Source organism: Flavobacterium sp. P21, from assembly GCF_050632225.1.
GTDB lineage: Bacteria > Bacteroidota > Bacteroidia > Flavobacteriales > Flavobacteriaceae > Flavobacterium.
This window is the reverse complement of sequence record NZ_CP192585.1, coordinates 3689148-3746818: the sequence shown is the minus strand read 5'-3', so window position 1 is coordinate 3746818 and position 57671 is coordinate 3689148. Positions and strand designations below refer to the sequence as shown.

54 protein-coding genes and 2 pseudogenes (2 of these 56 cut by a window edge) are annotated in these 57671 nt (G+C 34.9%); 36 read left to right on the top strand and 20 right to left on the bottom strand.

All coding sequences use genetic code 11. The features are described 5' to 3' along the window. The 8 genes from ACQ9BO_RS18790 to ACQ9BO_RS18755 all read left to right on the top strand — a co-directional run. A protein-coding gene (locus ACQ9BO_RS18790) for a family 43 glycosylhydrolase (RefSeq protein ID WP_431241980.1) crosses the window boundary here: on the top strand, positions 1-669 show its 3' end. It extends 1263 nt beyond the left edge of the window; the window shows 669 of its 1932 coding nt (coding positions 1264-1932); its start codon lies off the left edge, out of view; the stop codon is at positions 667-669. A 194-nt stretch (positions 670-863) separates the two neighbouring features. After that, entirely contained in the window at positions 864-2672 is a 1809-nt protein-coding gene (locus ACQ9BO_RS18785) for a type VI secretion system Vgr family protein (RefSeq protein ID WP_431241979.1), read from the top strand. 9 nt (positions 2673-2681) lie between these two features. Next, on the top strand, positions 2682-2855 hold the full coding sequence (locus ACQ9BO_RS18780) for a hypothetical protein (RefSeq protein ID WP_431241978.1): 174 nt from the start codon (positions 2682-2684) through the stop codon (positions 2853-2855). Positions 2856-2921: 66 nt separating this feature from the next. Further along, entirely contained in the window at positions 2922-3893 is a 972-nt protein-coding gene (locus tag ACQ9BO_RS18775) for a DUF2931 family protein (RefSeq protein WP_431241977.1), read from the top strand. Between the two features lie 76 nt (positions 3894-3969). Beyond that, positions 3970-4464, top strand: coding sequence for a hypothetical protein (locus tag ACQ9BO_RS18770; protein WP_431241976.1), 495 nt, complete (start codon positions 3970-3972; stop codon positions 4462-4464). An 11-nt stretch (positions 4465-4475) separates the two neighbouring features. After that, the gene (locus tag ACQ9BO_RS18765) at positions 4476-4961 is read left to right on the top strand and encodes a phospholipase effector Tle1 domain-containing protein (protein WP_431241975.1); all 486 of its coding nucleotides are present in this window, start codon (positions 4476-4478) and stop codon (positions 4959-4961) included. 5 nt (positions 4962-4966) lie between these two features. Further along, positions 4967-5353 carry a hypothetical protein gene (locus ACQ9BO_RS18760; protein WP_431241974.1) on the top strand — a complete coding sequence of 129 codons (387 nt, stop codon included), beginning with the start codon at positions 4967-4969 and terminating at the stop codon, positions 5351-5353. 24 nt (positions 5354-5377) lie between these two features. After that, positions 5378-5731, top strand: a complete 354-nt coding sequence (locus ACQ9BO_RS18755; RefSeq protein ID WP_431241973.1) for a hypothetical protein — start codon at positions 5378-5380, stop codon at positions 5729-5731. A 54-nt stretch (positions 5732-5785) separates the two neighbouring features. On the opposite strand, the gene ACQ9BO_RS18750 is transcribed toward ACQ9BO_RS18755, so the two are convergent. Beyond that, the gene (locus ACQ9BO_RS18750; protein WP_132987645.1) at positions 5786-6118 is read right to left on the bottom strand and encodes a YegP family protein; all 333 of its coding nucleotides are present in this window, start codon (positions 6116-6118) and stop codon (positions 5786-5788) included. Between the two features lie 169 nt (positions 6119-6287). Here ACQ9BO_RS18750 and ACQ9BO_RS18745 point away from each other — a divergent pair, with 169 nt between their 5' ends. The 4 genes from ACQ9BO_RS18745 to ACQ9BO_RS18730 all read left to right on the top strand — a co-directional run bounded on the left by ACQ9BO_RS18745 (position 6288) and on the right by ACQ9BO_RS18730 (position 8529). Then, positions 6288-6773: a copper resistance protein NlpE N-terminal domain-containing protein gene (locus ACQ9BO_RS18745; RefSeq protein WP_431241972.1), complete on the top strand. Its 486-nt coding sequence runs from the start codon at positions 6288-6290 to the stop codon at positions 6771-6773. Positions 6774-6975: 202 nt separating this feature from the next. Beyond that, the gene (locus ACQ9BO_RS18740) at positions 6976-7488 is read left to right on the top strand and encodes an XdhC family protein (protein WP_431241971.1); all 513 of its coding nucleotides are present in this window, start codon (positions 6976-6978) and stop codon (positions 7486-7488) included. Then, entirely contained in the window at positions 7485-8045 is a 561-nt protein-coding gene (locus tag ACQ9BO_RS18735) for an XdhC family protein (protein ID WP_431241970.1), read from the top strand. The genes ACQ9BO_RS18740 and ACQ9BO_RS18735 overlap by 4 nt, the downstream gene beginning before the upstream one ends. Further along, positions 8008-8529 (top strand): nucleotidyltransferase family protein, encoded by a 522-nt coding sequence (locus tag ACQ9BO_RS18730; RefSeq protein WP_431241969.1) that lies wholly within the window; start codon positions 8008-8010, stop codon positions 8527-8529. Before ACQ9BO_RS18735 ends, ACQ9BO_RS18730 begins: the two co-directional genes overlap by 38 nt. 298 nt (positions 8530-8827) lie before the next feature. Here ACQ9BO_RS18730 and ACQ9BO_RS18725 read toward each other — a convergent pair whose 3' ends face one another. Beyond that, positions 8828-9817: a cysteine desulfurase family protein gene (locus tag ACQ9BO_RS18725; RefSeq protein WP_431241968.1), complete on the bottom strand. Its 990-nt coding sequence runs from the start codon at positions 9815-9817 to the stop codon at positions 8828-8830. Beyond that, positions 9729-9965, bottom strand: coding sequence for an aminotransferase class V-fold PLP-dependent enzyme (locus ACQ9BO_RS18720; protein WP_431241967.1), 237 nt, complete (start codon positions 9963-9965; stop codon positions 9729-9731). The genes ACQ9BO_RS18725 and ACQ9BO_RS18720 overlap by 89 nt, the downstream gene beginning before the upstream one ends. Before the next feature lie 371 nt (positions 9966-10336). On the opposite strand from ACQ9BO_RS18720, the gene ACQ9BO_RS18715 reads away from it, so the two are divergent. From ACQ9BO_RS18715 to ACQ9BO_RS18700, 4 genes are read left to right on the top strand one after another with little or no spacing between them, the layout of a single operon-like run. Beyond that, complete coding sequence (locus ACQ9BO_RS18715; protein ID WP_431241966.1) at positions 10337-10846, top strand: (2Fe-2S)-binding protein; 510 nt, start codon at positions 10337-10339, stop codon at positions 10844-10846. Next, on the top strand, positions 10762-10974 hold the full coding sequence (locus ACQ9BO_RS18710; RefSeq protein WP_431241965.1) for a (2Fe-2S)-binding protein: 213 nt from the start codon (positions 10762-10764) through the stop codon (positions 10972-10974). Before ACQ9BO_RS18715 ends, ACQ9BO_RS18710 begins: the two co-directional genes overlap by 85 nt. Further along, the gene (locus tag ACQ9BO_RS18705) at positions 10971-11951 is read left to right on the top strand and encodes an FAD binding domain-containing protein (RefSeq protein WP_431241964.1); all 981 of its coding nucleotides are present in this window, start codon (positions 10971-10973) and stop codon (positions 11949-11951) included. Before ACQ9BO_RS18710 ends, ACQ9BO_RS18705 begins: the two co-directional genes overlap by 4 nt. 8 nt (positions 11952-11959) lie before the next feature. Next, entirely contained in the window at positions 11960-14161 is a 2202-nt protein-coding gene (locus ACQ9BO_RS18700) for a xanthine dehydrogenase family protein molybdopterin-binding subunit (protein ID WP_431241963.1), read from the top strand. A 359-nt stretch (positions 14162-14520) separates the two neighbouring features. Here ACQ9BO_RS18700 and ACQ9BO_RS18695 read toward each other — a convergent pair whose 3' ends face one another. The 14 genes from ACQ9BO_RS18695 to ACQ9BO_RS18630 form a co-directional block, all read right to left on the bottom strand. Further along, positions 14521-15084 carry a DUF2911 domain-containing protein gene (locus tag ACQ9BO_RS18695; RefSeq protein WP_431241962.1) on the bottom strand — a complete coding sequence of 188 codons (564 nt, stop codon included), beginning with the start codon at positions 15082-15084 and terminating at the stop codon, positions 14521-14523. A gap of 196 nt (positions 15085-15280) precedes the next feature. Further along, complete coding sequence (locus tag ACQ9BO_RS18690) at positions 15281-16708, bottom strand: glycoside hydrolase family 2 TIM barrel-domain containing protein (RefSeq protein WP_431241961.1); 1428 nt, start codon at positions 16706-16708, stop codon at positions 15281-15283. Then, positions 16644-16994, bottom strand: coding sequence for a hypothetical protein (locus tag ACQ9BO_RS18685; RefSeq protein ID WP_431245158.1), 351 nt, complete (start codon positions 16992-16994; stop codon positions 16644-16646). The genes ACQ9BO_RS18690 and ACQ9BO_RS18685 overlap by 65 nt, the downstream gene beginning before the upstream one ends. Then, positions 16964-17701, bottom strand: a complete 738-nt coding sequence (locus ACQ9BO_RS18680; RefSeq protein WP_431241960.1) for a sugar-binding domain-containing protein — start codon at positions 17699-17701, stop codon at positions 16964-16966. Before ACQ9BO_RS18680 ends, ACQ9BO_RS18685 begins: the two co-directional genes overlap by 31 nt. 90 nt (positions 17702-17791) lie before the next feature. Next, a complete protein-coding gene (locus ACQ9BO_RS18675) occupies positions 17792-18190 on the bottom strand; it encodes a hypothetical protein (protein ID WP_431241959.1) in 399 nt (132 codons plus the stop codon). After that, complete coding sequence (locus tag ACQ9BO_RS18670; RefSeq protein ID WP_431241958.1) at positions 18154-18969, bottom strand: glycoside hydrolase family 88 protein; 816 nt, start codon at positions 18967-18969, stop codon at positions 18154-18156. Before ACQ9BO_RS18670 ends, ACQ9BO_RS18675 begins: the two co-directional genes overlap by 37 nt. Before the next feature lie 397 nt (positions 18970-19366). Further along, on the bottom strand, positions 19367-19540 hold the full coding sequence (locus tag ACQ9BO_RS18665) for a helix-turn-helix domain-containing protein (protein ID WP_431245157.1): 174 nt from the start codon (positions 19538-19540) through the stop codon (positions 19367-19369). Further along, positions 19525-21036, bottom strand: coding sequence for an ATP-binding response regulator (locus ACQ9BO_RS18660; RefSeq protein WP_431241957.1), 1512 nt, complete (start codon positions 21034-21036; stop codon positions 19525-19527). The genes ACQ9BO_RS18665 and ACQ9BO_RS18660 overlap by 16 nt, the downstream gene beginning before the upstream one ends. Then, positions 20972-23479, bottom strand: a complete 2508-nt coding sequence (locus ACQ9BO_RS18655) for a ligand-binding sensor domain-containing protein (RefSeq protein ID WP_431241956.1) — start codon at positions 23477-23479, stop codon at positions 20972-20974. Before ACQ9BO_RS18655 ends, ACQ9BO_RS18660 begins: the two co-directional genes overlap by 65 nt. A 113-nt stretch (positions 23480-23592) precedes the next feature. Beyond that, complete coding sequence (locus ACQ9BO_RS18650; protein WP_431241955.1) at positions 23593-25185, bottom strand: hypothetical protein; 1593 nt, start codon at positions 25183-25185, stop codon at positions 23593-23595. A gap of 261 nt (positions 25186-25446) precedes the next feature. Then, positions 25447-26631: a mannonate dehydratase gene (gene uxuA / locus ACQ9BO_RS18645; RefSeq protein WP_431241954.1), complete on the bottom strand. Its 1185-nt coding sequence runs from the start codon at positions 26629-26631 to the stop codon at positions 25447-25449. Positions 26632-26647: 16 nt separating this feature from the next. Continuing rightward, complete coding sequence (locus ACQ9BO_RS18640) at positions 26648-27460, bottom strand: SDR family oxidoreductase (protein WP_431241953.1); 813 nt, start codon at positions 27458-27460, stop codon at positions 26648-26650. 8 nt (positions 27461-27468) lie between these two features. Then, positions 27469-28134, bottom strand: a complete 666-nt coding sequence (locus ACQ9BO_RS18635) for a bifunctional 4-hydroxy-2-oxoglutarate aldolase/2-dehydro-3-deoxy-phosphogluconate aldolase (RefSeq protein ID WP_431241952.1) — start codon at positions 28132-28134, stop codon at positions 27469-27471. 2 nt (positions 28135-28136) lie between these two features. Next, the gene (locus tag ACQ9BO_RS18630; protein WP_431241951.1) at positions 28137-28586 is read right to left on the bottom strand and encodes a YhcH/YjgK/YiaL family protein; all 450 of its coding nucleotides are present in this window, start codon (positions 28584-28586) and stop codon (positions 28137-28139) included. 478 nt (positions 28587-29064) lie between these two features. Here ACQ9BO_RS18630 and ACQ9BO_RS18625 point away from each other — a divergent pair, with 478 nt between their 5' ends. Together ACQ9BO_RS18625 and ACQ9BO_RS18620 are read left to right on the top strand one after the other, a co-directional pair. Further along, a complete protein-coding gene (locus tag ACQ9BO_RS18625; protein ID WP_431241950.1) occupies positions 29065-29343 on the top strand; it encodes a LacI family DNA-binding transcriptional regulator in 279 nt (92 codons plus the stop codon). After that, positions 29297-30055: a substrate-binding domain-containing protein gene (locus ACQ9BO_RS18620; RefSeq protein WP_431241949.1), complete on the top strand. Its 759-nt coding sequence runs from the start codon at positions 29297-29299 to the stop codon at positions 30053-30055. Before ACQ9BO_RS18625 ends, ACQ9BO_RS18620 begins: the two co-directional genes overlap by 47 nt. A gap of 143 nt (positions 30056-30198) precedes the next feature. On the opposite strand, the gene ACQ9BO_RS18615 is transcribed toward ACQ9BO_RS18620, so the two are convergent. Continuing rightward, positions 30199-31368: a DUF4861 family protein gene (locus tag ACQ9BO_RS18615; protein WP_431241948.1), complete on the bottom strand. Its 1170-nt coding sequence runs from the start codon at positions 31366-31368 to the stop codon at positions 30199-30201. A 194-nt stretch (positions 31369-31562) separates the two neighbouring features. On the opposite strand from ACQ9BO_RS18615, the gene ACQ9BO_RS18610 reads away from it, so the two are divergent. The 13 genes and pseudogenes from ACQ9BO_RS18610 to ACQ9BO_RS18550 all read left to right on the top strand — a co-directional run bounded on the left by ACQ9BO_RS18610 (position 31563) and on the right by ACQ9BO_RS18550 (position 46980). After that, positions 31563-32222, top strand: a complete 660-nt coding sequence (locus ACQ9BO_RS18610; protein WP_431241947.1) for an HAD family hydrolase — start codon at positions 31563-31565, stop codon at positions 32220-32222. A 485-nt stretch (positions 32223-32707) separates the two neighbouring features. After that, the gene (locus tag ACQ9BO_RS18605; RefSeq protein WP_431241946.1) at positions 32708-35635 is read left to right on the top strand and encodes a triple tyrosine motif-containing protein; all 2928 of its coding nucleotides are present in this window, start codon (positions 32708-32710) and stop codon (positions 35633-35635) included. 420 nt (positions 35636-36055) lie between these two features. Continuing rightward, positions 36056-39049, top strand: coding sequence for a family 16 glycosylhydrolase (locus ACQ9BO_RS18600; protein ID WP_431241945.1), 2994 nt, complete (start codon positions 36056-36058; stop codon positions 39047-39049). A 76-nt stretch (positions 39050-39125) separates the two neighbouring features. Continuing rightward, positions 39126-39536 carry a discoidin domain-containing protein gene (locus tag ACQ9BO_RS18595; protein ID WP_431241944.1) on the top strand — a complete coding sequence of 137 codons (411 nt, stop codon included), beginning with the start codon at positions 39126-39128 and terminating at the stop codon, positions 39534-39536. A 214-nt stretch (positions 39537-39750) separates the two neighbouring features. After that, positions 39751-40014: a T9SS type A sorting domain-containing protein gene (locus ACQ9BO_RS18590; protein ID WP_431241943.1), complete on the top strand. Its 264-nt coding sequence runs from the start codon at positions 39751-39753 to the stop codon at positions 40012-40014. A gap of 156 nt (positions 40015-40170) precedes the next feature. Next, a pseudogene (locus tag ACQ9BO_RS18585) lies at positions 40171-41300 on the top strand (glycoside hydrolase family 64 protein); the annotation flags it as partial. A 429-nt stretch (positions 41301-41729) separates the two neighbouring features. After that, positions 41730-42782, top strand: coding sequence for an RICIN domain-containing protein (locus tag ACQ9BO_RS18580; RefSeq protein WP_431245156.1), 1053 nt, complete (start codon positions 41730-41732; stop codon positions 42780-42782). Between the two features lie 259 nt (positions 42783-43041). Further along, the gene (locus tag ACQ9BO_RS18575) at positions 43042-43269 is read left to right on the top strand and encodes a hypothetical protein (protein WP_431241942.1); all 228 of its coding nucleotides are present in this window, start codon (positions 43042-43044) and stop codon (positions 43267-43269) included. Continuing rightward, positions 43244-43597 (top strand): glycosyl hydrolase family 18 protein, encoded by a 354-nt coding sequence (locus tag ACQ9BO_RS18570; RefSeq protein WP_431241941.1) that lies wholly within the window; start codon positions 43244-43246, stop codon positions 43595-43597. Before ACQ9BO_RS18575 ends, ACQ9BO_RS18570 begins: the two co-directional genes overlap by 26 nt. Continuing rightward, entirely contained in the window at positions 43587-44648 is a 1062-nt protein-coding gene (locus ACQ9BO_RS18565) for a carbohydrate-binding protein (RefSeq protein WP_431241940.1), read from the top strand. The genes ACQ9BO_RS18570 and ACQ9BO_RS18565 overlap by 11 nt, the downstream gene beginning before the upstream one ends. A gap of 403 nt (positions 44649-45051) precedes the next feature. After that, positions 45052-45330, top strand: a complete 279-nt coding sequence (locus ACQ9BO_RS18560) for a hypothetical protein (RefSeq protein WP_431241939.1) — start codon at positions 45052-45054, stop codon at positions 45328-45330. Beyond that, positions 45308-45466, top strand: coding sequence for a hypothetical protein (locus tag ACQ9BO_RS18555; protein WP_431241938.1), 159 nt, complete (start codon positions 45308-45310; stop codon positions 45464-45466). The genes ACQ9BO_RS18560 and ACQ9BO_RS18555 overlap by 23 nt, the downstream gene beginning before the upstream one ends. Before the next feature lie 119 nt (positions 45467-45585). Next, positions 45586-46980: a metallophosphoesterase gene (locus tag ACQ9BO_RS18550; protein ID WP_431241937.1), complete on the top strand. Its 1395-nt coding sequence runs from the start codon at positions 45586-45588 to the stop codon at positions 46978-46980. A gap of 201 nt (positions 46981-47181) precedes the next feature. Here the strand turns inward: ACQ9BO_RS18550 and ACQ9BO_RS18545 are convergent, their stop codons facing one another. Then, the gene (locus tag ACQ9BO_RS18545) at positions 47182-48237 is read right to left on the bottom strand and encodes a phosphatidylinositol-specific phospholipase C1-like protein (RefSeq protein ID WP_431241936.1); all 1056 of its coding nucleotides are present in this window, start codon (positions 48235-48237) and stop codon (positions 47182-47184) included. A 266-nt stretch (positions 48238-48503) separates the two neighbouring features. Between ACQ9BO_RS18545 and ACQ9BO_RS18540 the strand changes: the two genes are divergently transcribed. From ACQ9BO_RS18540 to ACQ9BO_RS18525, 4 genes and pseudogenes are all read left to right on the top strand, one after another. Continuing rightward, positions 48504-49028: an RNA polymerase sigma-70 factor gene (locus ACQ9BO_RS18540; protein ID WP_431241935.1), complete on the top strand. Its 525-nt coding sequence runs from the start codon at positions 48504-48506 to the stop codon at positions 49026-49028. 83 nt (positions 49029-49111) lie between these two features. Continuing rightward, positions 49112-50035 (top strand): FecR family protein, encoded by a 924-nt coding sequence (locus ACQ9BO_RS18535; RefSeq protein WP_431241934.1) that lies wholly within the window; start codon positions 49112-49114, stop codon positions 50033-50035. A gap of 73 nt (positions 50036-50108) precedes the next feature. Beyond that, positions 50109-53393, top strand: coding sequence for a SusC/RagA family TonB-linked outer membrane protein (locus ACQ9BO_RS18530; RefSeq protein ID WP_431241933.1), 3285 nt, complete (start codon positions 50109-50111; stop codon positions 53391-53393). 6 nt (positions 53394-53399) lie between these two features. After that, positions 53400-55170, top strand: a pseudogene (locus ACQ9BO_RS18525) (RagB/SusD family nutrient uptake outer membrane protein). 334 nt (positions 55171-55504) lie between these two features. Here the strand turns inward: ACQ9BO_RS18525 and ACQ9BO_RS18520 are convergent. Next, complete coding sequence (locus tag ACQ9BO_RS18520; protein WP_431241932.1) at positions 55505-56821, bottom strand: hypothetical protein; 1317 nt, start codon at positions 56819-56821, stop codon at positions 55505-55507. A 379-nt stretch (positions 56822-57200) separates the two neighbouring features. Here ACQ9BO_RS18520 and ACQ9BO_RS18515 point away from each other — a divergent pair, with 379 nt between their 5' ends. Then, positions 57201-57671: the 5' portion of an outer membrane beta-barrel protein gene (locus ACQ9BO_RS18515; protein WP_431241931.1), read on the top strand. Its footprint extends 78 nt past the window's final position; 471 of the gene's 549 nt are visible here — the first part of the coding sequence; the start codon lies at positions 57201-57203; its stop codon lies off the right edge, out of view.

Here is a 57671-nt window from a genome sequence, read left to right as displayed (position 1 = left end):
GGAAAATACAAGTATTTCTATTATTTCACGGCGGCTCAGAAAATTGGTGTTGCTTCTTCGGATAATCCAACAGGACCGTTTACAGATAGCGGAAAAGCTTTAGTAAACACAAGACCAGAAGGCATAAAAGGAGGTCAAGAAATTGATCCAGATGTTTTTACAGATCCAAAATCAGGTAAAAGTTATTTGTACTGGGGCAACGGATATATGGCTGTAGCCGAATTGAATGACGACATGATTTCGCTTAAAGGAAGTACCCAAGTAATTAAAGTAGATAAAACATTCCGTGAAGGGACTTATATATTTTACAGAAAAGGAACATATTATTTCCTTTGGAGTGAAGACGATACCAGAAGTCCAAATTACAAAGTAAGATACGGAACTTCAAAATCGCCTCTTGGTCCAATCGAAATTCCGCAAAACAACATTGTAATTCAAGGAATTCCAGATCAGGGAATTTATGCAACGGGTCATAATTCGGTTTTGCAAATTCCAAATAAAGACGAATGGTATATTACTTATCACAGATTCTCTTACCCAACCGGAATTAAAATGGGTGATGCGGGAGGTTTCCACCGTGAAGTCTGCATGGATAAATTAGAATTCAATGCAGATGGTAGTATTAAGCAAGTTGTTCCAACGCATGAAGGAATTTCTGCTTTGAAATAGATTTTTAAATAGAAGTAAACGAAAAAAGCTGTCTCAGAAATGAGGCGACTTTTTTTATTTAAATAAAAATTTTAAAAAGCCTATTCTATTATAAATAAAACTTTGGTTGCTTATATTTTTTTATTAATAGGTATATGTTTACTAAATAGATTTTTGAATTTTCTATTTAACTAACTAAAAATCAAATTAAAATTATGGCGCATTTCTCAGACCAAGTACACATTACGATCGGAGGTTTTACTCAAAACATTATTTATTATGATTTGAAACTGTCACAAAAAATGGCAGACCATCATTATTTTTCGTTTGTGTGGCAGTACACAGGCAAAGCAGTCATAAAACCCGAAGATCAGGCTAGAGCAATGATGAAATATAACGGAAGCGAGGTTATTTTTACCTTCAAAAGTTTGACTGGAATCAAACTGATGAGCAAAGGCATCATAACAGGTTTGTCATCAGTTGACCAAAACGGAAGTGCCGTTGGGTTGCATGTGAGCGGAACAAGCCACAGTATTGTATTGGAAGATACGCCGAAATCGAGAACTTATCTTGAAAGAGGAATGGATGACATTGTTCTGGATATTCTATATGAGGGCCCGACGGAATTTTATCAAAGAGATGCCATAAGGTCAACCTACATGAAAGAGTTCAATTATATAGCCCAATATAATGAAACAAATTTCAATTTTTTGAAAAGGCTTGCACAGCGTTACGGACAGTGGTTTTATTTTGACGGAATGCGGATGCAGTTTGGACAGACCAAAAGTTCTAAGATAAAACTCATCAACGGAGCTTCGCTACACAGTTTCAAGATTCAGATCAACATGACTGCGCACAAGATTTCGCTGGCAGGCTACGATTATAATAATGCTACAAATATTAAAAAATCGTCGTATAGAACCTCCGAAGGAAGCAAGGACAGCTTTGCTTCAAATGTCGGTTTTAATCAGGGTACCGTTTCTCAGCCGGATCTGAGTATCGGCGCGTACACCAACAACGCGCAGAACAAGGACGAAATAGAAGAAATGGTCACACTGCAAACCGGAGGAAGTAATGCAAACAGTGTTTACTACAGCGGAATATCTTATTTTCCAATAGGACTTGGACAGAAATTTACAATTATCAACCAGACCGCCGAGCATCATCTTATCTGTATAGAAGTGACGCATCACTCAGAAGTTCATGGAAACTACACCTGTGAATTCAAAGCGATTCCAGACGATGTATCGGCACCGCATTATACAGATACAACTGTTTTTGCTAGAGCAGAAACTCAGCCTGCAAAAATAATAGACAACAACGATCCAGAAGAACTCGGACGCGTGAGGGTTGAATTCTACTGGGCATCTGGAAGTACAAAAAGCCAGTGGATCAGAATGATTCAGCCACATACCGGAGGAGGAAAAGGATTTTATTTTATCCCTGAAATTGGTGAGGAAGTATTGGTTGGTTTCGAAGGCGGAAATACACAGTGTCCTTATGTTATGGGAGCGCAATATAACGGGCAGGCAAAAAGTGGCTATGCTACTGAAAAAAATGATTTAAAAGTATTGCAAACTCGAAGCGGGAACAGAATTATTTCAGACGATGCCACAGGCGATGTTACCATAGAAAGCCCAAAAGGTCAAACAATAGCCGTAATTCATGGGGACGGGAACATCAGGTTTAAAGCACCAAAAAATATTGAGTTTGAAGCTGGAGAAGATATTGTTATGAATGCAGGAAGAGATGTTAAAGTAGATGCAAAAGAGAATATTCAGATGGAAGCTGGGAACAATATTTCTCAAGATGCAGGAAATGATATTGATATAAGTGCAAATGGAAAAATTATCGAAAAATCAGATAATCGAACAGAAATTGTAGATAAAGATTTTAATAGAACCTCAGATACTTCAAATGAAATTGCCACAGAAGCCAGTCTTTATAGCTATCAGGAAAACATGACGATTCAAAGTGGCAAACAGGTACTGATTAACAGTGCCGAAAAATCTAATCTTTTTTAAATTAATATTATGACGATTACAAAGAGAGCAAAAAATATTCAAGTTAAAGTAATAGATGCTTATCAATTAATTGTTGGTGGTAAACTTGAAAAAAACGCTAATAAATTAAACATTGAAGCAACTAAAGGTGATTTGAATTTAGTATGTGGTAAAAAATTAATAATTAGAGGTGAGAAAAAATAGTATTAAAAGTATAACATCTTATTATGTTTCATCATAATAATAGTGATAACTGTAGTAGCATTAACAATGAGTACATATATAAAAAAAGAATATGAGTGGTCAGCAGATGTTTCTGCACCAAGAGAATATCCTATAGAAATATATACGGGAGCCGTTGGAGGTTATTTTTTTAGCCAAATGGGAGGATTTCGCAACGCTGGCTGGGGTAAAGCCGGTAGTGTTGATTATATAAAAGCACCCCTGCCTGATAGGTTTGATATGACATGGTTGTCATATGTCGACGATAAATTTTATACAGGCGAGTGGAAATTGCCTACTGAAAAAATAAAAAAATTATTTGATGAGGGTTTTTATTATAAAAGAGGAAAAGAAGGAGTAACAGAACCTTATAAATTTATAAACATTGGTTTTGCTCCAAAAGGCCTTGTAATCGTTTGGGTTGCCGGGGTTGGACAACAAGTTGAAGTAGGGCGTTTTCAGGCTCATGAAACAACAATTGACCCTGAACTCATTACCGAAAGCGAAATGTATATGTTTAGAAAAGGTTATAGTCAACATAGGCTGGAAAACAATTTTGTTATATCTCAAGATGTTCGAGAACAAATCAAACAATACGGTTATCCACCACCTGAAGTTTATGAAGCCTATCGAGAAAAATACCTCTGGAAACCTAAAGTTATTTTGCCAGAAGGAAGCAAAATAACTTCAATGTATATTAAAATGTGCAATGGAGAAAAAGAAGACCCTTATGACCGCCCGATAGGTTTAAAATACCGAGCATTACCTTTTATGTTTGATATATTTTGGACTATTAATAGTGGCAAAAAAGAACAGGAATTTGTATCTAGAATAGCTTTTACCAATGATACAGAATACTGGGCAAAATATCTTCAATCAGGTGGTGGAAAGAATGAAATGCCAGTAGATTTTAATAAAAATCAAATTAGAAAATTATTTGAAGATTTTGATAAAAACAAATCTGTAGAAATGGTTATAAAATTAGATCCCATAAAAAAAATAATAGAGATTGGTCAGTAAATATGTATTTAGAACAATCTGGCAAAAAATATATCATTAATGAAATCAACCATGATTCCGGTAAATACGACTAATTATGAGCATAGTATTTGGAGATTATACTCCACCTAAAAGAAAAATAAGAATCACAGAACTAACCATAGGTGTTTTTTTTGATGGTACCAACAACAATAAGAATAATACCAATGCCAAAGAATATTATGATAAACGGGCGAGAGGTAAAAAATTAACGCCAAAAGAAACTATTTCGGCAGAAGCCTATCGAAAACACGGGCGAGACAAAGAAGACAGCAGTTATTATAATGCGTGGTCGAATGTGGCACGATTGAGTGATGCTTATCCTGTAGAACTAACCACATATGTTGACGGTATTGGTACTGAGACCGAAAAAGCTGATTCTGTATTAGGGGCAGGTTTAGGCACTGGATTTGTTTTTAATGGTACTGGAATATTAGGTAAAGTGGAAGAAGGATGTGAAAAGTTGGCTGATACAATATCTAACAACAGCATAGAGAAATTAGAAATCCTTTATTTAGATGTCTTTGGTTTTAGCCGTGAGGCCAGCTGCTAGCTAGAGTTTTTATGAATGAAATAAGTAAAAAAGCTTATCCTTTATCTGTCAATAGAAAAAATAAAGGCGGGGCTCTTGGATATTTTTTAGAGAAAAAAGGTATCAAAGTAGATTTGATAAAAGTTCGTTTTTTAGGACTTTTTGATACGGTCTCTTCTTATTCAACCTTGATTGACGGAAAACCTAATTTTGATAACGATACTACTCAACTCCCATTAAATAATTTAGGAAAAGCAAAAACAGTTATACATTTTACAGCTACAGATGAGCATCGTAATAACTTTTCGCTTACCAAAACCACAACAGGAAAAGAAAAGGAATTTCCGGGGGTACACTCAGATGTTGGTGGTAGCTACAATGATGGAATTGAAGTAGTAAAGGTGCTCGAAAAAAATCAAGAAAAAGAATTAGAAAAATTTTCAGAAAAACTGGTTAAAGAAGCTTGGTATTTAGAAGATCAATTACATATTTCTTTTTTGGACCTAAGCATGAATTAAAAGGTATGAGGAAGCTAAAAAATACATACAGTTATATTCCGCTTCATTTTATGGCAGAATATGCTATAGCAAAAAACGTACCTTTTGATAATGTTAAATTGGAGATTGATAAATACAGTATTTCAAATGATGCGTTGCTTATGCGTGTAAAAAAGCGTTTACGGGATTATGTTTTAGGAAATGGAAAACCTTATGCTTTTAAATGGTTTGGCGAAATTCACGAAAAATATAAAAGTGTTCATGAAGGTGATAGAGGCTTTGGTGCTTATCAAGAGGAACTGCAAGAGCAAAAAGACTTGAGAGAACTTCGTAACAAATATTTGCATTGGTCAGCTGATTGTGGTTCTCTTGGTATGGAGCCAGCAAAAAACAGAAAACGCAAAACTTTCTAGATTGAACAATAGTAAAAAAATGATATGAAAATAGAACCGACAATTAAAATAATTGGGGATATAATTATTACTCAAGAAAAAGAGAATATCATTAATTTTTTAAATAAAAAAAATGATGCCTATTTTGGCGTATATGGAGACGGAATTCTATACATTGATCCTTTTGGTAATAGTGTGATAAATCATAGAACAGCTATATCAGTAGACGGAAGATCATATAGTTTAAAAAAGAAATGTGATGAAATTAGGAGAAAAGATGGCTCTATAATAATATTATTGACTACAAAAGAAATTCAGGAAATTGCCGATAGAACTTTTTACGAAGATAACCAAGTACGTCCTGTGGATTTCTTAAATTTTATCATAATCGAAGAATAAAAAAAGCTGTTTCTATTCATTAGAAACAGCCCTTTTTATAATATAAACAAAGCCTTAAACTGTCTGATCATCAATTTCTGCATCAGGAGCGTTTTTCTTTACAGATTCGATTCCGTTTTCTCTTGCCGCAACACTTTCATACATTTCGCTTGTTCCAATGATTTGCCCGTTGCTAGCTTTTAGGTTGAAATACGGTTTTCCGTTGCTTGATTCTTTTCTGTCAAAACGCCCATCATCTTGCGAATTTGTTTTAACAGATTCAATTCCGTTTGTGCAAGCCGCTTTCGTAGTATAACCCTCGCTTGCTAAAATTGTTTGGCCATTTCCAGCTTTTAAATTGAATTGAAATTCTCCGTTGGTTCTTTTAGTAATTACAAATTTTCCCATGTAGCTTTTTATTAAGGTTAGGTAATATTTTTTTGCTAATTATAAAAATACAAAACTTCATCATATAATTGATATTGTAAGAAAAAATAATCGTTTAGTATTTGTTAAGTAATGGTTTTACAAAGTAGGAAAATATTGTACATTTGAGAAAATGCTAAAATTTAAGGTTATGAAAAATGGATTCATTTTAATGCTGATTGGAATACAGCTGATTTCTTGTCATTCTAAGGTAAAACAAGAAGAAAATAAAATAATTGTTTTAGATTCAGTAAATGCTAAGATCGATGAAAAATCGAAAGAAAATGTGCTGGTTTATGAAGGAATGCTTCCTTGCGCAGACTGCACCGGTATTCAGACTGTTCTTAAAATTGATTTGGGAAACGGAACTATGGAAGGACAAAAGTTTGAAATTTCAAGTGTTTATAAAGGAAAATCGCCTGAAAAAGAGTTTGTGGAAAAAGGCAATTTTAACACTGAACGCGGTTTAGAAAATGACCCAAACGGAACAATTTTTATTTTAAATTGGAATAAACCTACTGAAAAACAAATGTATTATGGCTATTTGAGTACAGATAAATCAAAAATTTACATGCTCGACCGCGATAAAAAAATCATTAAATCGGAGTTGAATTATTCTTTGGAATTAAAAAAATAAAACAATCTAAAAATACTTTCTTAAATAAGAGATATTATAAACTTAAATGATTTTCCTGCTTTTAAGTTTATAATATTTTTTACTTTTAGGCTGTTAAAGAATCATTAGCAGTATATTTTGCTGGTGAAAATTATTTTATGAAGGAAATCAGCGAAATTTTAAAAGCGTATTCTGAGGCAAAATCAGAAGGAAAAAAACAGCTTTGGCAACAGTTGTCAAAGTCGAAGGTTCTTCCTATAGACAACCAGGTGCTCGAATGTTAGTTACTGAAGATGGTCTGTTGACTGGAGCTATTAGCGGAGGCTGTCTGGAAGGCGATGCACTCCGAAAAGCACTTCTTTCAATTAATCAAAAACAAAACAAATTAGTTACTTATAATACCAATAATGAAGATGATGCTGAAATTGGTCTTCAATTAGGATGCAACGGAATTGTTCATATTTTGTTCGAATATATTGATGACGAATCAGAAAACAATCCGATTGAGCTTTTAAGCCAATTAAAAGCAGAAAGAAAAGAAGCTGTAATTGTTAGCATTTTTTCATTAAACAAAAGAGCAAACCAAATAGGAACGAGTTTATTTTTCAGAAAAGACAGTCCCGTTTTGCATCACAACAATAATGCATTAAATTTAATTTCAGAGGCAAAAGAAGTGCTTTTGACCAAAATGACTTCGGTAAAAAAATACAAGAAAATAGCGACGACGAAGCTTTGATCGAGTATATAAAACCACCAGTTTCATTAGTAATTGCCGGAGCAGGAAATGATGTACAGCCATTGGTAAAAATGACAGCTTTATTAGGGTGGGAAGTAACTATAGGCGACGGACGAAATGCTCATGCAACAAAAAAACGCTTTCCGTCAGCAAATAAAGTTTCGGTTGTAAAATCGGAGCATTTTTTAGAAAATGTGACGATCGACAATCAAACTTATTTTGTTTTGATGACGCACAATTATAAATATGATTTGGCTGTTTTGAAATTGTTATTGGGTACAGATTGCAGTTATATTGGAATTCTTGGACCAAAATCAAAACTTGATAGAATGCTTGATGATTTGCAATTAGAAGGAATTTCTGTAAATGAAGAACAGCTTAAAAGAATTCACAGCCCCGTTGGACTTGATATTGGTGCCGAAACTTCAGAAGAAATTGCGTTATCGATTGTTTCAGAAATCAAAGCTTTTGAATCTGGAAAAATTGGGACTTCCTTAAAATACAAGTTGGGTAAAATTCATGACGAAATTTATTATGAAGGAGAAAGATCAAAATAGAATTGGCATTGTTATTTTAGCCGCTGGAAATTCTTCAAGATTGGGACAGCCAAAACAGCTTTTGGGATATAAAGATTCGACGCTTTTGAAAAATACAATTGCAGAAGCTTCTTTGGTTTCAGATGCAAAAATAATTGTTGTAACCGGCGCAAATAATCAATTGATTGAAGAAGAATTAGATCCTTCAATAATAAAAGTAAGTTTTAATCCGGATTGGGAATCAGGTATGTCGTCTTCAATTGTGAACGGCTTAAAGAAAATATTGAATTTATATCCAGATTGCGAAAATTGCATTTTTGCTGTTTGCGATCAGCCGTATGTTTCAAGTTTGGTTTTTGAAAATCTAATTGAAGAACATCATAAAACCAGAAAAGGAATAACGGCTTCGGCATATTCTGGAACGCTTGGAACTCCAGTTCTTTTCAATAAAAAATACTTTGATGAATTATTAGAATTGAAAGGCCAAGAAGGAGCAAAAAAATGATCAGCAAATTTTCAGATGACGTTGTTTCAGTGCCATTTGAAAATGGGAATATTGATATTGATACTGAAGATGATTATAATAAACTCATGTCTGAATTTTGAGTTTTTAAATCTAGTTTGTCATCCTGACGAAGGAAGGATCACACACGAGAATCGACAAAGAATGGCGCTTTACTGTATGGAAAATCTAGTGTGATCCTTCCTTCGTCAGGATGACAAAAATGAGAATAAAAATCATTTTAATCCATTCAATCTGTGGCAAAAAAACTTTGCGTCTTAGCGACTTTGTGGCAATAAAGCTACTGGCTTAACTGTCGAAGTAAACTCAAAACACGTTCAATAGTTTCGTCAATTTCTTCAGAAGTAGTAAATTTCCCTAAACTAAAGCGAATAGAACTCAGTGCCTTTTCATCAGACAATCCCATGGCTTTCAAAACATGCGATGGTTCTGATGTAACCGCCGAGCAAGAAGAACCATTAGAAACCGAAATGTTTCCCAAAGCCAAAATAAGTTGCTCTGAATTTACGCCAGGAAAACAGATATTTGTAGTGTTGTAAATTCTTTCAGCATTATTTCCATTCAAAAAAGAACCTTCAAATTGCAATAAAGCTTTCTCTAATTGATCTTTTAATTGTGAAATGCGTTCCTGATCACTTTTCATTTCGCTTAAAGCGATTTCGCTCGCTTTTCCTAAACCGATAATTCCCGGAACATTTAGCGTCCCACTTCGCAATTTTCGCTGATGATCACCTCCATGCAATTGCGGTACCAATTTAATTTTGGCTTTCGCCGAAATATAAAGCGCACCGATGCCTTTTGGTCCATAAAATTTATGTGCTGAAAAAGGCAAAAGATCAATTCCAAGCGCTTGAACATCGATAGGGGTTTTTCCAACGGCCTGTGTTGCATCGCACAAAAAAAGTGCATTTTTTGCGTGAGTAAGTTTGGCAATTTCTGCAATACTTTGAAAAACACCAGTTTCATTATTCGTCATCATAACACAGACCAATAAAGTTTTATCTGTAATGTTTTTATTCAAGACATCGAGATCCAAAATACCATTAGAAGCAACTGGCAAATAAGTGACTTCAAAACCGATGGTTTCCATAAACTCACAAGTCTTTAAAACCGCTTTATGCTCAGTCGAAACAGTAACAATATGTTTGCGATTTTGATTCGCCAAACCTTTTATAGCTAAATTAATTGCTTCTGTTGCGCCCGAAGTAAATATGATTTCGTCTTCTTTCGCGCCAATAAGTTTTGCGGTTTGCCATGCGACTGTTTTCAACAGCTTCATTCACATGAAGTCCAGCAATATGACCACTCGAAGGATTGGCATATAAATCTTTAAAATAAGGAATCATGGCATCCAAAACACGATCATCAATTCGAGTTGTGGCATTGTTGTCAAGATAAATAGTGGGTTGCAGGGACATAATTCGGACTTAATTCAGTAAAAATACAATTTTGAAAGCATTTTTGGAAAATAGAAAAAATAAAACCTGCTTAAAATCGTATAAATTTGTTTCACGCAGATTTAGCAGATTTAAAAAGATTTTTCCATACTACATACATAAAAATCAGTGCAAATCTTTTAGCACAATAGGAATCTGCATTATCTGCCAAATCTGCGTGAAAAAAATGGCATATACAAGATGAATCATAGTGTTCTTTATGATAAAAAAACAAGAAATTGTAATTATTCTAAATAAAGCTAATGTTTGAATTTTATAATTTTATATAGCATAAGATTGTTAAATTTGTTAGAATAACCAAGGTGTTTTTGCTAATTTAAAAAATGGACCGAATGGCTTCTAAAAAAACAAATCAGGATAAAGTATCGAATGAGGATGCAAATTCTCGTAGGGACTTTATAAAAAAATCAGGACTTTTTACCGCTCTCGCCTTTACACCGCCTTCATTGGTAATGGCATCGGAGAATAAATGGGATGAAAAAATTGCTGAATACTTAGAAACAGTGCCACTTTCTATTGAAGTAAATGGCAAAAAACACAATCTTAACATCGAGCCAAGAACGACTTTGCTCGATTTGCTAAGAGAACAATTACAGCTTACAGGAACGAAAAAAGGTTGCGATCATGGGCAATGCGGTGCTTGTACTGTTCACATAAACGGAACCCGAGTTTTATCTTGCTTGACATTGGCATCGATGCAACAAAACGCCCAAGTAACCACAATCGAAGGACTTTCGAAAGGAAAAAACTGCACCCTATGCAAGAAGCTTTTATCAAAAATGATGGCTTTCAATGCGGTTATTGTACGCCTGGGCAAATCATGTCTGGAATTGCGTGTATAAAAGAAGGTCATGCCAATAGCAGAGAAGAAATTAGAGAATACATGAGTGGTAATATCTGCAGATGTGGTGCTTATCATAATATAGTCGATGCAATTGTAGAAGTTAAGGAAGGAGGGAAGGAAATATGAAAAACTTTCAAATAATTAAGGCTTTATCCTCTTCATCAGCAATTGCAAACACGGCAAAAGATGCGTCTTCGATGTTTATTGCTGGAGGTACAAATCTGGTAGATTTAATGAAAAAGAATGTCGTAGCTCCAGATAAATTAGTTGACATTAATGGATTGGATTTAAAGAAAATAGAATTTCTGAAAGGAAAGGTTTCTATTGGCGCTTTGGCAAAAAATAGTCAGGTTGCTGAAGATGCTTCTATAAAAGAAAAACATCCTTTATTGGCATTAGCCTTAGCGGCCGGTGCATCACAGCAGATCAGACATATGGCTACTGTTGGTGGAAATATGCTACAGAAAACCCGCTGTTCTTATTTTTATAATACCGATATGCCTTGCAACAAGCGAGCGCCTAAAAGCGGTTGCGGTGCAATTGGCGGTTCAAACAGAATGGCGACTATTTTTGGCGCTTCAGAAAGTTGTATTGCAGTTCATCCAAGTGATATGTGCGTCGCTCTTGCCGCACTAGACGCAACAGTTTTAGTTGAAGGCCCAAAAGGAAAAAGACAAATCAAATTTACTGATTTTCATCGCCTGCCTGGAAATACACCTGAAAAAGACAATACACTTTTGGACAAAGAATTAATAACTTCAGTTGAGATTCCAGATAATAATTTTACCAAAAATGTTCATTATTTAAAAGTACGAGACCGAAGTAGTTATGCGTTTGCTTTAGTTTCTGTTGCGGTGGCTTTGGATATTCAAAACAATACAATTGTCAATGCTTGTCTAGCAATGGGTGGCGTAGCTCATAAACCTTGGAGACTGACTGAATCTGAAGAGTTTTTGAAAGGAAAAACAATTTCTGAGACAACTTTTAGGCAGGCGACTGATTTGGCTATGAAAGGAGCCAAAAGTTATGGAGATAATGATTTTAAATTGACGTTGGCGCCAAACGCCATTGTTGAAGCACTAACTATAGCATCATCTAAATAAATTGAATTATGAGCAAAACAAGTAATATAAATAGAGTAGATGGATTTGCTAAAGTAACAGGTTCAGCAACTTATTCTGCTGAATATAAAACACCGGGCGTTGTTTATGCCTGCTTGGTGGGAAGTACAATTGCAAAAGGAAAAATTAAGACTATTGATACTAAAAAAGCGGAATGGGCACCGGGAGTTCTGGCTGTAATTACGCATTTGAATGTAGACAAACCGATTGGGTATCAAAAAGAAAAGGACAAACACAATTTTGGGCGACCTTTGCAGATTTTTAAGGATAATTCGGTTTTGTATTATGACCAGCCAATTGCGATGGTTATTGCGGATACTTTTGAACGTATGCAGTATGCGGCGAGCTTAATTAAAGCAGATTATATAAAAGAAGAACATTCAACCGAACTTCATAAAGCGGCCGAGAAAGAAAAGAAAGTTGAAACCGATAAAGGAAATGATTATCATCGTGGCGAACATGATGGTTATAAAAATGCTGAGGTTGTTTTAGAAACCGAATATACGATTCCGACCGAGGTTCATAACCCAATGGAATTAGCCAATATCATAGCAAAATGGGAAGGAAATAAACCTATTTTATATACTAAAAGCCAAGGTGTTGAAGGAACTCGCCGAAGTGTTGCTGGAGTTTTTGGTGTACCTGCAGAAGATGTTGAAGTAACTTCAGAATATCTGGGAGGTGCATTTGGAATGGGATTGCATACTTGGCCTTACGAGATTGCGGCATTAATTGGTGCTAAAAAATTAAATCGTCCGGTTAAATTGGTGTTGCATCGTGAACAAATGTTTACGAATGTTGGTTTCAGACCTTATACAATTCAAAAAATGGGTCTAGGCGCCACTAAAGCAGGAAAATTGACAGGTTTAACACATGAAGCAGTGGCAATGACTTCTAGTTATGAAGATTTTATGGAAGGGACTGTAAACATGTCCCGATTTATATATGATTCTCCTAATGTTTCAACACGATATAGAATTGTGCCTTTGGACACTTGCACACCTATTTGGATGCGTGGTCCAGGCGAAGCTACAGGATCTTTTGCCTTAGAATGCGCAATGGATGAAATGGCTTATAAATTAAACTTAGATCCAATCGAATTCCGTAAAATAAATTATGCTGAGAAAGATTTGGAGCAAAATAAACCTTGGAGCAGTAAATATCTTTTAGAATGTTACGAGGGCGGAATGGAACGCATTGGTTGGAAAAATCGTAAAAATGAACCGGGTTCAGTCAAAGAAGGAAATTGGCTTGTAGGTTACGGAATGGGAACTGGAACTTTTGGTTGTTATCGAAGTCCAACTTCAGTAAAAGCAAAATTCTCAGCCGATGGAAATTTAATACTGCAATGTAGTGTGAATGATATGGGACCGGGAACGGCAACTATGATGACAGCAATTGGTGCCGAAATTACAGGTTTGCCAGCTGAAAATGTGATTGTCGAAATGGGAAAAAGCGGTCTTCCAAAAGGCCCAACACAAGGAGGATCGGCAACCACTTCATCAGTTGGTTCTGCCGTACATGATTCTTGTAATTTATTGGTAAGTAAAATTCTTGGTTTGGCGAGTGAAACGCAAACTTTTAAAGGAACTGCAGTTACAGATTTGACTTTTGCAAATGGCGTGATTTCTTCAAAAAACAATTCTAAAACAGTTTCTTTGGCTTCATTAATAGCGGCAAATAAATTGGAAGATTTTGCCGTAGAAAATCAGTCAAAAGGAAATGAAGAGATGAAAAAATATTCTATTTATTCGTTTTCAGTTCATTTTGTAAAAGTATTGGTGAATCCGAATTTAGGGAAAATCAGATTGGCTCATGTGGTTTCTTGCGCTGATATTGGAACTGTTATTAATCAAAAAACTTCGGCTGGACAAATGTTCGGCGGAGCAGTTGGTGGAATCGGAATGGGATTGATGGAAGCTTTAGAAATCGATCATCGTTTTGGGCGTCCAATAAACAATAATTTCGCCGATTATCATGTTCCAGTAAATGCTGATATTGAAAAACAAGAAGTTTTCTTCGTCAATAAAAAAGACCCAATCAGTAACCCGATGGGAACAAAAGGTCTTGGTGAAACCGCTTTGGTTGGAATGGCACCTGCAATAGCAAATGCCGTTTTCAATGCAACAGGAAAACGTGTTAGAGATTTGCCAATTACGTTGGATAAAATTATAGAAACCGCTAAGGTTTAAAACAAAAAAAAGAGACATTGAAAAATGCCTCTTTTTTTGACTCCTATGTTCAAATATAGCCCGCGGTTTCAACCGCGGGGACGCAATCGAAAAACAATCCACGTCCCCGGGGTTGAAACCACCGGCTATGCCGTATAAAATTCGATTAATCCCAGAGGGATGCAATATCTATAGAAAGCTGTTCGTTTATGTAAAAAAGCCCCAGCAGGGCGAAAGATATCGCTCCGCTGGAGCTTTTTTTAAAATCTTATTTTGGTTCTATAAATATATCGCTCCGCAGGAGCTTTTGTTTTGAATTAAAAACAATAAAAAAGAGACATTTTTTAATGTCTCTTTTTTTATCAGTAAAATAATTTAAATTATTTAATCGTAATAGGCAATTCAACAGTAGTTTTATCCCATCCAATAACTAAATTAGCCACATTCCCTTGCGTTGTAAAAGCAATTGATAAAGCTTCGATTACATCAGAAACCGGTTTAACAGGAACTGAAACTCTTACAACGTCTTTGCTTTCGTCATAAGCATAACCGCCCCATAAATCCAATTCTTTATTGATGATGATCGTCCATTTGTCTTTTTCTGGAATAGCAAATAAGCTGTAATATCCAGCAGGAACTTTTTTACCGCCGATTGTTACATCTTTGTAGAATTTGATTTCTGTATTTTCGTTAGCACCAACTCTCCATACTTCGCCAAATTTTACAATATCGCCAAAAATAGTTCTTCCTTTTACAGAAGGTCTTGAGTAAAGAACTTTGACAACTGGATTTGGAGTATCTGTTTTTTTGAATTTAACAGATCTGTTTGGGAAATAAGAAATATCAACCGGACTTGCATCAAGCGGAGCAAATTTCACCACATCTTGAGCCTGAACTGTAAAAGCGACAAACAATGTAACTGCTAATAAATAAAATTTTTTCATAGGATTACAATTTTTAGAATAACTACAAAGTAAGTTAATAAAGAAGAAAAATCATATAATTGAACTTTGTTTTTTGTTAATGAATTGATAATGATTTTTAACCGCAAAGAGCGCAAAGTAAAATCCGCAAGGTTCGCAAAGTTAATTACAATCTTTGCGAACTTAGCGTAGAACTTTGCGCTCTTTGCAGTTAAACTTAATTAACAGGAATCTTCAAATATTCCCCCTTAAAACTTTGATTCAAAGCGGTCATTTCAATTGGGGTATTTGAATCGTCAGGAATTACTTCGATCGAAGCTTTTCCGTTGGCCATTTTAATAGATTCGCTTCCCGTTGGAGTTCCTTGATTTCTTAACGTTTTTCCGCCTTTGATGCATTGGAAATAAACACTTTCTTCATAATCCAAACAACGCAAATTATTGTTGTCGATCGCCATTGCTGTGACCAAATAATTGCCATTTTTTAATTTCTCAAAGGACAATTGAAGTGACGTTGCGGCTTCATTTTTCTTAAAACGATAATTAACTTTCAAAGTATCAGAAACTGTTTTTCCTTCTTTAGTTTTTCCAACTGCAACCAAAATATTTTCTCCTTTTGTAAAATTGACATCCCAAGTCAAGCCATTTGCAGGATAAAGCGCAATATTGCGTTGTTTTTCGCCTAATGATTTTCCGTTATGGAAAAAAGTCACTTTTTCGCAATTACTGAAAACGCTGATTGTTCTTGGCGTATTTTCAGGACCTTGACGCTCTGTCCAAGTATGCGATTCAATGTATGCAAAAGGTTCTTTTGCCCAATAGCTTTTAAAAACATAATACGCGTCTTTCGGAATTCCATTTCGGTCTGTCAATCCTTTTTGATTCATATACGGAATATCATCTTCCGGACGCAACGGCGTTGCAAAATCCTTGAATGCCCATTGAATATTTCCCACAAAAGTTGGGTCATTCTCGGATATATGCAAATGCCAGTCAAACAAATCAACGATGTAATTTTCGCTCCAGTCACCAATTTGTGCAATATTGGCCACTTTAGTTTGTACTATTGCTTCTTCCCAACCTTCAGCTTTTATTACATTTTCGCCTGTAATTGGGTTTTCGCTATGACGGCCTACATGACTGTCTCCACCATATTCAGCATGAATAAAATGGCTGTATTCTTTTTTGTAAACGTCAATTGCTTTTTGATAGCTTTTATAACTTCCAGAATACCAGCCTGACCAGATAGAAGGGGAGAAGACATCAACAATATGAGAGCCTTCATAATATTTTCTGATAGCCGTTTTTCTCGTTGGATCAAGTTTGTGCGCAATATCATTTAATTCGGTTAAAAACGTATTTGTTTTTTCTGGGTTATCTCCGTCAGGAAAATCTGGAAGCCAGTTTATTTCATTCCCTAATGACCAAATTATAATACTAGGATGATTATAATTTTGATTGATAATTTCTGTAAGCATGTTTTTGGCATTCATTTTCCAAACCTCGTTTCCAATTCCGCCACGACACCAAGGCAATTCATCCCAAACCAATAATCCTAATTCGTCACAAGCTTTGTAAACTTCAGGATCTTGTGGATAATGCGCTAAACGAACGAAATTTGCACCCATTTCTTTGATCGATTTCATATCTGCCCAATGTTGCGCATTTGTCATTGCGAGCACCAACACCTGCTTGTTCTTCGTGACGATGCGTGCCGCGAATAAGAAGTCGTTTTCCATTCAAATAAAAAGGTCCGTGATCTTTAAATTCAAACCATCTGAATCCTACTTTTTCAGTAATGCTATCTTTTATTTGATTTTTTTCAGATAATGAAGCGGTAAGTTTATACAAATTTGGATTATCTGTATCCCAAAGTTCAGGATTTTTGATGTTTTCGAAAGTTATAGTTGAGGTTTTATCCGAAACTGGAATTGTTTTGCTAGCGACTTTTTTCCTTTTGGAGTTTTTAAAGTTACAGTTAATGACAACTCTTTTGAATTCTCAGGATTTGCAATTGATGAAACAATTTGTACTGAAGCTTTTTTAGCTGAAACTTCTGGAGTCGTAATTTTTAAATTTTCGATGTGACTTTTGTATTTCGAAACGAACCAAACATCGCGAGTAATTCCGCCGTAAATAAAGAAATCACTTTTTTGAGATGGAATAATTTCGATATCATAACTGTTGTCAACACGAACAAAAATATCATTATTTCCTTCTTTAATAAGGTTCGTAATGTCAATTGAAAAACCAATATAACCACCAATATGCGATCCAGCTTCTTTACCGTTTACATATACTTTTGTAGTGATGTTTGAGCCCTCAAAATATAAAGAATAGATTTTATTTTTATCGATTTGAGAAATAGTGAGTTTCTTTTGGTACCAGCTTGCGTCGCGTCTGTAGCCAGGATATAAGTCGGTTGCGTCTTCGGCGTTCCAGGTATGTGGTAAGTTTAAAGAAACCCAATTTTGATTTTTTTGAGCTTCGCTGAGGTTTGAAGTATGATTTTCTAAATAAAGCCAATTGTCATTAATATTCAGCTTCGTCTGAGCAAAACTGTCGCTCAGACAAATCTGAAAAAAAACAAAAAGCGTAAAAAGTAAAAGTGTATTGTGGTGTTTTGGTTGATAGTTCATAGATTGTAAAGCTTTTTTAGGTTCAAAGTGACAGAGTTACAAAGCGGCAAAGGTTTTTAGCCTTTGTTTCTATGTCACTTTGCTACTTTGTTACTTTCTTCGTAATAATGCTTCAAGAAAATAATAATCGGCATAGATTATAGGTTCGTCAATTTCATCGTGTTTTGGCCAGTTTCCTGTGCTGTGATCAAGAATAAAAGGCGCTTTGATATTGGCATTCAGAATATATTTTTCAGTTTGTACTGACGTCATTATCTTATCGGCGAAAGCCAAATATTTTTCATTTTTTGTATAACCGTACAATTCATATAATCCAGATGCCATAACCATTGCGGCTGAAACATCTCGGGCCGAATTTGGAATACTTGGATCCTTGAAATCCCAATACGGAATTCCATCTTCTGGCAGGTTTTTATTGGTCATAAAAAAATCGACTGTAGCTTCGGCTTGCTTTAAATAAGCTGGATCTTTTGTATATCTATAACACATCGTAAATCCGTAAACTGCCCAACCTTGACCGCGCGCCCACACCGAATCATCATTATATCCTTGAAGTGTTGTTTTTTTCTGACATTTCCCGTTTTTGGATCATAATCGATAACATGATAACAGCTGTGGTCTTCTCTAAATTGATTTTTTAAAGTCGTATTCGCATGTTTGATCGCTATATCGCGATATTTTGGATTTCCTGATATTTTTGAAGCTTCAAAAAGCAATTCCAAATTCATCATATTATCAATGATTACTGGAAAATCCCATATTTCTTTATTGAAATCCCACGAACGGATTGAGCCTACTGTTGGGTTGAATCTCGTACACAAAGTTTCGGCACCTTTAATAATAACGGCTTCGAATTCTTTTTTGTGTTCTACTTTTAAAGCTTCTCCAAAACTGCAATACACTTTAAAACCTACGTCATGCGAATTGCGGTTGACACTTTCCTTCTTGCTGAAAGGCGTCCATTTTTGGGCTTGTTCTTTGAATTTATTATCGCCTGTAAGTCGGTACAATTGCCAAAGATTTCCAGCAAAAAAACCGCTTGTCCAGTCTCTTGATGGCACTTTGTGAATCTCATTAGTTGTAATGTTTATGCTTCGAGGCATCGATAAAGAATCGACTGGATAATCGAGCAACATTTTGTAGCGTGTTTCCAGCAGTTTTTCTGTCGCTGGAGAAACAGTTATTTTTTGAGAATTAATTCCGGATTTGCACCCTATTGTCAGCGATGCAAACCCTAGAATTAAAGAAATGAAACTAACTTTATTCATACTACTAATTAATCTTTTTTTAAAAACCAAAACTGCTTGGCTCTAAATTTGGGTTTGGAATCATTTCTATTTTTTTACTAAATGTAATTAAACTATCTATGCTCTTGCGTTTCTTTGTGTCAAAAAAACACATATCAAAAACACATCATTTAAAAGGATTTTGACTTTTTTGTTGGAAAATATTCATTTTTTGGTTTTAAGGTTAGTGTTAGATAAAATAGAAAAGCAACAAACTCATTCCGATTATAATTGCGGCAAATAAAAGTTGTAGCAACAAATAGTTTGGTTTTTTGATTTTCATATCGCAAATGTAGAAGCCGAAAACGATATAGAAATACAAAAAAGGGTATCTAAAAATACAGATACCCTTTTTTAAGCCCTTAAAACACTAGGATTGTTAAATTACCACTGAAGATTTGTAAAATTTGTCAGCATATTGTGACGGTGTTTCACCATACTTTTTCTGGAAGCATTTGCTGAAATATTTTGGATTGTTGAAGCCAACTTTATAACTGATTTCAGATATTGTTAGCTTATCTTGTTCTAATAATTGCGCTAAGCACGCTTTAATCGTATTTCATGAATAAATTCGTTTGGTGTGCAATTTGTCCAGGCTTTTATTTTTAAAAACAGCATGGTTCTGCTGACACCTAATTCGGTACAGAAAAACGGAATATCGAATTGTTCGTTCGAAATATTTTCTTCGACAATTTTGAATGCTTTTTTCAAAAGTTCTTCGTCTAAAGAAGAAACCGTAATTTCTGATGGAATAAAACTGTCTTCGCTTGAAAATTTAATTCTGAGACGTTCCGTCGTATTTAAAAGATTTTTGACGCGAAGCTTGAATTCCATTAGATTGAATGGTTTGCTGATATAATCGTCGGCACCGCTTTCCAATCCTTCAAATTTGTAAACCAATGAAGATCTGGAAGTCAATAAAATAACGGGAATATGGCTGGTTTTAAGATTCTCTTTGATTTTCGAACACAATTCAGTTCCTACCATTTCAGGCATGATAACGTCGCTGATAATCAAATTCGGAACAAATTTTAATGCCTTTTCTAGAGCAATTTTGCCATTTTCGGCTTCAATAATATTATAGTCCTTTTTGAGCAAGTTTTTCATGAACTTTCTCAAAACCTTATGATCTTCAACTATTAAGATCGTTTGCTTTTCTTCGTTTACAATTAAATCTTCAATGTCTTCATTTTCGATAATTTCAGAAGATTCAAGCTGGGCATTGTATTGTTCTATATCGTCACTGATTTTAAAATCTGAAATAATTTCGTTGTCCAAAAGATGTTCGCGTCCAAGTGGCAACGTCACTTTAAAAATTACACCGCCAGTTGGTTTGTTTGTAACATCGATTTTTCCTTTGTGAAGCTCAACAATGTTTTTAACAATCGAAAGTCCAATTCCGGTTCCTTTATTGTAGTTTTTCTGAACTTGATTATGCGTCGGAACTTCAAAAAACAAGTCGAAAATTTTGTCGATATGTTCCTCTGAAATTCCAACTCCTGAATCTTCAACGGCAATAAAAAGATGTTGCTGATCTTGATTGATTTTAATGTTGATAGAACCGCCTTTTGGAGTATATCTAAAAGCATTCGAAATCAAATTATAGAAAACACGTTCGAGTTTGTATCGGTCAAAATATACCAACATTTCTTCGTTTTCAGCTTCAAACGTATAATCATAGCCTCCGTCTTTGGCGTATTCGATAAAAGAGAGAAAGATTTCTTTTGTGAATTTGACGATATTTCCGTTCGCCGATTCCAATGTGACTTGGTGATTTTCCAATTTTCTGAAATCCATTAAACGGTTAATCAAACTCAAAAGATGATTGGCGCTTCCTTCTATAACCAAAAGCTTTTTGTACATTTCGTTGGTTCCGTTATAATCGGCCAAAATTTGTTGTAAAGGCCCTAAAATCAAAGTCAAAGGCGTTCTGAATTCATGCGAAATATTCGTGAAGAAATCTAATTTTAATTTGTTGTTTTCTTCAATTCGCTGTGTTTCCAGATATTCCAATTCCAGTTTTTGTTTCAGTCTGGCTTTTGATTTCATGATCCAAATCAAACCGTATAATCCTAAACCGATTATAATTCCGTACAATAAAAATGCCCAAATGCTTGCGCCATGGAGCCGGATTTACAATGACAGTCAAGGTTGTTGGATTTTTATTCCAAACACCGTCATTATTTGCGCCTCGCACCTCAAATATATAAGTTCCTGGGTTTTGAATAGCAAAATTGGCTTCACTGTTTTTGGTTATCGTCCAGTTGTTTTCTAGTCCGGTCAAACGATAACTATACTGATTTTTCTTTGATCGAATGTAATTCGGAATCGCAAAATTGATTGTGAAATTGGCTTTGTCATAATCCAAAGTGATGGTTTTGGTATATCCGATACTTTTTTCCAAAATGCCTAAAGAATCATTTGGATTTGTTGTTTTATTTTTGATTTTCAAATCAGTAATCAAAACTTGGGGAGCGTACAGATTTTTAGAAATTTTTCGGGAGTCAAAATAAGTTGCTCCAAAAGGACTTCCAAAATAAAATGTATCGCCATTTAGTTTCAAAGCCGCATTATCATTGAACTCATTATTTGCGATACCATCTTTTTGATCATAACTAACTACCGTTTTTCGTATTGTGCTGTATTTTATAATTCCCTGATTGTCGCTAATCCAAAGATTTTTATCAGCATCTTCCAAAATAGAATGGATTGAGGTAACAACCATATTTCCAATTTTCAGATTGATTCTGTTGAATTTTTTTCCGTCAAAATAATGTAATCCTTTTGCTTTTGTTCCTACCCATATTTTATTATGAGAATCCTGAAACAACGTCAGAATATCATCTCCAGACAAAGAAACATCATCATAAAAGTAATGTTTTACAGTATATTTATTAGATTGGAAATTTTTAAGTCCAATAAGATTCAGTCCACTCAGAGTTCCCACCCAAAGCCTTTTTTGTTTGTCGACAAATACCGTTCGAACATAATTATTGGTTAGATAATTTGCTTTGGTGGTATCATTTCTGATAAATTGAAAATCTTTTGAAACAGTATTATAGCGTACTAATCCTTTGCTAAAAGTTCCCATCCACAATATGCCGTTTCCTTCTGTTTTGATCGAATAAACTCCAACATCTTTTATTGAATCTTTCAATTTAGATGAAATTCTGTCGCTTTCAATTCTTTTAGTAAGCGTATTATAAGCTGAAATTCCTTTTGAGAAAGTTCCCATCCACAAAATATTATTCTCAGCAACACACATTGATTTAATATCATTTATAGGCGTTTGTCCAACTTGATTGTTAAGGTAACTCGTAGCGTCTGTATTTTTATTGTAAATGGTAATGCCGCCACCTTCGGTTCCAAAATAAATATTTTGATTTTTGTCGGCTACAATAGAGCTTACCACATCATAACTCATTGGAATCTTTTTCGAGTTTTGATCGTAATTGAAGAAATTTACGCTCGAAATATCCCACATATTAACGCCTTTGTAATAACAGCCTATCCAAACTGAACCTTTTTTATCAATGAAAATTGATTTCACTTTTTCGATTCCGCTATTATGATTGCTAACGCTGTAACTATTGTTATTGTTTATTTTTTGAATACTCTTGTCTTCTCCTAAAATATAAATTCCGTCATAGGCACCAATCCAGATTGAACCTTTTCGGTCAATAGCCAAAGCACGAATTTCATTGTTGATTTCTTTACGTCTTTCCTCAGGTAAAAAGGAAACAAAGCTGTTTGTTGAGGGATTAAATTTTAAAAGCCCTTTGTTTTTTGTTCCAACCCAGATATTATTGAAACGATCTTCGGCAATTGCCGATACATTCAATACATCAACATTATTTAACGGATAATTTTTAAAAGAAAATTTCCCGTTTTTTCTGCTTGTATATAAACACAATCCTTTTGTCGTTCCAATCCAAACCTTACCTTTTTTGGTTTTAAAAATACTCAGAATATTATTGCTAGGAATTGATGTATTATCGGTAGCAGAATGAACAGCAGAGGTGAACTGTCCGGTTTTTTTGTTGTAAATAGATAATCCTTTTGAAGTTCCAAACCACATTTCATCTCCAATTTTCTTGATACACCAAATGGTATTGCTATTTATCGTATGATTCGTTTTGTCAGTTAAGTATCGCTTGAAAGTATTGCTAACAGGATCATAACAGTTTAGCCCATTATAAGTTCCAATCCATAATTTTCCAGAATTATCTTCTTCAATAGCTAAAATGTCATTACTGATAGAAGTTTTATTAGCAACATCATTCCTAAAGACAGTGAATCGGTCGCCGTCGTATTTATTGAGACCGTCACGTGTACCAAACCACATCTGTCCAAATTTATCTTGATGTATGGCAATAACAGAGTTTTGCGAAAGGCCGTCTGTGGTTGAAAAATTTTTAAGACGGTATTTATTTTGGGAAAACAAATTTCCTGAAATAAAAACTAAAACTAGAAAAACGCTCGTGTATTTCATAGTATTTATTTTTTGGTTAGAGTTAGATATAAAGGTGCAAAGGTTCAAAGGTGCGGTTCAAAAATTTCAACAGAGAAAAACCTCTGAGCCTTTGTACCTTTGAACCTTTGTCCCTATTTTACGCGTTTACTTAATTGATAATCATATAATGATGGAATTTTTTCAATTGGCTTATTTAAAAATTCTATATACGGATCAACATCATATTTTATTTCAAATTTTGTATTTCCATGTACACCAATAATTCTTGCAAAAGCTCCATCTTTCATTCCATACAATAAAACAGGTTTTGATAGATCTGGATTTTCGACGAGAACATTTAAATTCCAAAATGTGCTAAAAGGCGCGTGCGATGGTTTCCAATAATCAGCGCCACCACCGCCAAATATTGCGTACCCATTGTTTTTGTCCGCTTTTAAATGAACTGTGATGTTGTCAAATAAATTTTGATGATTTGCTCCAGAATGCTGATCTAAAACCGGATCTTTAAAAATCTCACAGTTTTGGTAAACATTTTTAGTAGCAAAAGTGTTGAAACTTAAAGGGTGAACCGCTGAATTGTAGATTTTCAAGTTCTTAACCAAAATATTATGAACACCGCCTAAAGTGACAGTATAGTGTGCCAAATGCGTTCCATCGGTAATAATATCCTGAATAGTGGTATTGGCTACTTCTTCGGCCAAAATACCGCTGTCAGCATTTGTTATTTTGACATCTTTAACCCAGCTGTTGAAAAGACGCGTCAAGAAAATTCCATTATTTCCCGGTTCAACATGATGTGCTACACGTGGAATATCTGGAAAAGTAAAACGAAGATGTTCAATTCCGACTTCATTTAAATGTTTCCATTCTACCAATTGTGCCTGATAACTCGGTTTGATTGAAATGGTTAAAGGCGTTTTTAAAGTAATTTTTGAACCAGATATTTTAGTGACTTCAACTTGTTGTCTCACAATTGGAAGTTTAGGATATTTCCAATGATGTGAACCAGGTTTTACGTTGGCTCCTTGGTATAAATCTTTAATGATTTCGCCATTTTCACCATCTTTATTAAATAGTTGCAATTCGACAACATCACCAACTTTTAATCCTTTTACATCTGAAACAGTAATGATATGTTCACCCATTTTTCCTGAACTAACTTTCGCCAACGGATTAGGTTCAGATTCATATTTGTCCAAATACGATTTCACACGCTCACCCGGAATTTGTGTCCAGATAAAACCTCCAGACCACGCATATTGTGAAAAAGGCAAATCAATATTGTTTTCTGGCTCGCGCTGTCTTTTGTCTAAAGTCGTAAGATATTCACGAAGTTCTGCCAAAGCCTCTGAATCTTTAAGGTACATCATCGGTCTCGGGCAATAGATTTCAGTTCCGTTTTCTGCAGAACCAGCACCGCGAAGCACAAAATTGCTTCTTTCGATATAAAGAATTTCGCTGAGGATAATTCGTCCAGCAGGCAACTGCAAAATCACAGTCCCTTCAAAAGCATTAGCGGCTTTAAAAGCTTTTAAAAGTGCTTTTGAATCGTCTAAATTGTCGTTTGCTTTTACGCCAAAATCAACTGCATTAATCACTTTTCCGTTAACTTCAGGAATTTGGCTTTCGCCGAAATGATAGCCGGCATAACTAAAATCTGGAAGATAATTTGTTTTTGGAGAAGTAATAATGTTAGGTAATTCCTGCGCCAATATTGTGTTCATAAAGAGTCCACAGGATATAATAATGGCTTGGCGAATCATGGTTTTTGTGGTTTTGGTTAGTTAGTTTTTTGCGCGATTTGCCACGAAGGCACTAAGGCACAAAGATTATTTGTTTTTTGTTTCACGCAGATTCGGCAGATTTTTGCAGATTTTTTTAATATATCTGCTAGTATCAGCTAAAATCTGCCGAATCTGCGTGAAATTTTTTAAGCTTTTTTGATTAAAAAACTTCGAGTCTTAGCGCCTTCGTGGCGGCTCCATTTATAAGGATCGTTTAATCCCCAATTCAAGTCCTCGCAATTCTGCAAGACCTCTCAAACGGCCAATTGCAGAATAACCAGGATTTGTTTTTTTCTTCAAATCATCCAACATTTGGTGTCCGTGATCTGGACGCATTGGCAATTTGCTGTTATTTCTTTTTTCGACTTCCAGAATTGCTTTTACGACTTCGTACATATCAACATCGCCTTCAAGATGATTTGCTTCGTAGAAACTTCCTTCTTCGTCGCGTTGCGTGCTTCTTAAGTGAATAAAATTCATTTTATCGCCATGACGTCTTACGATTCCCGGCAAATCATTATCAGCGCGAACGCCGTACGAACCTGTACACATCGTAAATCCGTTTGATTTTGAAGGAGCCGCATTCATCAATTCGATCAAATCTTCTTCAGTGCTAACTACTCTCGGCAAGCCTAAAATCGGGTAGGGAGGATCATCAGGATGAATGGCCATCAACACACCTTTGCTTTCGGCAACCGGAATAATTTCTTTTAGAAAATGAAAAAGATTATTCTTTAAAGCTTGTCTATCAATATGATTGTAGGCGCTCAAAGTCACTAAGAAATCTTCAACAGTATACGCTTCTTCAGCACCCGGAAGTCCAGCCAGAATATTTTGCTGTAATTTGATTTTGTCTTCAGCAGTCATGGCTTCAAAATAACTTTTAGCTTTTTGGATTTGTTCTGCAGAATATTCGTTTTCTGCGCCAGGTCTTTTCAAAATGAATAATTCAAAAGCGACAAAAGCATTAATATCAAAACGAAGCGCTTTTGAGCCGTCTTCAACTGTATAAGACAAATCAGTTCTTGACCAATCTAAAACAGGCATAAAATTATAACACACGCATTTGATGCCGCATAAAGCTAAATTTCGAATGCTTTCTTTATAATTTTCAATGTATTCCAGATATTTTCCGGTTTGCTTTTTGATGTCTTCATGAACTGGAATACTTTCTACAACCGACCAAATCAAACCAGAAGCCCCTTTTTTAGGGTCGCCGTCCTCGTGTTCGATCTCCACTTTTCGTTTAATGATTTCTTCAATACTCCAAACTTGTCCATTTGGAATATGGTGCAATGCAGTTACAATTCCGGTCGCTCCGGTTTGTTTGATATCTTGTAAAGAAACAGGGTCATTTGGTCCGAACCAGCGTAATGTTTGTTCCATTTTTTTATCTTTAAAATTAAATACTCGTAGCAACAAAACCGCCATCAACTTTTAATACTGTTCCTGTAACGAATTTTGACATATCGCTACATAAATATAAAAGTGCGCCGTCAATATCTTCAGGTGTTCCAAAGCGTCCCATTGGAGTTTGTCCGATGATTTTTTCACCTCTCGGAGTCAGTTTTCCTTCTGGAGTAAGCAACAAAGCGCGATTTTGTTCGCCAATGAAAAATCCTGGCGAAATCGCATTTACACGAATTCCTTCGCCATATTTTGAAGCCAGTTCAACCGCCATCCATTGTGTGAAATTATCAATAGCCGCTTTTGAAGCCGAGTAACCCACAACTCTTGTCAAAGGTCTTTGTGCGGATGCTGATGAAATATTAATGATGTTTCCTGATTTCTGTTTTGCAAAAAGCTCCGAAAAAACCTGTGAAGGCAACATTGTTCCAATGATATTTAGGTCGATTACTTGTTGTAAATCCTCCGTTTTCATATCATAAACCGCTTGATCCGGCTGAATTGTTGCACCTGGCATATTTCCTCCAGCGGCGTTGATTAAAATATCTAGACGGCCGTATTTTTCAACAATAAAATCTTTTATTTTTTCAACTTCTTCTTTATTCAAAACATTAGCTTGAACGGCAAAAGCTTGACCACCGTTTTCTTCGATTGTTTTTACTGTATTTTCTGCTTTTTGAAGTGATTGAGAAACGATCCCGACAATTACGCCCTGTTTTGCCAAAACGTTTGCAAAGTTGCTTCCTAATACGCCGGCACCGCCTGTTATAAGTGCAATTTTTCCTTTTAAATTAAATATTGAATCCATATGGTTATTTATTGTTTTCTTAAAGTTTCGATGATGTCGAGCACTTTTTTAGTTTCATTTTCGATTGTTGCATAATCACCTTCTTCCATGCGCTTTTTAGTAATGAGTTTGCTTCCCATTCCAACAGCCGATACACCTGCAGAAAACCAACTCTCAATATTGGCATGCGTAGTATCAACGCCTCCAGTTACCATAAAAGTCAAATCAGGAAAAACATCTTTGATACTGCTCATGAATTCTGGACCAAGTACATTGCCAGGAAAAAGTTTGATGAAAGTGATGCCTGTATTTTCCGCGACAATGATTTCTGTTGGCGTCATACATCCTGGAGCGTAAAGTGAGTTTTTGCTTTTTAAGAAGTCAGCAACTTCTGGCACAAAACCAGGACTGATAAAAAAATCAGCACCTGCTTCGTGAAAGTCCTTAGCTTGCGATTTATTTTTTATCGTTCCAATTCCTAAAAGCATTTCAGGCATTTCTGCATTTCTGATTTGGACCATTTTCTTGAAATTCACCAAAGCTTCCGAGCCTCGGTTCGTATATTCGACCGCTCTGATTCCTGAGTTGTATAAAGCACGAAGAACTTCAATACTGATTGTTGCATCGGTATTGAAATACAAAGGTAGCATGCCTTGTTTTGCAACAGTTTCTATTGAATTTTGAATGGAGCTCATCACTAAATTTTTACTTTGAAAACTAGTTTTTTCAGTGATCCTTCGCCAATCATTGCGGCGTGAACATCTTCTGGATATAAAATCGCAAACTGTTTTTCTTGTAATTCAAAAAACATATCTGGTTGGTCATGAAAAAAACGAACGTCTTTCTCGTCGCTATAATCGCCATTCGGACTTACACATTTTTCTCTAGGTTTCCATGCATAAGTTTCTGGACCTTTCAACACAATTTGAATGTCGATGTTTTTGTCATGGCATTCAAAACCTTTTATGCTTTGTTCTTTGGTTGTTCCTTCACCGGCAATTACAATCAGTTTTAGTCCTTCTGTAATTTCCAAAACTCCTTCTTCAAGTTTGTTGATGTCGTTTTGATTCACATAATCAAAAGCCGTTTTGAAATTTGGATGAAGACCGAAGTATTTTGATGCGCTATTTAATGAATCTACTATCATTTTTTTATTTGGTTGTTTTGATAATTAGTATTTAATTTTTTATTTAAATAAAATATTTTATTTTACTGGTTTTTAATGTTTTATGTGTTATTTGTCATGTTTTTGACAATGATTGCATTTACTGCTCATTTAAACAATTGAAACAGTATTTCTTATGATTTGATTATACTTAAAGTTTTACTTTTAATGTTTAGTATAAATGATCTTAATATTAATAAGTTGATTTTTATGTTTTTAATTATTTGACTGTGAGCTTTTCAACAATTAAATCTTAAAAAAATAAATAAATTGTATTGTTGTTTTTATGGTTTGTGTATTTTTGCGTGTACGCACACGGTGTTTTGCAAATGTATATAAAAAGAGATGTAAAACAACTTATATTTGATAAAAAAATAATAATTTTACGTGGCTAATCTATTTTTTTAACCTAAATATCAGAAATATCATAACAATTAAAAAAATTGCAGAACTCGCTAATGTGTCGCCAGGAACGGTTGACAGGATTATTCATAATCGCGGGCAGGTTGCACAGGAAAATGTAGATAGAGTCAATGCCATTATTGAAGAATATGGTTATAAAAGAAATATTTTGGCAAGTAATCTAGCATTGAATAAGAAGTTTCGAATAGCGGTTTTTTTGCCTAAATATGAAAATCTGGAATATTGGAAAAGCCAGATTTCTGGTGTGGAAAAAGTCTGCGGCCGAATTCATGAAATTTGGAATTGTATTGGATTATTTTTTCTACGATTTCAATAAAGAATCTTTTCAGAAAGAGATTAAGAAAGTTATCGATTTTGAATGTGACGGATTGCTTTTTGCACCGATTTTTTACGAAGATTCTGTTCAGTTTCTAAAAGTATACGAAGAGAAAAATATCCCTGTTGTGATGATTGATTCTAATATTTCTGAAGAAAACCAGCACGCTTATGTGGGCCAGGATGCTTTTCAGAGTGGTTATTTGGCGGGAAGACTGATCAGTTTTGCGGTAAAAAACGAAAGACAGGTTTTGATTTTTAAAATAGCGAGAGAAATCGAAAGTACATCTGTTTATCTTCAGCGAATTGACGGATTCTATTCTTATTTTAAAGATCATGACGAACTTACAAATTTTAAGTTTTCTGAAATTACTATTAAAGATTCTGGAATCGATCAGCTGTGTATAGAAATGTTCAAAGACATCAATAGTGTTTTTGTACCTAATTCGAGAGCTTATATCGTGGCTCGATTTTTAGAAGAAAATGATGTAAAAGGCGTTAGAATTATTGGTTTCGATTTATTGAATGAAAACATTGAATATCTGAATAAAGGAATAATCGATTTCTTGATTAATCAAAGGCCCGAAGAACAGGGATACTTAGGAATTAATTATTTGTATAAGAAATTGGTTCTTCAGGAAGAAACAGAACGAATTCAATATATTCCGTTGGAAATTATTTTGAAGGAGAATTATTTTCCTGCGAAGAAGTAAGATTTTAGTTTAAAAATGGTATTTAAACATAGCCCACGGTTTCAACCGTGGGAAACGTGTTGATATTATGATTATATTCCCACGGTTGAAACCGTGGGCTATTTTTGATTAAAATAGAAAAATTTTGTGTCTTCGTGACAAAATCACTTTTTAAGCTTCACAACAAGTGGATTATTTATTTTCTCAGCAAAAGAAGACAAATAAGTTTCCCATTCCTGCTTGGTTTGAAACGGACTGCCTTTTTTCCATCCAAAACCAGCGTAATAAATAGCTTTTCCGTTTTTAACTGTGATATTTCCGTAAAGATTACTTAATTCTTTTTCGTTTGTAACGTGATTGTCAAAGCTTGTCATCGCATTTTTTGGAGCGACTAAACCCATTCCAATTTCAGAATCGTCAATTGGTTCCCAATAACTCAACCAGCCACTTTTTAAGTTGGTTCCAATAGTTCCTTTTTTGTCATGAAGCGTCAATCCAACAGAAATGCTTTTAGTTCCAGTAATTGATGTTTCATAACGCGAAAGATAACTTCCGTAATCCAAACTGATCAATTTTGATTCGGTTATTTTGTTGCCTTTTGCATCCCAATCGGCATAAGTCAAAATGAAACTAGTTCTGATTGGCCCAGTTGTAATGGTTTTCCAGCTGATAAAATTCTTCGAAAAATAATATTTTCCATCAACATTTATTGCAATTCCGCCAACTCCTCGGCTGTCTCCAACTTGAAAATTGTCTAAACCTTCGCCTGTATCTTTGTGATAAGTTCCTTTTCCTGTAGTCATTTTATCATACCATTTGTTGATAATTGGATAATCGACTCTTTTTAGCCACGCGTCTATACCACTTGTCAAGGCACCTCCAGGAACTTTGTCTTCTACCATTTTTTGTGCGACTGGACCATAAGCTCTAAAAGCGACTTTGTTGTTTTCCCATGCATAATCGTCTATTCTTTCTGGTACAAAACGGGAATAACAGCTTGCTGTTTGTGAAGCGGAAGGATTTGTTCCAATGAAAACTTCAAAATCCTGTTTTGACTTTGCTTTGATTTTTGGCTGAAATAAAAGAACATCCATTGTTCCGTCGCCTTCATTATCAACTGTTTGGGTTTCTAAAAATGAGTTTGTGTTACTATCTTTTACCGCATAATTTTCAAGTTTTGCAGTAGTTGGCAATCCGAGTGTTTTTTTAGTTAATTCGACAGTTTCAAATTCTCTGTCCGTTGCTAAAGTATTGGTTATTGTAATGGTTTTGTTTTGAGAATAAAGGGCAAAATTGCTTACCAGAATTGCGCTCAGTAAAAGATTTTTTTTCACAATTTGTATTTTTTTATAGGTTCGATAGGATTTATAAAATTACAAATCAAAAGGCACATACAAATACAGAAGAGGAGTAATTTTGTCCAAAAACATTGAATATCTGGTAGGGTTTGCTTTGCAATGAATTTGACGTAAAATATTTTTTGTAAATTTCAATACTTGTGTTTTGAGCAAGAATGAATTTTAATTAAATGAAAATCAATAAAATGGTTAAATGTATAATTTTCGATTGTGATGGAGTTTTAGTAGATACAGAAAAAATCGGTAACGGAATTTTGCTTGAAATGGCGACTGAACATGGTTTTGAAATGCATATTGAAGATGCCTACCGAAATTTCAACGGACGAAATTTAAAAGACTGTTTTCGCCATATCGAAGAAGCAATCGATCAAAAACTTCCTGATTCTTTTGAAGCAGAATACCGCCAAAAAAGTTTTGAAGCATTTAAAACTCAGGTAAAACCAATGGAAGGTGTTGTTGAATTTATCGAAAATATCGAAAAATTAAAAATCCCGTATTGTGTAGCTTCCAGCGGTCCGGTTGAAAAAATAAGGCTGAATCTTGAAGTGGCAGGTTTATTGGATAAATTCGAAAACAAAATATTTAGTTCCTATCAAATCAACAGCTGGAAACCTGAACCGGGAATATTTCTGCACGCCGCCAAAGAAATGGGTTTTGATGTCAAAGATTGTATTGTTCTTGAAGATAGCAAAGCGGGTGTAAAAGCCGGAATTAGTGGCGGATTTAAAGTGTACGGTTTTGCAAACGGCTATAATAATGAAGATTTAGAAAAGGAGGTAGCAGTCCTTTTTCATAGCTATGAAGAGTTGAGCGAGATACTGGATTTTTGATTTTAGAATTCAGATTTTAGATTTTAGATTTAAAGCTTGTGTTAAACCCGACAGGTTTTAAAAACCTTAATCAGCCTTCGACTTCGCTCAGTCTGATAAGATTGGAGCTTAAGTTATTTTAAGTTGTCAGCCTGAGCGAAGTCGAAGGCACGCAAAGTGTATCCACATTTTATGTCATCAATCGTTTTTTAAAATCACAAGATTGTGCGAATAGAACTTTGTCAAAGTTGATTCCTAATTATAGTTTAAATTTTATCTTACAATTACAAAATTGTTAGATTAAAATGTAATTTGTTGCACTAAAATAAATTTTTATATATTTGAATTTCGACATTCTCTTTTTTTGTTTGGTAATAATGAATAATTGTTATTTATACATTTAATATTGAATGTTTTTTGCCTAAAGAAAAATGACTTCTCCCAAAGAGTTATTTTGAAATTGTGATGTTCAAAAATCACAAAATAACCTACAGACAGAAACAAAAATGACGAAATTTATTAGAATTTTAATTTTATCGGCATTACTCATTTCTCCAATTTTAAATGCACAGATTAAAAAAATTGGAGTTCCTTTTATACTTAATTATAATCCGAAAACGTACAAAGCCGCTTCTGAAAACTGGGATGTTTTGCAGGATTCTAAAGGAATGATGTTTTTTGCCAATCATTTTGGAATTATGCAGTTTGACGGTGTTCGCTGGAGCATCGTTACACAACCAGAAAATAGGAGCATGGTTCGTTCGCTTGCCATCGATAAAAACGATAAAATGTATGTGGGTGCCCAAGGCGATTTTGGTTATGCGATCCAATTGCCAAACGGACAGTATCAATATACATCCTTAGTAAAATTACTTCCGGAATCGGCTCGAAATTTTGGTGATGTTATACATACCGTTATCCGAAATGATGAAGTGATTTTTTTCTCCTATGAAGAAATTTTTATTTATAAAAACAATAAAATAAAGGTTTTAAAGTCTAAAGAAAAATTTGATGATTTCTTCGAAGTCAATAAAGAAATCTATATTTCTCATGATAGTAAAGGTTTGTTGAAATTAAAAGGCGATAAATTAATTTCGGTTGAAAATGGAGAGAAGTTTGCCGGAATGAAAATTAGGAAAATCTTTGGAATTCAAAATGGTCTTTTACTTTTTACGCAAAAAAACGGACTTTTTACTTTTAAAGATAATCAGTTAAAGCCTTTTGTGACAGAAGCAGACAATGTTTTGAAGCAAAATCAAATTTCTACAGGCATCCAGCTTTCTGATGGTTTTTTCGGAATTGGAACCCGACAATCGGGGTTGATAGTCATAGATGGTTCGGGACGTTTGATTCAGCATATTAACAAACAAATGGGATTGCAAAACGATTATGTGACCAATTTAAAGGTTGATAAAGAGGGCAATTTGTGGGTTGCGCTTAAGGAAGGAATTTCGCTGATCCAGATTTCTTCGCCATTGTCCAGAGTTTTAGATACTTCGAATTCAGAAACTAAAATATACTGCGACCAGATTTATCAGGACAAATTGTATATCGCGACAGACAACGGTTTGTTTTGGATGAATTGGCAGTCTTATAAAAATGGAAAACACGAAAATGCAAACTTTCAGCACGTTTCTGGAATGTCTGAGAATGTTTGGAATATTGGTGTTTTTGGAAACTCTCTTTTGGCTTTTGAGAAAAATGGAATCTTTGAAGTTTCTGGTAATTCAGCAAAATTATTGGCAAAAGTGGATGGCGCTTGGAAAGGAATTTTAGTTCCGAATCAGCCTGATTTATTGCTTGTTGGTGGTTATAACGGAATGTATCTTCTCAAAAAAATAAATAATTTGTGGGTTTATCAAAATAAAATAAAAGGTTTTGAAGAAAGCGACCGTGTTATTGAAACAGATAAAAACGGCGATTTCTGGATTGCTCACGGATACAAGGGAATTTATAAGATTAAATTTAATAAAACATTTGATGCTGTTTCTGACGTTCAGTTTTATAATCAAAAAAATGGTTTTCCGTCAAGTTTATTTCTAAATACAATTAAAATCAATAACCAGATTCTTTTTGGAACAACCAAAGGAGTTTACAAGCAAGATTCTCATTCGAAGAAAATGATTCCTGAACCCGTTTTTAAGAAATATCTCGGGCTTGAAAGTCATATACGGCTTCTAAAATCTGATAATCATAATAGTATTTGGTACATTTCTGGAGAAAATACCGGAAAAATGACAAAAATGCCAAACGGAAGTTTTGAGGTTGAAGAGCTTCCTTTTAGAAAACTACGTTATTCATATGTTCCAGGTTTTGAGAATATTCAAACGACGACCAGTGGTGATGTATTTTTTGGAACACAAGATGGCTTAATTCATTATAATGCCATTAAAACCAAAAAGTACAAAACGAAATATAAAGCAGTAATTTCAGAAGTGAAATGTATTTTTCCGAAAGACAGTTTGATATTTTCAAGCCGTTATGATGTGCTTCCAAATAAAACAAAAGGTGCCGGAGAAAAGATTTTACCTATTTTATCGCATTCCAATAATGCATTGCATTTTTCTTTTTCATCTCTTTTTTATGATGAAGCCGATGCTACAAAATACGAATACTGGCTGGAAGGTTTTGAACCAAAATGGTCAGATTACAGTTTGCAAACCGAAAAAGAATATACCAACTTGCCTGAAAAAGAATATGTTTTTCATGTGAGAGCCAAAAATATTTATGATGTGGTAAGCGAAGAAGCGGTTTTTCGTTTTGAAGTTTTGCCACCTTGGTACAGAACAATTTGGGCCTATATTTTGTATTTTATACTTTATTGTGTTGTCATTTATTTGGTTATTAAATATCAAAAATCTGTAGCAGAGCATGATCGTCAGCAGTTGATTCTGAATCAGGAAAAAGAATTACTGCGCGCTCGTGCGGAACTTAACGAACAGAGATTGAATTTGGAACAGGAAAATATGGCTATTGTTCGGGAAAATCTCGAAGCAACGATCAATCTTAAAAATGCCAAAGTAGCTTCAAATACCGTGAATCTTATTCATTTAAATGAAATTTTGCTTTCGATAAAAGAATTAATCGGGCAGATGGATAAGAAGAACGATCCAAATGTGAACTTTAGTTTGTTGACCAAAATAAACAAATTGATCGATCACGAATTGCAGGGCGACAAACACTGGAATGAATTTGAAGAAATCTTCAATCAGTTGCATGATAATTTTATGCAGAGGATGAAAACAACTTATCCGGAATTGACTCCTCGTGATATGCGATTGTGTGCTTACTTGCGAATGAACTTCAATACAAAAGAAATTGCGCCGCTTTTAGGAATTTCTGTTCGTGGAGTTGAAGATACTCGATACAGAATTCGAAAAAAATTGCAACTTCCTTCTGACGCAAATATCACAGAATTCATTCTAAATTTTTAAGTGATATTTAAACACATAGAAACATAGTTTTGCATTGTCTATAAAAAAGGCGTTTCACTAGTTTAAGTAAACATAGCTATGTGTAAAAAACGTGTTTTTTTAAATTCATTCTTCTCAAAATAAAATCTATGTTTCTATGTGTTTAAAATTTTCAGGACTTTAAATGAAGCCTATTTTAGTATTTTCATGATTAACAATACCCTAAAAAAAGAGATTTTATCTAGTAAGTAAAATCCTAAGTAGTTTTACGTCTTTTTTCTGCATTTTTTTACGACCACCGTAGTCAAACCGTACCCGAAAATGTAAGTCTAGCCTGATTTATTTGGTAATATTGTCGGATTATTAGTAAGATAATGACTTGTTTACTGCAAAACAGGTTTTATTTTGATAATAAGCTTTACTAACAAAAAACTAAAAAAAATGAATCAAAATGACTCTTTTTTCGGCCGACCACCGAAAGACAATTTCTATTATTTTAAACAATTTTTGGCTGTAGCACTATTTGTGTTTTTGCCATTATTAAAAGTTCAGGCGCAATGTAAAACATTGGTTTGGTCTGATGAATTTAATGGCACTACTGTCGATTTAACAAAATGGCAGAGTATTTCAGGAAATGGCTGTCCTTCACTTTGCGGATTCGGAAATGCTGAAGCGCAACGTTACGATCCAAATCAGGCAACAATTGTAAAAGAAGGAACAAACAGTTACTTAAACATTGAGGCTAAATACCAGCCAAACGGATCTTTTCCAGATCAGCCGTATGCTTCTTCAAAATTAACTACAGAAGGAAAGTATTCGCTTAAATACGGAAGAGTTGAAGCTCGTATGAAGCTGTCAAACGGACAAGGCGCATGGCCAGCTTTCTGGATGCTTCCCGTAAACGGAAATTGGCCTTATACGGGTGAAATTGATATTATGGAAGCCAAACACAGAAACCCACAATCTGTAGACGGAACAATCCATTATGACGGAAACGGATATCATTTTACGGGAAGAAGCTACAGTTCGCCAACTGATTTATCTTCAGATTTTCACGTTTATGCTGTAGAATGGGGACCAAATTTTATCAAATGGTACGTTGACGATGTTTTATTTCACACCGCAACACCAAATACTACGGTAAACGGTGGATGGCCTTTTAATGATAGTCAGTTTTACATTATTTTAAATCTTGCCGTTGGTAGCGCAGGAACGCCTTATACAAGTGTAAATGGAGCAGGAGTAGCACCAATTCCGGGAGATTTCCCTGCAAAATTACAAGTAGATTACGTTCGTGTTTATGACGGAAGTTATAAATATGCTGTTGCTGGTGATGCAAAAGTGTATCAAAACGAAACTAGCAAAACGTATTCTATAAATGCTATTGCAGGCGCAACTTATAATTGGACAGTTCCTTCGGGAGCGACAATTACGGCTGGACAGGGAACAAATGCTGTAACAGTAAATTGGGGAACTACAGGCGGAGATGTTTCGGTAACGGCAACAACTTCCGGCTGTACTGCTAACACATATAAATTGGCTGTTGCGACAGAAGTCGCGATTCCGGTTGAGAAAATTCAGGAAGATTTTCAAACGAACCGAAATGTTGTTTATGGAAATAAAACGGGAGTTTTAACAGAATCTGTTGCTAATCCTTCTGCGACTGGAATCAATACTTCGACTTTGGTTGGAAAATATGTTCGTAACTCATCTGAATTATACGATGTTTTCAATATCAAAAATATCGTAATCAGCAATGCCAATGATTATGTGTCAGGAAGAAAAAGAATCTCTTTTGATTTGTATACTTCGGCACCGGTTGGAACAAAAATTTCTATGCAGTTAGAAAACAGCAATGTTACAACGGCAACCAATTATCCGTCAGGAAGACACAGCGGTTATAAAGCGACTACAACAGTTCAGAATAAATGGGAAACTATTGAATTTGAATTTGAAAAAATTATTGATCCAAACACAAGTGCGTTGACAATTAATAATGTGGCGTTACTTTTTGAATCAAATTCAAATTCGGGAGCGACGTATTATTATGATAATCTGTTAACAAGAGCTACTCCAGAAAAACCAATTGTTGCCACAGACGTATTGCAGAACTACGACGGCATCAATAAAATTATAAAAGGAACTACAACTGGAACTTATACAGTTGTAGCAAATCCGGGTTCAAATTCAGTTAACTCGTCTGCAAATGTGGCGAGATACGTTAGAAATGTAACCGAACAATACGACGTACTTTTCTTTAATACACAAACTTCAATCGAAGATGCAGGTTTATTCAAAAACCAAACTAATAAAATTATGATTGATGTTTATACAACGGCGCCTGTTGGAACGGTTGTAAGTGTGAATTTTGAAAATAGTGCGACTTCGCTTCCTGCAAATTATCCAACGGGAAGAAATAGTAATTATGTAGCGATTACAACGAAACAAAATCAATGGGAAACGCTGACATTTTACTATAATTCAAGTCCAGATGCCGGAACTTCAAACCTGGCAATTAACCAAATGGTTCTTTTGTTTAATTCTGGTTCTTACACAAGTGATACGTATTATATTGATAACATCAGAATTGGTGCAACTAAACTTCCGGATACTTACACACCTGGAGTAGTTTATGAAGATTACCAAAATACACATAATATTACGTTTAGAGACGCTATCGGAACTTATACAGCAAACGTAGCAAATCCAAGTGCGACAGGAATTAATACTTCATCAAATGTTGGAAGGTACGTTCGTAAGTCAACAGAATTGTATGATAATTTCTCATTCAATACGACTTTAACAAACATTGGAGATTTTAAAGCGGGAACTAAAAAATTCGCTATGGATGTTTATACATCAGCTCCAGTTGGATCAATTATTTCATGGCAGGCAGAAAGCAGTGCTTCGGTTCCATCAAATTATCCGGTTGGAAGACATAGTATTTATCAAGGAGTTGTAAAACAAACGAATACTTGGCATACCGTAACTTTTACCTATGTAAGCACGCCAGATGCATCTACTGCAGATAATGAAGTAAATCGTTTTGTTTTCTTATACGAGCCAGGAACAAATTCTGGAAACACTTATTATTTTGACAATTTAAGAGCTTTAAACTTAGTTTCTACAGAAACTCCGGTTGGATTGCCTTCGCCGTGGGTTAGTACAGATTTAGGTGCGGTAACACCAGCGGGAGAAGCGACACATTCTAGCGGAACTTTCACTATTAAAGGTTCAGGAACTGATATTTGGGATACAAGTGATCAATTTCAATTTGTAAACCAATCCATTACAGGCGATGCTGAAATTATTGCTAAAGTTAATTCATTAACTAACACAAATACTTACGCCAAAGCTGGGGTTATGTTTCGCGAAACGCTTACACCAACTTCCAAACATGCGATGACCGATGTGACACCAGCGCACGGGAGTTGAGTTTTTATCAAGAGATACTACTTCGGGAGTAACTGTAGCCGATGTTGCGGCGGGAACTGCTCCAAAATGGGTTCGTGTGGTTCGTTCAGGAAATGTATTTACGTCTTATACTTCTGATAATGGCACAACGTGGACACAGCTTGGAACTCCAAAAACAATTACAATGGCAAATACCATTTATGTTGGAATGGCAGTTACGTCTCACGCAAATGGAACTTTAGGAACGGGAGTTTTCAGCGATGTTATTGTTCGAAATATTACGCCAAATCCGAATGTGAATTTAGCTTTAGCTAAAACAGCAACGGCTTCTACAGAAGAGAATCCAACTTTATCAGCTAATAAAACAACAGACGGAGACGGAACAGTTTCAAGATGGGCGAGTTCTTTTGCAAATGCAACAGAATGGATTTATGTGGATTTAGGAAGTAATTATAACCTAAACCGTGTTGTATTGAAATGGGAAGCAGACTTTTGCAACACAATATAAAGTACAGCTTTCTACAGATAATGTTTTCACAGAAAATGAAACTATCAATACGCAAACGGCAAGCGACGGAGGAACTGATGATTTAACCGTAAGCGGAACAGGAAGATACCTTCGTATTTTATGTACAACAAAAGCTTTAACTCCTTACGGATATTCATTATATGAAATTGAAGCTTACGGATCAGCTTCAACAGCTAAAAAAGCGAATGTTATAGTGGAAGAAAGTGCACCGGAAAATGTTGTTTTTGCAATCTATCCAAATCCGGCGAGCGATTATATTCAAGTTGCAATTCCTGAAAATTTAGACAACAAAATCATCACGATTTATGACAATTCAGGAACATTGATTCATCAAAGTAAACCTGAAAAAGAAGCTAGTGAAAGCGTAATTGATTTGAGTAGACTGAGAGAAGGAATTTATATTCTGAATTTCAAATCAGATCAGAAAAGCTGGAGTAAAAAGTTAATTAAGAAATAATTAAAAACAAATTGGGTGTGATGATCCTAAATAGTTACACCCAATTTTTTACACATTTTATTTTCTCATTCTTACTAATTAGAAACAAATTTTTATTAATCAAAAAATCTAAACAATGAGAAATTTTAAGTTACAAAAGAAGTTTTTTTAGCAGTAATGCTGACATTCCTATCTGTTTTAATGTACGGACAAGGTGCTATTCCTTTTACGATTGCCAATAATTCAACTTTCGCCGATAGTGATTTGTATGTTGCTATTGTCGGGATTGATTATACAACCGGAAACCATGTTTGGGTAAATGCCAAAACAAGTCAGGTTTTGCCAATGAGTGCATCTTATAACACGGTTACAGGACCAACTTACGGCGGAAATACCGGACCGGGACAAAACTCAAAATATGCCGCGTGTTTTACAAAGCTGAGCGAAATTCCAAATAAAACCTTCACATTGCCACTAATTGCAGGTTGCAGGGTTTTTATTTCTAAAGGCTCACAATTGTATTTCTATTTTTTGGAGCAAATGGTGCGCCGTCAGGATATGCATCACCAAATCCGCAGAATGCAACTGATCCGAATCAGGGAATTTTATATGAGATGATCGAATTGACTAACAATCAATATGGTTTCTTTGGAAATCCGACACGTGTAGATTCCTATAAATATCCAATGGGATTAGAATTATTTGGAGCAAATGGTTACCAAAAGAAAGTTGGAGATTTAAAAAAACATGCCGATATCGTTGCGGCTTTTAAAGCGAATGTTCCAGCAGAATTTCAAGGCTGTGTAAACGATGCAACAGGAGAAATTACAGCTCCGTCTAAAACACCAGCTTATGCACCAGGAGGACCATACGAAAACTACTTAAAATCGTATATCGATGCGATTTGGAACAAATACAAAAATGAAGATTTGATATTTTATGCAGGAGATGCCGGAGTTTTTAAAGGAAGAGTTATTGGCGAACAGCTTGAAATGGTTGGACAATCGGGAGGATTTGTTGGCCGAACAGGAAGAGTTCAATACAGGCCAAGTACTCAGGAAGCTCTTGAAGGAAAAGGTGTTTTGGACAGAAGATTGGTCGATGGAGATTTAGATCTTGTAATTCAGGCTCAATTGACAGCGGCAATTAACCGACATGTTGTAAATACGACAACAACAAATCCGGGGCGACAAAACTGGTACGACGCTTCTAAATATTATCAGGTAAACCCAACAAATCATTATTCTAAATTTTGGCATTTACCGGGAATTAATGTTGATAATCTGGCTTACGGTTTTGCTTATGATGATGTTGCTGATCAGTCGCCATCGCTTCATTCGCCACAGCCAACCAAAGTTATTGCTACTTTTGGAGGTTACTACGGACTTACGACGCCTTCAGTGCCGGCTTCGACAGATGTTATTACAGTTTATAAAGATTGTAACTACACAGGTTTTTCAGGCGGATTAACAATTGGCGATTACAATTTAGCTCGTTTAAATTCTTTAGGAGTTTTAAATGATGATATTTCGTCATTAAAAATCACTCAAGGATATCAGGCAATTTTATACCAAGATGATAATTTTGGCGGCGCTTCAACCGTAATCAATTCTGATAATTCTTGTTTGAATACCACTTGGAATGACAAAGTAAGTTCAATAAGAGTTATTGCAAACGGAACCACAACTTTAGGAAACCAGACTTTCTTTTTACAAAACAGAAACAGCGGTTTATACATGGATGTTTGGAATTCTAGCATGTCAAATGGGGCAGGAATCAATCAGGGTGCTTTAAATTCTGGAAACAATCAGAAATTTACTTTCACGCATATAAGTGACGGAATGTATAAAATCATTGCAAACCACAGCGGTATGTCAATGGATGTTAATAATTTCAATAAAGCCAATGGTGCAAGAGTAGAGCAGTATCCGTACAATGCTACAACAAATCAGCAGTTTATTTTGGTTTCTACAGGCGATGGTTATTACAAGATTGTAGCGCGTCACAGCGGAAGAATTGTTGAAGTTGCTGGAGCAAGTACAGCTTCTGGAGCAATTATTCAGCAATGGGATAATAACAACCAAACTTGCGGACAATGGAAATTAATTCCGGCTACAAGTGCTCAAACCTCAGTTTTAATTCAGGCCGAAGATTATTCAGCAATGAGCGGAATCCAGGTTGAAGCTACTACGGATACTGGCGGAGGATCAAATGTTGGTTATACAGAAACTGGCGATTGGTTAGCGTATAACAGCATCAATTTCCCAACAACAGGTTCATATTTAATTGAATACCGAGTGGCAAGTGCTGTTACTGGCGGGCGATTGTCTTCTGATTTAAATGCCGGAGCAATTCTTTTAGGTAATGTTGATATTCCAAATACAGGAGGATGGCAAAACTGGCAGACGGTTTCGCAAACAGTAAATGTAAATGCAGGAACGTACAATTTCGGAATCTACATTCAGAATACCGGAATGAACATCAACTGGATAAAAATTACAAAAACAGGTTCAACAGCAAAAACTGCTTTAGCGAAAGCTCCGGAAGAAGAAGCTCCAGTAGAAACAGTTTTAAATGTTTACCCAAGTCCAGTTGAAAATACGCTTTATGTTACAACAGATCTTTCTGGCGGAAGTGTAAAAATTGTCGATTCACAAACTGGATCTACTGTCGCATCTCAAAAAATCACTAATAACAGTTTTGATGTTTCGCATTTGAAACAAGGAATTTATTTTATTGTTTTTGAAAAAGATGGAAAACAAACGATCAAACGTTTCATAAAGAAATAATTTTAGATTTCAGATTTTAGATTTCAGATTTAAATTGAACGAATAACTTCATGTAAATCTGCAATTTCAGACTTTAGGTTTTAGATAATAATCAGTAGTGTTAGTTCTACAAAATTTGATTGCATAGCCAATCAATCTAAAATCTAAAGTCTAAAATCAAAAAATACAACTCAATAACCGTCCCAACATTTACGAGTTTATTAATCTATTAAAACAATTATTATGAAAAACAATTACCGAAGAATGCTTGCAGAAATGCATGATTATTTTAATGTTGAGTGCTTTTAATTTAGCGATAGCTCAGCAGAAAAAAGTGATAGCCTACATTCCAAACTGGATAGATTTGAATGCTTTTTCAAGTACAATTCAGTACAGTAAATTAACGCACATTAATATTGCGTTCGAAAATCCTGATGCAAACGGATACTTAACTTTTAATTCCGGAAGCAATGCTATTATTAATGCGAGCACATGCACAAAACATTAAAGTTTTTGTTTCACTTGGAGGAGGTTCCGTATCAGAAGGCGGAGCAATTCGTGACAATTATTTTAATTTAATTACGCCCGCAAACCGAACGGCTTTTATTCAAAAACTCTACGACTATGTTGTGGCGCACAACTTTGATGGAATCGATGTAGATTTAGAAGGTCCGGCAATCAATGGCGATTACGGCGGATTTGTTATTGCCTTGGCGAATAAATTGCATGCCAATGGTAAACTGATCTCAGCGAGCACTTTCAGAAGGATATGGTGGTGCAAATGTACCTTCATCTACTTTTGCGGCTTACGACTGGATCAATATCATGGCTTATGATGCAACTGGGCCTTGGGCACCAAACAATCCAGGACAACATTCTCCATACAGTATGGCTGTAAATCAATTTAATTACTGGACTGGAAGAGGTTTGCCTGCAAGCAAAGCCATCATCGGATTACCTTTTTATGGATATGGTTTTGGAGCTTCTGCGAATCAAGGAATTTCTTATGCTAATATCGTAGCGCAATATCCTGGAGCAGAAAATCTAGATCAAGTTGGAAACACAATTTATTATAACGGAATTCCGACCATTAAAGCCAAAACGACTTTTGCGATTCAAAACGCAGGTGGTGTTATGATTTGGGAATTATCTCAGGACGCAACAGGTTCTAAGTCATTATTAACAGCCATAAATCAAGTAATTACAGGAAGTAATCCTCCAGGAACTGGAACTTTGATTCAGGCTGAAAGTTATAACACTATGAGCGGTGTTCAGACAGAAGCAACTACTGATACTGGCGGAGGATTAAACGTAGGTTATTGCGACACAGGAGATTGGATGGCTTATTACAATGTAAACTTTCCAACTTCTGGAAACTATGTTATTGAATACAGAGTGGCAAGCGCTGTTAACGGTGCCAGAATTTCATCTGATTTAAATGCTGGAAGTATTCAGCTTGGTGCGGTAAATGTACCAAATACAGGAGGATGGCAAAATTGGCAAACCATTTCTCAAACAGTAAACGTAAATGCAGGAACGTATAACTTCGGAATCTATATTCAAGCTTCTGGAGCCAATATCAACTGGTTTAGAATTACGAAATCGGCATCAGCTTTAGTCGCAAAATCTGTCGCACCAACGGCTGAAACTCCTACAGATATTGCAAGTGTAACTATTTATCCAAATCCAACAGCAGATACACTTTTCTTTAGTTCAGAAGTTTCTGGAGCCAATGTAAGCGTTATCAATTCTGAAGGCGGTGCAACAGTTTCTTCTCAAACTGTAAATAATAACAGCATCAATGTTTCTAGTTTAAAAAGTGGAATTTATCTGATTTCATTGGAGAAAGATGGAATCAAAACTGTAAGACGTTTTATAAAGAAATAATCCGTTCGCCATAATGGTTTTATATACATTAAATTTTAGGTTTTAATGTTAAAGGCTGTCAGAAATGACGGCCTTTTTTTGATATTTTTTGTAGTTAGATAATTTGTATATAGTCCCTACGGGACATTTTTGGAGGGGCGATAATCTATGTTCTACCGATATTTAACCTCTAAAGAGGTAAACTTACTGCAATTTAGAAAACTCCGTAGGAGTTCAATATCGGTAGAAAAAAATTGACCGTAATATAATTTGTCCCGTAGGGACTACACTCTTTTTAACCAATCAAAAGTCCCATAAAAATTATCATTCAATAACAATAACATAAACTCATTTTATCATTAAATTGATAAAATTGCGACTTATTACTTTTAATAAATCCCCATTTTGCAAAAGCTTAAAAACTATGAACTTAAAATTTACTTCTACAATAATTATAATCGTTATACTATTCTTCAATCATGCAATTTCAGCCCAAAACCAAAAGAATTTAGACGGTGTTCAGGTCGCATTTTTATCTGATGTTCATTTGCAGGATTTGTTTGGAACATTCTCAGATAACGATTTTAAAGGAGTTTTGAATACCAAAACAAAAAAATATGCGTTAATAAGAACGATGGCCTCGCAATTGCATTCGACGAGAATTTTCAATGAAAATTATTTTGCCTTCATCAGCCGCTCTTGAAGATATTGCAAAAAGAAAGATAAAATATGTTGCGCTTCCTGGCGATTATACTGATGACGGACAGCCAATTCACGTGAAAGGATTACAGAAGATTTTAGATCAGTACCAAAAAAATATGGTATTGAATTTTTTATAACCACCGGAAATCACGATCCGGTTGGACCATTTGCTCAGGAATCAGGTAAAGAAGATTTTTTAGGAAAAGAAGGAAAAAGCCAACCCATTTTTAGCAAAGACGGCATGTATAAGCCAAACATGAATATCGAACAGCCAGTTGTCATAACAGCCGATATTGCTAAAATGGGTTATTTAGGCATCACAAATGATCTAAAAAACTTCGGTTTTTATCCGAATAAAAAATACAAGTTTTGGGCAACTCCTTTTGCAAATTATACTTCCCAAAATTACGATTTCAAAAAAGCACTTGAAGCTTCGGCTTTAAAAAACAGAGTTTATGAAGTGGCTCCAGGTTACGAAGTTCCAGATGTAAGTTATGTTGTAGAACCAATTGAAGGACTTTGGTTGATGGCAATTGACGGAAATGTCTACATTCCGAAGAAAAATGGAGAAGATCCAAAAGATTCCAAAAGCTATTCTGAAGCCAGCACAGGTTATAATAATGTGCTTTCGAATAAAAAACATCTCATTAAATGGGTTCAGGATATTTCGGCGGAAGCCAAACTTCGCGGGAAAACTTTAGTAGCCTTTAGTCATTTTCCGATGATTGATTTTAATGATGACACTTCCGCGGAAATTAAAGCACTTTTAGGGCCAAATAAATGGCAGTTAAACCGAGTTCCAGGTGAAGAAGTAGCACAAGTTTTTGCCGATGCCGGATTGAAAATTCATTTTGGCGGACATATGCATATCAATGATACAGGAATGCGAACAACCAAAAACGGTAATACTTTGGTAAATATTCAAACGCCGTCGCTGGCGACTTATATTCCAGCTTATAAATTACTGACGATTAAAAAAGATAATCTAGTCGATATTCAGACAATTACGATTGATAATGTTCCGAGGTTTGATGAACTTTTTGATTTGTACAAAATGGAATATCAGTTTTTAGAAAGCCAGAATACAAAGGATATTTGGAATAAAGCTATTTTAGAAACCAAAAATTATCATGAGTTTACTGATTTTCATTTGAAAGAATTAGTACGCCTTCGTTTTCTGAAAGATGATTGGCCTAATGATTTTGCTTCTTTTATTTTGAATGTTTCTGCGAAAGATTTATTGATTTTAGCCAATATAAAATCGGATAAAGATTTTGATTTTATTCTGAAAAACAAATCACAATTTCAAAAAGAATGGAACGAAGCCGAATTGAAATCGGAACAAATTCTGACTCAAAATAATCTAAAAAAGGAAGATTTCAATTGGATAGGAAATGATCTTTTAATTGATTTTTACCGTTTTAGAAGCGCTGATGAATTGGCTCTAGCCGATGTTGGTTTAGAAAGAGCAAAACAATATAAAATTTTATCAAAAATGTTTTTAGAAAATAGTGACGCTTCAAATGAAACGCTTTTGAAAAAACAGATGAAATTGTTCCTGACCATCTTCAATAAATTCATGCATGAAGTTCCCGCAGATCATTTTACGGTTGATTTGAGAACGGGCGAAATTAACCGCAAAGAGCGCTAAGATTTACGCAAGGCACGCAAAGTTTTCTTTTAATCTCGCAAAGACGCAGAGTCGCAAAGTTTTTATAATCTTTGCGACTCTGCGTCTTTGCGAGCAAATTAAGCAACAAAGTCCGCAAAGCTTTTACATTTAGCTTTGCGAACTTTGCGTTTATGTAAGCAATCTTTGGAAAAAATCTTGCGTGCTTTGCGGTTAAAAAAATTAAGGCACATTTACAGGATTCGTTCTCACATAAGTCCCGTCATCATATTTAATTTGATAAGGAGAATCGAAGAAAGTACTTGACAAATAATAATCAGTTGAGATGATCTGCGCTCCTGACTTTTTCGCGGCTTCAAAATGTGAATAATCATTTTTGCGTGCTTCTTTTGTATCAGAGTCCGCGCGGGTTCTTATGATGTAGCCTTTTTTAACCAAATCAGTAATTGAAGGATCTTCAGAATTATTTCTAAACATCCAAGTCGCTTCTGGTTTTCCTGGTTCAGCATTAATAAAAACGGCGCGTCCCTTAAGGGACGGATGATTCAATGCGTACAAATCTCTTTTTGCGCCGTTATTATCTAAAAGGAATAAAAATTTTCCTTTTGCATTTTTCAATGTTGGCCAGTTGTTGTTCAAAACGGCTTCTTCAAGCGTTTTGTATTTTCCGCGAACCATGTCTGGCGTAATTAGTTTATTTCCTAAGCCTTTGCGAAGTTCTTTGTCTAAAGCATCAAAAAGTTCGGTTGTAAATTTCTCAGCTTTTGTTCCAAGGAAACTGTCATCGTCTTTTGGCTCTAACGTGATAAAAACAGGAACGTGATCAGGATTTGCATCCGACCATTTTTTTAGTTCTGCAAGACAGCTCTGAAGCGTATAGCAGGAAGTTCTAAAATCGATATCTATCATATGAAAAACCTTAAAACCTGGTTTTTTCATTTCTCCATTTGGATCGTAAGCTTCTTGTGATTTTGCAATATCAAGACCTTTTGGATGCACAAATTTTCCCCCTTGTGAATCAGGTTGAACGTCAATTTCTAAGTTACGCAAACCTTTATTTAATTGTTCTGTAAGGCTGATGTGTGTGTATTGAAGACCTTTTAAAGAACGCGAAGTGTCTTTTGCCTGAATCGTATTGTATAAATCAGTTTCAATAGCGTGTCGATAACTATTGTGTGAACCGATAACTTGAATTTGGTTAATTTTTAAATTGTCATTTTGGGCGTGACTTAATTGAAAAACTCCAGCAAATAATACTGTAAACAAAATTTGTTTCATGATTTAAATGAAATTAGGATTGTGGAATTAAGAGGACGCAAGCAACAGAGAATTGCTTTTTTAGAGAATACTAAAGTAGGATTGACAATTGTTTTTCGTGTTAGCTAAACGAAAAGAAATCGCAAACCAAATGTCATTTTTGCCCGAAAATAGTAGTATTAATAAAACAAATCAATTCGTAATTTAATTTAAAGATAACTTTCAGGCAAAAAGTATTGGTGCCGTATTTCCTTATTTTACATCACCAAATACTACCAAAAGTCACCATGAAGAATCCTGAAATTTTTGAACAAACGTATACACAATACTGGAAAAAGCTCAACGCTTTTTCGTATACGATGACTCAGGATAAAGACTTGGCACAGAATATTGTGCAAGATGTTTTTATTGATTTGTGGGAACGAAAAGACGATTTGAACATTAATGCGATTGAACCTTATTTATTTCGCGCTGTCAAAAATCAGGTTTTTAAACATTATCAAAATAACAGGTTTGATAAGACAATTTTGGAAGATCAGTTTGAAGATTACATCATTGATAATTTTGCTTCGATTGATCCAGAAATAATGGATTTACTTTATTCCTTATTAGATCAGCTTCCGGAGAAAAGAAAAGAAGTTTTATTAATGTATAAATTTCAAGATATGTCAATCGATCAGATTGCAGACGAACTCGGAATTTCGAAACAAACGGTGAAAAACCAAATTTCATCGGCATTAAAACAATTGCGTGAAGGCTTAAAAGACTTGGCTTGGCTGGCGCCTTTAATCATTTTTCATAAAAACTTTTAAGATAACTTTCTGTTGATGTTTTCATAATATTTCCGGATAGTACGATTTCAAGATTCTTGTACTTATAGGTAACAATAAGTATTATGATAAAAAGAATCAAGCATAGTTTAGAATATCTTATCGATAAAAGTTCAAGAAATAAAACTTCAATTGCAGAAGAAAATCTGCTTAATGATTTTGCCTTTAATCAATATCAAAGATCGAAATGGGATGACCTTTCGATGGGAAATTCTGATGAAGTTTCTCAATATATATATGACAATATTCAACTTCGAATAGGAAAAAAGAAAAGTCTTTATCCTTATTTAAAATATATGGTCAGCGCCAGTATTCTTTTTCTTGCCGGTTTAGGCTTTTGGCTTAAACCAAAAATTGCTGTCGAAAAGCAATTATCGTTTAAAACGTCATCGATTCCCAAATCTATCCAATTAAGTGACGGCTCGAAAATTTATCTGGCGACAAACTCATTATTCCAATATCCTGAAAAATTTGAGGGAGAGGAAAGGAAAGTTTCGCTTTTAAAAGGAAATGCATTTTTTGAAATCGCCAAAGACAAAAAGCATCCTTTTATAATTACTTCAAGAGAAATTAAGACCAAAGTTGTTGGAACATCATTTCACATTCAGCTTTCGAAATCAAAATGTGAAGTGATTGTTGTAACCGGAAAAGTAAACGTGAGTTCAAAAGGGCAGAGCGTAGATTTGGTTCCGAATGAAGAAGCTTTATTCGAATCAAACAAATTGACGAAGCAATTGGCAGACAAATCATTTTTAGTGAATTGGTACTCAACTGATGTCACATTGAATGAAACCACTCTTAAACAAGTCATAACCATTTTACAATATAAATACGGAGTTTCATTTCAGTACGATAATGAGCGCGTATTAGCAACGCCGTTAACGGTATTCATCAAAAAAGACGCAACATTAGAGAATGTTTTAGAGCAAATAAATTATATCACAAACCTAAAATTCAGAGTTTATGGCGAAATAGTAAAAGTGGATTAAAACAAAAAAGCAGTTGCTCGAACAACTGCCTTTGAATAAATTAAGTATCGTAAAAAAACCAATAACTTAAATCATGTATTTTAAAACTTCTTATTTAAATCTAAAGAGTCTTTTCTTTTTAGTTCTGGCTTTACTGACCTTACAGACAGGTTATAGTAAAACAGTTTTAGTAAAAAAATCAAATTTAGAAAATAAAATAGAAAAAGCAACTCTTGTTTCTATATTTTCAAAACTAAGCCAACAAACTGATTACAAATTCAGCTACGGACAAGCAGTAATTGTTGATAACACAACTTACACAGTAAATTTTGCTGGCGAAACAATTTCGGCAATTTTGAATGATCTTTCCAAAAAAGCAAATTTCAATTACAATATCAACGGAAAATTAGTTTTGATTCAGAAAACCGTTGCTCCAAAAACTATAAATGTAAAAGTTGCAGACAGAATAAAAGTAAAAGGAAAAGTAGTTGATGAAAACAATGTACCAATTCCAGGTGCGACGATTATGGAAACAAGTTCGTCAAACAGTGCAGTTTCTAATTTTGATGGTGAATTTGAAATTACAGTTGGCGACGGAAAAACAATCGAAGTTTCGTATTTAGGTTATAAAACTAAAGTTGTTGCTGTACAAAAAACTTTCATGACCATTCAATTAGAACCAAATACTTCTGAATTGAGTGAAGTTTTAGTTGTAGGTTACGGAAAACAATCTAAAAAAGATGTAACGGGTGCGGTTACACAATTAGAAGCGACGAGTTTCAAACAAGGTGTAAATATTTCTGTAGACAATTTAATGCAGGGAAAAGTTGCCGGAGTTCGTGTGGTAAATACAAGTGGAGAGCCAGGAGCGGGAGTAAACGTAACAATTAGAGGTGTTGGATCGATCAGAAGTGGAAGTACGCCTTTGTTCGTTGTTGATGGCGTGCCTTTGTCAAATGATGATGTGAGTCCGTCTGGAAGTAATGTTGGTTTCGGAAATTCATCTGCAAAAAATCCATTGAACTTTTTGAATACAGGTGATATCGAATCGATTACAGTTTTAAAAGATGCTTCGGCAGCAGCAATTTATGGTGCAAGAGGATCAAACGGAGTTGTTTTGGTTACAACTAAAAAAGGTTCAAAAGGAGAAGGAACTTTGACTTTTGATTCTTATACAGGAATTTCGAATGTTGCTCATAAACTTGATGTTTTAAGCGCTGATGAATACAGAAAAGCAATAAAAGATCCTGCTTTTGATCACGGAGGAAATACAGATTGGCAAGATGTAATTTTTAGAACTGCTATTACAACAAATAATTCATTGGCTTTCTCAAAACAAACAGAGTCTGGAAATTACTACGCTTCGATTGCACAAATGAATCAGGAAGGAATTATCAATAAGAGTAATTTCAAACGTATGTCGGGAAGAATTAATGCCGCAGAATCGTTTTTAGATAACAAACGCCTGAAAGTAAAAATGAATCTTACAGCAAGTGAAACTAAAGATAACGGAGTTCCTACTAGTGATGACGGAGGTTCTAACGGACAGTTAATCGTTCATACTTTGATGGCAAACCCAACAAGATCTGTTTTTGATTCAAAAGGAAATTACACAAACTTTAATATGAACGCGCATTATAACCCAGCTTATTTATTGAGCATTTATGATGATGTTACGCGTACAATGAGAGTTTTAGGAAATTTAGAAGCTTCTTTAAGAATTGTTGACGGATTGGAGTATAAAGTAAATATTGGTTTTGACCGTTCTATGTCAGAAAGAAATACGACTATTTTTCCAAACTTAACCGATTTGAATCCGAAAGGGAAATATGTTCAGAGTAATTTAGATTCAAGAAATTCTTTGATCGAGCATTATTTGACTTACAATTTGAATTTGGATAAACATAAAATTGAAGCTTTAGGCGGATTTTCATACCAAAAATTCGAAAGATCTGGAACCTCTTTCAGTGTTGACGGAATTTCAAATCAAGGTGTTGGCGTACCTCCAGCAATCAATCCTGGTTTTGCAGGAACACAATCAGGAGTTTCAGGATATGCGCAAGAAAATGAGCTTCAGTCTTATTTTGGAAGAGTAAATTACACTTTCAATGACAAATATCTTTTGACAGCTTCGATGAGAGCCGATGGTTCGACTCGTTTTGGAAAAAACAACAAATATGGTTATTTCCCATCAGCGGCTTTAGGATGGAATATTTCTAAAGAAAAATTCTTAGAAGATGTAACTGCAGTAAGCAACTTGAAATTAAGAGCAAGCTGGGGAGAAACAGGAAATCAAGAAGTTGAAAACAAAATTACTCAAGCAAGTTATTCGCTTTCTGGAGCTGACGGGTATTATTTATACAGTGATTTGAATTTAGTAAACGGAGTTTCGGTAAACAGAACACCAAATCCTGATTTGAAATGGGAAGTAGTAACACAATACAATTTAGGTTTAGATTTCAGTTTTTGGAACGACAAATTGTACGGAACTTTCGATTATTTCAACAAAACTACTACAGATGCAATCTTAAATGTTCCATCACAAGCTTTAAGCCCAACAACGACAATCTGGACAAATATCGACGGAAAAATCATCAATAAAGGTTTTGAATTTATGTTAGGTTCAAAATTGATTGACAAAAAAGATTTTTCTTGGAACATCGACATGAACGGTGCGACTTTGAACAATAAAATTCAAGATTTGCCAGTTTCAGAAATTTTGACAGGAACTATTTCAGGACCAGGACAATCTGGAGTAAATGCTAATATTTACAAAAGCGGTTATGCGGCTGGATCTTTCTACTTATTGGAGCACATTGGTTTTGATGCAAATGGAGCGAACATCTTTAAAGATCAGAATGGAGACGGAAAAATTGACAACAGCGACAGAATCATTATTGAAGGCGCATTGCCAACATTCTACTACGGTTTCAATAGTGATATGAGATACAAAAACTTTACGTTTTCTTTCTCAATCATTGGACAAACGGGAGGTTATTTGTTGAATAACACGGGATTGAATGCTTTAAATATTAACAACTTGGCTTCTGACAGAAACGTAGCAACAGGTTATTATGAATCAGGTGCAAATCCAACAAACTCACCAATTTTATCGACACTTTTCTTAGAGAAATCAGATTTTATCCGATTAAATACAGCTCGTATTGGTTACAATTTTGATTTAAAAGGAATCAACTGGATCAATGGTTTGACACTTTATGTTACAGGACAAAACTTGGTAACAATTACAAACTATACAGGTTTTGATCCGTTGATCAACAGTCCAAAATCAAATGGAGGAAATCAGTCAATTGGTATTGATTATGCGGCTTACCCAACTTCTAGAACGTTCAGTTTTGGAGCAACTTTAAAACTATAATTTATTATGAAGACAAATACATTTTTTAGTATAAAATTAATCGCATTGTTCTCGTTTATATGGCTGTTTGCAAGCTGTACAGATCTTGACGAAGTAGTTTTGGACGAGGTTTTAGGTGATAATGCCTCAAACCCGGCGGGAGCACTTGCGGCGGCTTATGACCGATTGGGAGATGGAACTTTTGTAGATCATGGTGGTGTTTTCTCTTTACAAGAATATACGACTGACGAAGCTATTTTGCCAACTCGTGGAAGCGACTGGGGAGATGGTGGAAAATGGAGAGACATGCATGAGTTTACATGGAAATCGGATAACGCAATTGTGGGGGACAACTGGAATAAATTGACTAACGGAATTACGCGTTCGTTGACTGCAATTCAATCGGTTGAAGAAAGCTCAATTCCAGAAAAGAAATTGTTTTTGGCAGAAGCCAAAGGACTTTTAGCGTATTATTTATACACTACTTTGGATTTGTACGGACAAGCGCCTTATAGAGATCCAATGAACCCGAATGCGCCTTTGCAAATTTTAAAAGCAGATACTCAAATCGATAAATTAATCACTGATGTTGAAGCTTTGATTCCAGATTTGGCAAGCATGGGAGAACAGCAAACGCACCACGGACGTTTTACAAAAGAAGCCGCTTACGGATTTTTGGCAACAATGTATTTGAATCGTGCGGTATTTAAAGATCGTTTCAATGCAACTTCAAACTTTAACTTCAGCGAAGCATCAGTTTCAGGTGGCGGAACCGATATGGATCGTGTAATTTATTATACATCATTATTGATCAATTCTGGGAAATATTCTTTGGAAAGTGATTACTTCAAAAACTTCGCAAGAGATAATGATAAAGGAAAAGAATTGATTTTTGCGATTTCTCAAAAGATTGATTATATCCGAAATGGTTCAAACAGTTTTGCTTATGTGTGTATGGAGCGTAACCAAAGAACTTCTGCTCGCAAACAGAGGAACAAATGCGGCTTGTACAACGCCTGAATTCTTCGCAACATGGGATGGAAATCACGATGATCCAAGGTTTCAGCAAAAATACCAATACTCAGATGGAACTTGGTTCAAAAATGACGGTACAGATGTAAGTGTTCCAGCGACAGATATTGTTCCGAAAAGTGCTAATTTGCCTTGGTTCCACTTTAACAGAGGAATTGAGTACGGACCACAATACGGACCAATTTTATTGTCTTCAGGTTCTTTAGAAATGATCAACGGACGTATTAAAGTTTCTCCGTTATACATGGAAAAAAGTACAACGACAAGAATGGATTTCACACCTTCATTGACTTTCAAAAATCCTGCTCAAGCTGTTTTTGCTCAAAATGAAATTAATCAAGGAGCGCGTGTATTTAAATATGAATTCGATCCTGAAGGAGGAAATGGTAACAGTAATGTTGATATTCCTTTATTCCGTTTAGGTGGAATTTATACGATGAGAGCTGAGGCTTATTTCAGAAAAGGAAGCGTAGGATTAGCAATGGATGATTTAAACAAATTACGCACAAGTAGAAAGAGAGAAGCTTTGTTTGGAAGTGTTCCAGGAAAAGCGCTTACATCACTTGATGCGACGCAATTATATAATGAAATAGGTTTCGAATTGTATTGGGAACTATACAGAAGACCACAAATGATCCGTTTTGGAAAATTTGATTTGCCAGGAACTGCTAAAGCGGCTTCACAACCATTTAGAAGAGTGTTTCCAATTCCGCAATCAACTATTGACGTAACGAAACAATTTACACAGAATCAAGGTTATAACTAAGTTGTGTTAGTTAGTTTATTTTTTATTTATTTTTTAGAAAAGCCTGTCTTGAAAAAGACAGGCTTCTATTTTTTAGTTATTTTGTTTCAGGTTTCAAGTTTCAAGTTTGTCGCTCGTTGTAATTTAAACGCAAAGGGCGCAAGGTTTTTTATCTCAGTTTATCTACAATAAACGCAAAGTTCGCAAAGCTATATGGATAAAGCTTTGCGAACTTTTTCATTCTATGAAACTTAACTAAATACTTTGCGTTCTTTGCGTAAACCCTAGCGAACTTTGCGGTTAGATTACAACGAGTGGCAAACCTGAAACCTTAAACTTGAAACTTAAAAAAAATTTAAACATTAAAAAAACTCTGTTCATATAAGTCCCAAACGCTTCCGTCGCTGACTGCTTCTTTCATTTGTGCCATAATGATATTATCGCCGTCGCAACGCATATTGATCATTCCGTATTTGATTCGGGTACTTCCTTCTGCAGTTGAGCGTGCTAGTTCGGTTGAGAAAACTAATGGTCTTTTTGATTTTGTATATTTTCCGGCACAGCCAATGGCATCTGCGCGCGGGTGCGAGTAGGTTTCATTATCTCCAGAAGAAATTACAGTGGCATACGGATTCACTTTTGCCATAAAATCGGTTGTAAATTCAGATGCTCCGTGATGGCACGATTTTGCTACATCAACCTCAAATGGATTCGAAGCGCCATAATGTTCCAATAAATGATCTTCGGCAGGAATATTCAAATCGCCGCCATATAAAAAAGAGCGGTTTCCGTAAGTTATTTTCAAAACAATACTATGGCCATTTATGGTATGTGCTTCATCATCAAAATATTTGTAAACCAATTTGTTGTCGATTTTTGAAGTTACAGGACCTAAAACTTCTATCGAGAAATTTTTGTTATTAATTGTTCTGGAAGGAATCGTACTAGTATGATCCAAGCGAACAAAATCACCTAGACGACCTTGGCTTGTAGCTGTATTGACTGCATTTAGAAATTTTTCTTGCAAATCAAGCATGCCGCCTTTGACTTTTAAAGCATTAAATTCAGCTAGAGTGCTAAATGAAGTTTCAAGATAATATTCGCCATTGTGTTTCGATTTTTTCCCTAATTCAGTATTGTATTCTTGCTTAGGGAAATTCGTTTTTGTGTCATTGAATTTTGCGATTCCATTATGATAAATTGTTCCAATAGTATAATGATCATCGTTAATAATATCGATCAAACCTTGATAATGATCTTTATCAAAATGACTGATGAAAATATAATCAAGATGCACTTTTTTGTTTTTGTCAAAATAATATTTGTACTGCCATTTGCTCAAATAATGGCTTAAGTTATCATTTGGCCCTCCATCAATAATTATTTTGAGTCCGTTTTCATCATTTCCAACTTCGAGAAGTGCTCCATCACCTTGACCAACATCTACATAAAAACATTTTAAAGCCGCAGATAGACCTAGGCAAGTTTTATCAATCCAGCCTTCTTTTCCAAAAGCCAGAATTTTTTGCCAGTTATTATTTTCTTCGGGTAAAACTTTCACAAACGATCCCATTAGAATGGTATTATTCTTTCCTTTTGGCTTTCCATCAGCCCCAATATTTTTGTAAACATCAGCATAAAGGCTGATAACTACTTTGTAAATGTCTGCCATAATAAATTCAGATTAAATTTTACTCATTTTGCTTTATTAAATAATAGCTTACTAATTTTTTTGATAAGATTTATTATAAATATATGAAAATCAATTAAATAAATAATTTTTTGTTAAAAGAAAATAGGTGACGTTTTTTGGGTTTTAGCTATTTTATTGGTTTCAAATTATAATTTGAAACCAATATGAGGTCTTAATTAACAGGAACCGGTCGTCAATTTGGATAATTTTGATCTCAATCAAAAAAAATAATAATTCTATGCTGATGATAAATTTAGAAAAGTGAATGGCTGAAGAAAAAAGCAAACTCAATTTTCGTATTTATTGTAAGAAATTAGAAAGAAACCGAATTAACAAACTAATTTAAAAAATCAAAGTCATGAAAAAGTATCATTTATTATTGGTTGTTTTTTTATTTACGCTGACGATGTCGGCGCAAGGTCAAGGATCATTTTTGCTTAATTTGTACGGAGGTTATACCTTTTCAGACAAAGTTGAATTCGATTCTTCATACGCTCGTGTGGAAGATGGATTTGAGTATGGTGCAGGTTTTGAATATTTTATAATGGATAACGCATCTATAGAATTAAAATATAACAGACTTGATACAAGAATGCCTTTATATACTAAAGTTCCAATACCTGCTTATGGTATTCCTGCAGGAGGGCAAGTTAATGCTGGAGATGATAAAGGTGCTATGAACTATATTTTAGCAGATTACACTTATTATTTTGGGTCAAGTTCTCAAAAGGCGCTACCGTATCTTGGAGCAGGTGCGGGTGTTGCAATTCTTGAATCACCAAAAAGTGGCGACGGAACTTATTTTGCATGGGAAATTAAAGCGGGTGTA

Excerpts from the sequence above, each read along its gene's own strand:
- ACQ9BO_RS18785 (WP_431241979.1), top strand. The coding sequence starts at position 864 with ATGGCGCATTTCTCAGACCAAGTACACATTACGATCGGAGGTTTTACT.
- ACQ9BO_RS18780 (WP_431241978.1), top strand. The coding sequence starts at position 2,682 with ATGACGATTACAAAGAGAGCAAAAAATATTCAAGTTAAAGTAATAGAT.
- ACQ9BO_RS18775 (WP_431241977.1), top strand. The coding sequence starts at position 2,922 with ATGAGTACATATATAAAAAAAGAATATGAGTGGTCAGCAGATGTTTCT.
- ACQ9BO_RS18770 (WP_431241976.1), top strand. The coding sequence starts at position 3,970 with ATGAGCATAGTATTTGGAGATTATACTCCACCTAAAAGAAAAATAAGA.
- ACQ9BO_RS18765 (WP_431241975.1), top strand. The coding sequence starts at position 4,476 with ATGAATGAAATAAGTAAAAAAGCTTATCCTTTATCTGTCAATAGAAAA.
- ACQ9BO_RS18760 (WP_431241974.1), top strand. The coding sequence starts at position 4,967 with ATGAGGAAGCTAAAAAATACATACAGTTATATTCCGCTTCATTTTATG.
- ACQ9BO_RS18755 (WP_431241973.1), top strand. The coding sequence starts at position 5,378 with ATGAAAATAGAACCGACAATTAAAATAATTGGGGATATAATTATTACT.
- ACQ9BO_RS18750 (WP_132987645.1), bottom strand. The coding sequence starts at position 6,118 with ATGGGAAAATTTGTAATTACTAAAAGAACCAACGGAGAATTTCAATTC.
- ACQ9BO_RS18745 (WP_431241972.1), top strand. The coding sequence starts at position 6,288 with ATGAAAAATGGATTCATTTTAATGCTGATTGGAATACAGCTGATTTCT.
- ACQ9BO_RS18730 (WP_431241969.1), top strand. The coding sequence starts at position 8,008 with ATGACGAAATTTATTATGAAGGAGAAAGATCAAAATAGAATTGGCATT.
- ACQ9BO_RS18720 (WP_431241967.1), bottom strand. The coding sequence starts at position 9,965 with ATGTCCCTGCAACCCACTATTTATCTTGACAACAATGCCACAACTCGA.
- ACQ9BO_RS18715 (WP_431241966.1), top strand. The coding sequence starts at position 10,337 with ATGGCTTCTAAAAAAACAAATCAGGATAAAGTATCGAATGAGGATGCA.
- ACQ9BO_RS18710 (WP_431241965.1), top strand. The coding sequence starts at position 10,762 with ATGCAAGAAGCTTTTATCAAAAATGATGGCTTTCAATGCGGTTATTGT.
- ACQ9BO_RS18705 (WP_431241964.1), top strand. The coding sequence starts at position 10,971 with ATGAAAAACTTTCAAATAATTAAGGCTTTATCCTCTTCATCAGCAATT.
- ACQ9BO_RS18700 (WP_431241963.1), top strand. The coding sequence starts at position 11,960 with ATGAGCAAAACAAGTAATATAAATAGAGTAGATGGATTTGCTAAAGTA.
- ACQ9BO_RS18695 (WP_431241962.1), bottom strand. The coding sequence starts at position 15,084 with ATGAAAAAATTTTATTTATTAGCAGTTACATTGTTTGTCGCTTTTACA.
- ACQ9BO_RS18690 (WP_431241961.1), bottom strand. The coding sequence starts at position 16,708 with ATGAAATCGATCAAAGAAATGGGTGCAAATTTCGTTCGTTTAGCGCAT.
- ACQ9BO_RS18680 (WP_431241960.1), bottom strand. The coding sequence starts at position 17,701 with ATGAACTATCAACCAAAACACCACAATACACTTTTACTTTTTACGCTT.
- ACQ9BO_RS18675 (WP_431241959.1), bottom strand. The coding sequence starts at position 18,190 with ATGTGTTATAGATATACAAAAGATCCAGCTTATTTAAAGCAAGCCGAA.
- ACQ9BO_RS18670 (WP_431241958.1), bottom strand. The coding sequence starts at position 18,969 with ATGAATAAAGTTAGTTTCATTTCTTTAATTCTAGGGTTTGCATCGCTG.
- ACQ9BO_RS18660 (WP_431241957.1), bottom strand. The coding sequence starts at position 21,036 with ATGAAATCAAAAGCCAGACTGAAACAAAAACTGGAATTGGAATATCTG.
- ACQ9BO_RS18655 (WP_431241956.1), bottom strand. The coding sequence starts at position 23,479 with ATGAAATACACGAGCGTTTTTCTAGTTTTAGTTTTTATTTCAGGAAAT.
- ACQ9BO_RS18650 (WP_431241955.1), bottom strand. The coding sequence starts at position 25,185 with ATGAACACAATATTGGCGCAGGAATTACCTAACATTATTACTTCTCCA.
- uxuA (WP_431241954.1), bottom strand. The coding sequence starts at position 26,631 with ATGGAACAAACATTACGCTGGTTCGGACCAAATGACCCTGTTTCTTTA.
- ACQ9BO_RS18640 (WP_431241953.1), bottom strand. The coding sequence starts at position 27,460 with ATGGATTCAATATTTAATTTAAAAGGAAAAATTGCACTTATAACAGGC.
- ACQ9BO_RS18635 (WP_431241952.1), bottom strand. The coding sequence starts at position 28,134 with ATGAGCTCCATTCAAAATTCAATAGAAACTGTTGCAAAACAAGGCATG.
- ACQ9BO_RS18630 (WP_431241951.1), bottom strand. The coding sequence starts at position 28,586 with ATGATAGTAGATTCATTAAATAGCGCATCAAAATACTTCGGTCTTCAT.
- ACQ9BO_RS18620 (WP_431241949.1), top strand. The coding sequence starts at position 29,297 with ATGAAATTTGGAATTGTATTGGATTATTTTTTCTACGATTTCAATAAA.
- ACQ9BO_RS18610 (WP_431241947.1), top strand. The coding sequence starts at position 31,563 with ATGAAAATCAATAAAATGGTTAAATGTATAATTTTCGATTGTGATGGA.
- ACQ9BO_RS18605 (WP_431241946.1), top strand. The coding sequence starts at position 32,708 with ATGACGAAATTTATTAGAATTTTAATTTTATCGGCATTACTCATTTCT.
- ACQ9BO_RS18600 (WP_431241945.1), top strand. The coding sequence starts at position 36,056 with ATGAATCAAAATGACTCTTTTTTCGGCCGACCACCGAAAGACAATTTC.
- ACQ9BO_RS18580 (WP_431245156.1), top strand. The coding sequence starts at position 41,730 with ATGGATGTTTGGAATTCTAGCATGTCAAATGGGGCAGGAATCAATCAG.
- ACQ9BO_RS18575 (WP_431241942.1), top strand. The coding sequence starts at position 43,042 with ATGATTATTTTAATGTTGAGTGCTTTTAATTTAGCGATAGCTCAGCAG.
- ACQ9BO_RS18570 (WP_431241941.1), top strand. The coding sequence starts at position 43,244 with ATGCGAGCACATGCACAAAACATTAAAGTTTTTGTTTCACTTGGAGGA.
- ACQ9BO_RS18565 (WP_431241940.1), top strand. The coding sequence starts at position 43,587 with ATGGCTTATGATGCAACTGGGCCTTGGGCACCAAACAATCCAGGACAA.
- ACQ9BO_RS18560 (WP_431241939.1), top strand. The coding sequence starts at position 45,052 with ATGAACTTAAAATTTACTTCTACAATAATTATAATCGTTATACTATTC.
- ACQ9BO_RS18550 (WP_431241937.1), top strand. The coding sequence starts at position 45,586 with ATGAATATCGAACAGCCAGTTGTCATAACAGCCGATATTGCTAAAATG.
- ACQ9BO_RS18545 (WP_431241936.1), bottom strand. The coding sequence starts at position 48,237 with ATGAAACAAATTTTGTTTACAGTATTATTTGCTGGAGTTTTTCAATTA.
- ACQ9BO_RS18540 (WP_431241935.1), top strand. The coding sequence starts at position 48,504 with ATGAAGAATCCTGAAATTTTTGAACAAACGTATACACAATACTGGAAA.
- ACQ9BO_RS18535 (WP_431241934.1), top strand. The coding sequence starts at position 49,112 with ATGATAAAAAGAATCAAGCATAGTTTAGAATATCTTATCGATAAAAGT.
- ACQ9BO_RS18530 (WP_431241933.1), top strand. The coding sequence starts at position 50,109 with ATGTATTTTAAAACTTCTTATTTAAATCTAAAGAGTCTTTTCTTTTTA.
- ACQ9BO_RS18520 (WP_431241932.1), bottom strand. The coding sequence starts at position 56,821 with ATGGCAGACATTTACAAAGTAGTTATCAGCCTTTATGCTGATGTTTAC.